Raw genomic sequence first — 57,671 nt, 5'->3', positions numbered from 1 at the left:
CAGCACCACGGAGGCGATCGTCACGCCGCGTCTGTTCCGGGTGCCCCGACGGGTGGCGGACGCGGTCGGGGCGGCGTGCTGTGGACCGGAGGAGGTGGTGCCGGGAACCTCACGCGGGCCCCCGGACGATCCGGCCGGGCCACCGTACGGCGGTTGGGTCATCTGCTCTCCCGGGGGTGAGAGCGCCCACCGCCGGGAGGGGGCGGCGGCGCGGAGCGCGCGTACGGGGCGAGCCGTACCCGCCCGAGGAAGGGTAACGGTCGATGCCCGGACGAGAGGAGTGAGCCGGGTGTCCGTTTGGCTCGGCCCGGTGAGCAGGACGTAGGGGTGTTACATCCCTTTTGTGATCGCCATCGGCTACCGGACTCGGGATGTGTCGCATATGTGACTTGAGGTGATCGATCGTGCGCGTCCGGTTGAAGCCAGGGTCCTTCGGCCCTAATTTCGGGCCGACGGCGGGGGCCGGGTCGGACGGACGGTCCGGCCCGGAGGCCAAGGCACGACGAAGACGACGCCGGGAGGCACTGCGATGCACGACGCGGACGACACCCCCCGCTCCCCTGTCCCCTTCGGCGACCGGACCCGGCGGGCCGGACCCGGCGGAGAGGTCGAGGGCCTGGTCAACGGCCCCCCACTCAACGAGCGGTCGTACCGCCGGTTGTCCGACCCTGGGGAGCTGGTCCGTACGTTGCACCGGCTCGACGACCGGGCCCGGGACGAGGAGGAGCCGGGGTACGTCATCCACCTCCCGATCCGGGTCGCCGACCTGTCAGCCGCGACCGCCCTCGCCGGGAAGGTCGCCGTATCGCTCGGATTCCTGCCCGAACTGGACGCCGGTGAGACCACCGTCTCGACCACCGACGACCAGAACAACAGGCAGCGGGTCTTCTGCGACCTCCCGCTGGCCGACCGGTCCCGCTGCCCCCAGCGCTACGACCACGGCGGCCCCTGTGGCGAGCTGCCCGGCGCCCCCGAGCAACGCCCCGCCCCCGGCCCGCCGTCGGGACCGTAGGCTGTCGCGGACCGTCAACACCAGTACAGGGAGCCCTCACCGATGCAGAAGTGGGAATACGCCACGGTCCCGCTGCTGGTCCACGCGACCAAGCAGATCCTCGACAACTGGGGCGAGGACGGCTGGGAACTCGTCGCCGTGATCCCCGGCCCGAACCCGGAGCAGCTGGTCGCCTACCTCAAGCGGGTCAAGGCGTGAACGGCGGCCCTCTCGCCAAACTGGCCGAACTGGGGCTGTCGCTCCCGGAGACGGCCGCCCCCGTCGCCAGCTACCTGCCCGCCGTGCAGTCCGGGCAGCACGTGTACGTCTCCGGGCAGCTGCCCATGCTCGACGGCAAGCTGCTCGCCACCGGGAAGGTGGGCGGCGGGATCTCCGCCGAGCAGGCCAAGGAGCTCGCCCAGCGGTGCGCGCTCAACGCGCTCGCCGCCGTCGACGCGCTGGTCGGGCTGGAGAACGTGGTGAAGGTGGTGAAGGTGACCGGGTTCGTCGCCTCGGCACCGGGCTTCACCGGGCAGCCAGGTGTGATCAACGGCGCCTCCGACCTGTTCGGCACCGTGTTCGGCGAAGCCGGGCGGCACGCCCGTAGCGCCGTCGGGGTGGCCGAGTTGCCGCTCGACGCCCCGGTCGAGGTGGAGGTCATCTTCGAGGTCGGGTGAGTCCACCCGTACCGCGACGATCGCCAGTCGTTCCCCGCGATCCACAGGTCCGTTCGCCAAGATCGCGGGGAGCGCCCGCCGGGGTCGTACGATCGCACTCATGACGGGTCATGTGACCGCGCCGGTGGCGGCACCGGCCGACGAGCTTCCGACCTGGGTACGGCTGCTTCTGGCGCCGAACCCGGGCCCGATGGCGCTCGACGGGACCAACACGTGGCTGCTGCGCGCCCCCGGCAGCGCCGAGACCGTGGTCGTCGACCCCGGCCCGCTCGACGAGGCGCACCTCGCCCGGATCGTCGAGGCCGGACCGGTGGCGGCAGTGCTGATCACCCACGGACACCCGGACCACACGGACGGCTCCCGACGACTCGCCGACCTGCTCGGCGGGGTGCCGGTACGTGCTGTCGACCCGGCCCACACCGTCGACGCCGAGCCGCTGGGTGCCGGTGACCCCGCCGGAGCGTGGCCCGTGTTGAAGGCGGCCGGGCTCGTCATCGAGCCGATCCCCACCCCGGGACACACCGCCGACTCGGTCTGCCTCCTCGTCGAGCACGAGGGTGACCGGGCGATCCTCACCGGGGACACCATCCTCGGCCGGGGCACCACGGTCATCGCCCACCCCGACGGGAACCTCGCCGACTACCTCGCCAGCCTGGCCCGGCTGGCGACGTACCGGGGGGTGACCGCGTTGCCGGGGCACGGTCCGGCGCTGGCCGACTGCGGGGCCGCCGCCGACTACTACCTGGCCCACCGGCAGGGCCGGTTGGCGCAGGTCCAGGCCGCTGTCGACGCCGGGGACCGGACCCCGGCCGAGGTGGTCGCCCGGGTGTACGCCGACGTGGATCCCGTCCTGTGGTGGGCGGCCGAGTGGTCGGTCCGTGCCCAGCTGGAGTACCTGGGGGTGCCCGTCGGGGGGTCCGACGGCTCGGAAGCGCGGTTGGACCAGCCGTGACCTGCCCGGTGTGTGGAACCGTCGCCGTACCGGGTGCTCGGTTCTGCCACAACTGCGGGGCCGCCCTGCCGGCCGCCGCGATGCTGCCCGCCGCCGAGCGCCGGGTGGTCACAGTGCTCTTCGGGGACCTGTCCGACTTCACCTCCTGGTCGGAGGACCTGGACCCGGAGCGGGTCGGCGCGGTCACCGACCGGGTGCTCGCCTCCCTGGCCGGGGCGGTCAAGACCTTCGGCGGGCACGTCGACAAGCTCACCGGCGACGGGATCATGGCGGTCTTCGGCGCCCCGGTGGCGCACGAGGACGACGCCGAGCGGGCGGTCCGGGCCGCGCTGTCGATGCAGCGGGCCGTCCGGCGGGTCCTGGACGACGAGCGCGGGGGCGGAGCCCCCCTCGGCCTGCGGGTCGGCCTGAACACCGGGGACGTGATCGCCGGTATCCAGGCCGCCATCGAGTACACGGTCATCGGGGACACCGTGAACACCGCCGCCCGGCTGGCCGACGCCGCCGCCGTCGGCGCGGTGTACGCCGGTGGGCGTACCGCCGCCGCGACCCGGCACGTGGCCTCCTGGCGGGCCCTGCGACCGCTGCGGCTCAAGGGCAAGCGGGAACCGGTCGAGGCGTACGAGCTGCTGGGTCTGCTCGACGCCCCGGGCACCCGGTCCGGGCTGGGCGACGAGGCGCCGTTCGTGGGGCGGGAGACCGAGGTGGGTCGGGTCGCCGGTCGGCTCGCCGAGGTGATCGACCGGGGGGAACCCCGGGTGCTGCTGATGACCGCCGAGGCGGGGATCGGCAAGTCCCGCTTCTCCGCCGAGGTGGAACGGCTGGCCGCCGGGTACGACGTGGGCGCCGGCCGGTTCGCCGCGCACACCGGTGCCCGGGTGCTCTCGGTGCGCTGCGCCGCCTTCGGTGAACGGCGTCGGCTCGCCCCGCTGGCGGACCTGGTCAGGGCGGCCGTCGGGTTGCCCAGCGACACCGCCACCGCGTTGACCAGACCGGCGGTGGAGGAACGGCTGCGCCGCCTCGGTCAGCGCCTCGCCCGGTTGAGCCCGGAACCCGCCCCGGTCGCCACCGAACAGATCCTGGCCCTGCTCGGGTACGCCGAGCTGACCGCCGGGAGCCCCACCGAGCAGGGCGAGTGGAGCACCAGCGGCACCCCCGTCGACGCGGAGGCGGTGCCGAACGCCGTCGCCGAACTGCTCAGCGGGCTCGCCGTCGAGGCTCCCCTGGTGGTGGTGGTCGACGATCTGCACGACGCCACCGCCGAGACCATCAGGGCGCTCGGGGTCACCCTGTCCCGGCTCACCGGACCGGTGCTGGTCCTGCTGCTGGGCCGCCCCGAGCTGGTGCGTACCGCCGGGGCGTTGACCCGGGTCTCGGAGGCCGAGGTGCACGCGTTGCCGCCGCTGCGCGGAGCCGACGCCGCCCGGCTGCTGACCAGCTACCTCGGTGGCGGGAAGCTGCCGCAGGCCGACACCGACAGGCTCCTCGCCACCGCCCAGGGGAACCCGTTCTACCTGGCCGAACTGGTCACCCTGCTGATGGAGCGGGGGGCGCTGACCGCCGTCGGCGGCGGCGGGTGGCGGCTCGCCCCGGGCTCGCTGGGCAGCCGGCTGCTCTCCCGGGACCTGGCCGCCGTCCTGGCCGCCCGGATCGACGCGCTGCCGGTCGTCGCCCGGTCGGTGCTGCGCGACGCCGCGGTGGTCGGTGACACTGTCGCCCCGGGGACCCTGGAGGCGCTGCGCGAGCAGCGCGCCGGTCGGGACGTCCGCCCGGCTGCGGTGGTGGCGGTGGAGCTCGACCGGGCGATCGACGAGCTGCTGCAACGCCGGATGCTGCACCGGACCCGCGCCGGGTACGCCTTCGCGACCCCGCTGATGCGGGAGGCCGCGTACGCAGGGGTCAGCAAGGCCGAGTTGGCCGAGCGGCACGCCGCACTGGCGCGCTGGGCGGCGTCCGGCCCCTCCGCCCTCGGTCTCACCGAGCAGGCCCGGGACGACTTCGTGGCCGGTCACGCCGAGCGGGCGGTGGCCCTGGCGGACGCGGTGGGGCTGCGTCCCGACTCGCCGGCCCGCTCGGTGGCGGGGCTGGGAGGGGCGGCGTTGGGCAGGTCGGCCCGCCGGTCCCTGGCCGCCGGGGAGCCCACGACGGCTGTGGAGTACGCCGACCGCGCCGCCGAACTGGCCCGCGACGGGGTGCCCGCCGCCGACCGGGTGGTGCACGCCCGGGCGTTGTTGCAGGTGGGCCGGGTGCACGACGCGCTCGCCTCGGCGGAGAAGATCGCCGCCAACACCGGTGACGAGGCGACCCGGGCCAGCGCCCTCCTGCTGGCCGGGCAGGCCCACCAGACCCTCGGCGAGCAGGACCGGGCGGTGGCCGCCTGGGAGGAGGCCCAGCAGGTGGCGACGGCCGGTGCGGTGCCCACCCTGCGGGCCTCGGCGATGCGACGGCTGGGCATGACCGACTTCGTCACCGGACGGCTGGGGCAGGCGAGCAGCAGGTTGGCCGCCGCGTACCAGGTCAGCCTCGCTGCGCAGGATCCCCGGGGGCAGGCCTGGTCGTTGCAGAACCTGGCCTGGGTGACCACCACCCGGGGCGACTTCGCCGGCACCGACGCGGTGCTCGGGCGGGCCGCCCGGCTCTTCGCCGAGCTGCGTGACCCGTACGGGCGGGCGTGGCTGCGCGGTACCACCGCGTACGCCCGACTGCTGGCCGGGCGACTGCGGGAGGCGGGCCGGTTGGCCCGGGTGTTCCTGCCCTTCGGGGAGCGGGTCGGCGAGGCGTGGGCGGTGGGGACGCTGCGGGCGGTGGAGGCGTTCGCCGCCGCCGAACTGGGGGACCTGGCCGAGGCCGACCGGGGTGCCCGTCGGGCGTACCGGGAGTTCGCCGAGGTCTCCGACGACTGGGGGCAGGGCTTCGCCCTGGTGGTGCGGGGGGTGGTGGCGCGGGGGCTGGGTGAACCGGAGCACGCCGCGGACCTGCTCGCCGACGCCCAGGGGTACGCCGACCGGACGTCGCATCCGCTGCTGACCGGGATGGCGGGGACGCTGCGCGGGTTCGTGGCGTTGGAGTCGGGGGACTGGGAGGCCGCCGAGCGGGCGGCCCGGACCGTCCTCACCGCCGTCGAACCGCACAATCCGCAGGCCCCGGCCCAGGTGGGGCCCCGGGTGCTGTTGGCCACCGCCCGGCTGGCGGCCGGGGATCCGGCGACGGCGGTGGGGCTGCTGGCCCCGGTGGCGACGGTGGCAGCGGCCGGGGCGCCGTCGCTGCTGTTCTCCCGTCGGCACACCCTGGCCCGGTACGCCTCCGCGCTGCTCGCACACGGGCAGCGGGAGCAGGCGTTGGACTGGGCCCGGCGGGCGGTGGACACCCCGGCCGAGGACGTCCGCAGTCAGGTGGTCGCCGCCGGGGTGCTGGCCGAGGCGTTGCTCGCGAACGGATTGCCGGCCGAGGCGTTGACGAGTGCCGAGGACGCGGTACGGCTGGCCTTCGCCACCGAGCAGGTGGGTGAACGGCTGGCCGCCACCACCCTGCACAACCGGCTGCGTACCGTCACCTGACGCTGCGTGACGTCTCCGCCGCGCCGACCTGCGGTGGCGGGGTGTCACCGGTTCTGCCGATGCGCGATGTCGGGGTGAGCGACTAGCGTGTCGCGTACAGGTCTCCACAGTGGTGTCGGTGGTTGGCGCCGGAAGAGGGGTGTCATGAGGTTGCCGCGTTCCATCGCGGGCTGGACGATCGCGGTCTTCGGCGTCCTGGCACTGGTGATGGGGGCGGTCGGTCTGCTCTGGCCGCAGGCCCAGTTGCAGATGCTCGGCTTCGAGATCCCCGCCGAGCGCGCCCCGGGGGACTACACCGGCACCTTCCTGCTGGCCTCCTCGATGGCCGCGTTCAACATGGGGGTCTACTACCTCCTGGCCGCCGCCACCGAGTGGCGGTCGTTCTACCGGTTCACCGTCTTCTTCCGGCTGGTGACGTTCGCCGTCTTCAGCATCGCGGTGGTGGCCGGCATCGCCCCGGACCGGTTCTTCGGGGTGGCCCTCTGGGAGGGCGTCGGTGCGGCGGCCACCGCCGTCGGCCTCTGGTTCGACGCCCGGCGTTCGACGGCGAACGGTCCGGTCGGGGCCGCCCCCTCCGGGTCGGGCGCTGCCGGGAGTGCCGGTGTTTCGGCTGGTAAAGGCGGTTCTGCGACGGCCGCCACCGCCACTCGCGCGGACACGGCTGACTGAGTCGCCAATCGAGTTGGGTATTTTCGAGCCGTGACCGACACACCGCCAGGGGCCATCCCGCCACCCATTGTGCCTGGTCTGACCGACTTGGAAGTCTTTGCCCGAGGCGGTTACGCGACCATCTACCGGGCCGTGCAGATCTCGGTGGGGCGCGAGGTGGCGGTCAAGGTCGAGAACCGGACCCTCGACAGCGAGCGGGACCAGGCCCGGTTCCTGCGCGAGGCGCGAGCCGCCGGTCGGATGTCGTCGCACCCCCACGTGGTGGACCTCTTCGACGTCGGCGTCACGGTCGACCAGCACCCCTACCTGATCATGGAGCTCTGCGACGGTTCGTACGCCGAGCGGATGCGGACCTCCCCCCTGGGGCCGGTCGAGGCCTGCGACCTCGGGATCAAGATCGCCGACGCGGTCGCCCACTCGCACGCGGCAGGTGTCCTGCACCGGGACGTGAAGCCGGCGAACATCCTCTACTCGCACTTCAACTCGGCGGTCCTCGCCGACTTCGGGCTCGCCGTGGTGGCCGAGATGCGTGACGCCTCGGTGGCGCTGGAGGTGCTGACCCCGGCGTACGCGCCACCGGAGATGTTCAACCACAGCCCGCCCTCGCCCGCTGTGGACGTCTACGCGCTCTGCGCCACCCTCTACGCGGTGATGTCCGGTCGCCCGCCACGCTGGGGCACCGACCGCAATCCCAGCCTGGTCACCGTGCTGGAGATGTTCCACCAGCCCATCCCCGACCTGCCCGACGTGCCGCCGGAACTGCTCGACGTGCTGCGTACCGGGATGGACAACGACCCGGCGAACCGCCCCTCGGCGGTGGAACTGCACGCCATGCTCACCGGGCTCGGGATCGCCCCCGGCACCTCCGGCGGCGTACCGCTGAACGGGCAGCTCCACCCCGGCGTTCCGCTCGGCACGGTCCGGCCGCCCGGCGACGTCACGGCCGGCGACGCCGAGGAGGGCGCCCCGCGTCGCGAGGTCGAGGAGGACGGCCACCCCACGGTGCCCGCGCCGACCCGGTGGCGACGTCGGCTCTTCTTCGGCGGGGCCGGGGTCCTCGCCCTGGCCGGGTCGGCCGCCGCGGGAGCCTGGGTGGCCGGCGGAACCCCCTACTGGGCGGCACCGACCTCGGTGGTCAGCCGCACCTCGGACCCGATGGGTCAGGCGGGTCCCCTGCCGGGATGCCTGCCCGCCCCGAGCGGTGGCCCCGTCACGTTGCCCGCCGGTGCCCGGTGCGCCCCCGAACTGGAGTGCTTCGGCCCGGTCCGGGTCCGGGGTGGACAGGTCGAGGCGGCCCGCGTCTCCTGCGAGGGTCGGCACACCTGGGAGAGCTACGCCGAGGGGGAACTGCCCGCCGAACTCGTCGGAGCCGGGCACGAGCAGGTGCGTGACGACCCGGCGGTGCAGCGGGTGTGCGGCCCACAGACCTTCCGCCTGACGAGTGGCCTGGCACCCAACGAGTGGAGCCTCGAAGTCCTGCCACCCGCCGGCGACGACCGGACGTTCCGCTGCCTGGCCGGGCGCGGGGTCGACGGGCTCGCGGTGCCCACCCTCACCGACCGCTGACCCCACCCCTCGGCCGCCGGTCGACGTCGCCGGTCCGCCCAGCCGGTGGGCTCTGCCGGTCCACCCTGCCGGTCGGCGGTGCCGGTCAGCCCGGCCGGTCGGCTCGGCGTTGCCGGACGTCCACGGCGTGCAGCGCGTCCCGGCTGTCGAAGGTGTCGAGGGTGTCCGCGTCGATGTTCGCCGACGCGGGGACGAACTGCTCCGGCGAGCCGCCCCGGGGCAGGGGGTCCGGTTCGTGCCGGCTCGCGCTCGCCGTCACCCCGGCGACTACGGTGCAGAGGACACAGAGCAGGGCCATGCCGACGGCGACGATCCCCTCGTGTCGCCACAACACCACGGCCAGCAGGAGGGCGACCGCAGTCAGCGACGCGACCACCGCCACCACCCGGGCCTGCCTCGGGCGCAATGTCCTCACCCGACAAGCATGTACGTGCCGGCCTCGATGTCAACCGCCTCCACGACCCCACCGACGCCGAGGACCCGATCCGTCACCCGCCGTCGCGGGGCCGGCACGCCTTCACCCGCCGTCGTGGCGTCGGCGTGACGACTGCACCCGCCCACGCGGGGTCAGTACGACTTGGTCTGGCCGAGGACGTGCTGGGCGACGAAGTTGAGGATCATCTCCCGGCTGACCGGGGCGATCCGACCGGCACGTACCGCGCCGAGCAGGGTGGCCACGCCGTACTCGGTGGTCAGACCGGCGCCGCCGAGGGTCTGGACTGCGGTGTCCACAGCCAGTGCGGCGGCCTCACCGGCGGCGTACTTGGCCATGTTGGCGGCGACCCCCGCCTCGACGTCCCGACCGGCGTCGTACCGGGTGGCCGCCTGGTAGACCATCAGCCGGGCCAGCTCCACCTGCACCGTGGCGTGGGCCAGGGGATGGGAGACCCCCTGGTGGGTGCCGATGGGGCGGCCCTGCCAGACCGTACGGGTGGCGGCGTAGGCGGAGGCCCGCTCGATGGCGTACCGCCCCGTACCGACGCTCATCGCGGCCACCGTGATCCGCTCCGGGTTCAGCCCGGCGAATAGCGCCGGGAGGCCGGTGTCGACCGACCCGCCGACCAACGCGTCGGCCGGGACGCGTACCTCGTCGAGGTGGAGCAGGAACTGGTTCTCCGGCGAGACGATCTCCATCTCCAGCCGGGACCGGGTGAGCCCGGGGGCGTCGGTCGGCACGACGAACAACGCCGGTCGCAACCGGGGCTCGCCGGGCCGACCGCCCCGGCCGTCGCCCACCGGGCGGTCGTGTTCGGCCGGGCGGTCGTCCGCGGCCGGTGACTCCTGCGGGACCCGGGCGACGACCAGGACGTGTCCGGCCTCGTCGACCCCGGAGATGTAGCACTTGTCGCCGGTGATCAGCCAGTCGTCCCCGTCGGGTCGGGCCACGGTGCCGAGGCGGTGGAAGTTCGACCCCGCCTCCGGTTCGGTGATCGCGAAGGCCACCTTCGACGAACCGTCGGCCAGCCCCGGCAGGAGACGGCGGCGCTGCTCCTCGGTGCCGTGCCGGGCGATCACCGTACCGGCGATGGCCGGGGAGACCACCAGCAGCAGCAACGGGCATCCGGCGGCCGCCAACTCCTCGCAGACCAGTGCCAGTTCGGTGATGCCGCCGCCACCACCGCCGTACTCGGTGGGCAGGTTGACCCCGAGGTACCCGAGCCGACCGGCGTCGGCCCACAGCTCGGTGGTGTGCTCCCCGGCCTTGGCCTTGGCCACGAAGTAGCCGTGCCCGTAGCGCCGCCCCAACGCCCGGACGGCGTCACGCAGCTGCGCCTGCTCGTCGGTGAGGTCGAGGTTCACCGGCCCTCCCCGCCGGACGCCGACCCGCCGGTGCCCGCTTCGTCGGTGGCTGACCCGTCGGTGGTTGCCTCGTCGGTGGCTGCTCTGGCGGTGGTTGCCTCGTCGGGGGTGACGACGGCCAGGACCGCGCCCGTCTCGACCCGGCCCCCGGTCTCGACGGGTAGTCCGGTGACCACCCCGGCGGTCGGGGCCAGCACCTGGTGTTCCAACTTCATCGCCTCCACTGTCAGCAGGGGGTCACCGACGTCGACCCGCTGCCCGACCCGGGCGTGTACCCGGGTGACGGTGCCGGGCAGCGGCGCGAACAGGGACCCGGTCACCGGCGGGCGGGTGGGTTCGGGCAGGCGCGGCAGCTCGACCAGGTCCACCGCCCCGTCCGGGCCGTCCACGAAGACCGACGACCCCACCCGGTGTACGCGTACCGTCCGCCGGACCCCGTCGACGTCGAGGACCACCCGGTCGGCGGTGGCGTCGACGAGCGTCACCTGTCGATCGTCAGGTGGGTCTGTGCTCCACTCGGCGAGCGCGCCGACGCGGTCCAGCCGGTACCGGACCTCGACCTGCCGGTCGGCCTGGGAGAAGCCTGTCATCTGCGGGAACGCCGGGACGTTGCGCCACCCGGAGGGCAGCCCGGCGAGCACCGGGGCGTCCGCCCGACGGGCTGCGGCACCGGCCAGCGCTGCGGCCAGGGCGGCCACCGGCACCTCGTCGGGCGGGATCAGCGGGGTGGTGACCTCCGGGTGCCGGTCGAGGAAACCGGTGTCGACGTCCGAGGCACCGAAGGCGGGACTCCGCAGGACCCGGACCAGCAGGTCCCGGTTGGTGGTCACGCCGTGCACCTCGGCGCGGGCCAGCGCCCCGGCCAGGGTGCGTACCGCCTCGGCCCGGGTGGGGGCCCAGGCGACCAGCTTGGCCAGCATCGAGTCGTAGTGCACCCCGACCGTGTCGCCCGCCACCACACCGGAGTCCGACCGGAGCCCCCGGGTCGGCGCGAACTCGCCCACCACCCCGGGTACGGCGAACCGGTGCAGGGTGCCGACGGCGGGCCGGAACCCCTGCCCCGGGTCCTCGGCGCAGAGCCGCACCTCGACGGCGTGCCCCTGCGGCGGCGGGGTCGTCGTCACCGGCAGCCGCCCGCCCTCGGCGACGAGCAGTTGCAACCGGACCAGGTCCAGCCCGGTGACCGCCTCGGTGACCGGGTGCTCCACCTGGAGACGGGTGTTCATCTCCAGGAAGAAGAACTCCCCGTCCGGGGCGAGGAGGAACTCCACCGTCCCCGCACCGACGTACCCGACCGCCAGTGCGGCGGCCGTCGCCGCCCGGTGCAGCCCTGCCCGGGTCCCGTCGGGCAGGGCTGCCGGTGCCTCCTCGACGATCTTCTGGTGGCGGCGCTGGATGGAGCAGTCCCGGTCGCCGAGGACGACCACGGTGCCGTGCCGGTCACCGAAGACCTGCACCTCGACGTGGCGGCCGGACTCGACGTACCGCTCCAGGAAGACCGTGTCGTCGCCGAACGCGCCGGCCGCCTCCCGCCGGGCCGAGTCGATCGCGTCGGCCAGCCCGGCGCGGTCCCGGACGATCCGCATCCCCCGCCCGCCCCCGCCGGCCGACGCCTTGACCAGGACCGGGAAGTCGGTGACCTGGTCCGGGCGGGTCCAGGTGGGCAGGATCGGCACCCCGGCCCCGGCCATCAGGGTCTTGGCCGTCACCTTGTCGCCCATCGCGGCGATCACCTCGGCCGGTGGGCCGACCCAGGTCAGCCCGGCGTCGACGACCGCCGCCGCGAACCCGGCGTGCTCGGCGAGGAACCCGTACCCCGGGTGCACGGCGTCCGCGCCGCTGCGGCGGGCCGCGTCGAGGAGCAGGTCGATCCGCAGGTACGTCTCGGCGGGGGTGTTCCCCGGCAGCCGTACCGCCCGGTCGGCCTCGGCGACGAAGGGCGCCTCGGCGTCGGCGTCGGAGTGCACGGCGACCCCGGTGATCCCGAGGACCCGACAGGTGGCCAGGACCCGGCGGGCGATCTCCCCCCGGTTCGCCACCAACAGTGTGCCGATCACGACTGACCCCGCCCTCCGGTCGCTGTGGTCCCCGCCCTCACAGCCGGAACACCCCGAACCTGTCGGTGCCCGACACCGGGGCGTTGTGCACGGCGGAGAGACAGAGCCCGAGGACGGTACGGGTGTCCCGGGGGTCGATCACCCCGTCGTCGTAGAGCCGGCCGGAGAGGAAGAGCGCCCCGGACTCCGACTCGATCTGCCGCTCGACTGTCGCCCGGACGGCGGCGTCGGCCTCCTCGTCGTAGGCCCGGCCCTTCGCGGCGGCGGCCTGCCGGGCCACGATGGACAGGACCCCGGCCAGCTGCGCCCCGCCCATCACCGCCGACCTGGCGTTCGGCCAGGTGAACAGGAACCGGGGCTCGAACGCCCGACCGCACATGCCGTAGTTCCCGGCCCCGTACGAGGCCCCGAGGTTGACTGTCAGGTGCGGCACCGTCGAGTTCGACACCGCATTGATCATCAGGGCACCGTGTTTGATGATGCCGCGCTGCTCGTACTCGGTGCCGACCATGTAGCCGGTGGTGTTCTGGAGGAAGACCAGTGGGGTGTCGGTGGCGTTGGCGAGCTGGATGAAGTGGGCGGCCTTCTGGGCCTCCGCGCTGAACAGCACCCCCCGGGCGTTGGCCAGTACGCCGACCGGGTAGCCGTGCACCTCACCCCAGCCGGTGACCAGGGCGTCGCCGTACGCCGGTTTGAACTCGTCGAACTCGCTGCCGTCGAGAATCCGGGCCAGCACCTCACGTGGGTCGAAGGGCACCTTCAGGTCGGCGCTGACGATGCCGAGCAGCTCCTCCGGGTCGTGGCGGGGTGGTCGAGGTGCCGAGGTGATCGGAGCGGGACCCGGCTTGCGCCTGTTGAACCGGCGTACGCACCGTCGGGTTAGTCGGATCGCGTCCGGCTCGTCCTCGGCGAGGAAGTCGGCGAGACCGGAGGTGGTGGCGTGCATCTGGGCACCACCCAGCGACTCGTCGTCGGTGACCTCCCCGGTGGCCATCCTGACCAGGGGCGGACCGGCCAGGTACACCTGGGACCGGTCCCTGATCATGATCGTCTGGTCCGACATGCCCGGCAGGTACGCCCCACCGGCGGTGGCGTTGCCGAAGACCACGCTCACCGTCGGGATCCGGGCCGCACTGAGCCGGGTGAGATCGCGGAACACCCGCCCGCCGGGGATGAAGATCTCAGCCTGACTGGGAAGGTCTGCCCCGGCGGACTCGACCAGGTTGACCAGGGGCAGCCGGTTGGCCAGGGCGATCTCCCCGGCCCGCCGGGTCTTCGCCAGCGACCACGGGTTGACGGCGCCGCCGCGTACCGTCGGGTCGTTCGCCACCACCAGACACTCGACGCCCTCGACCACCCCGATCCCGGTGACCACGCCGGCCCCCACCGGGAAGTCGGTGCCGTACCCGGCCACCGGGGAGAGTTCCAGGAACGGGCTGTCCTGGTCGAGGAGCAGCTCGACGCGTTCCCGGGCGAGCAGCCGGCCCCGCCCGTGGTGGCGGGCCACGTACCGCTCCCCACCACCGGCCCGGGCCTGGTCCAGGGCGTCGGTCAACTCGGCGAGCCGGGCCAGTAGCGCCGCCCGGTTCGCCAGGTGCTCGGGGGCGTCCGGGTCGATTCTGCTCCGCAGCGTCGTCACCGGCCGCCCTCCGACCCGCCCGGAAGGTCCACGACCCGGGAGCGGAGCAGCTCGCCGAGCGCCTTGGCCTGCGGATCGAACCGGGTGGAGGCGGCCACCCCCGGGGCGAGGAGCCCTCGGAGGACGAAGCCGACAGCCCGCAGGTTCGGCAGCTCGTGACGGTGCACGGTCGACGGGTCGACCTCCGGGAGCAGCTCCACGAGCCGGGGGACGGTGAGCCACCCGCGCAGCCACTCCCAGGTCGCGTCGGTGCGCGCCCAGACCCCGAGGGTGGCGTCGGAGCCCTTGTCCCCCGACCGGGCACCCACCACCTCACCCAGCGACCCCCGCCGCCCCGACGCGGTGCGGGAGGCGTCGACGGACGGGCCCGGTGGGGGAGTGGCCGGCCGGGGTGGGGTTGGTGAGCCGGTCGGTGCGGTCTCCGGCTGCCGGCCCCGGGACTCCGGCGGCGCGACGGTCACCCGTTCACCCGAGGGGAGCACCGCGACGTGCGACACCTCGTCCTGCGACACCGCTTCGGCGGTGAACACCCCGAACGGGGTGGCGTCCCCCGGCAGGGTGGTGAGCGTGCAGCCCGGATAGGAGGCCAGGGCCAGTTCCACCGCCGCCGCCGAGAACGCCCGCCCGGCCCGGGTCCGGTCGCCGGCACGCAGGTGTACGTGCAGGAGGGCGCTCGCCGTCTCGGTCTCCGTCGCGTCCGGGCGGTCGGTACGGGCCAGGACGAACTCCAGCCCCTCCGGGCCGACCGCCGCCTCGATCTGCTCGCGGACCAGGGCCGCCTTCTCCGGTACGGCCGACCCGCAGAGCACGAAGGTCATCGAGTTGCGGAACCCGCCGAGCCGGTTCACGGCCACCTTGAGGGTGTCCGGCGGGGGGCCGCCCCGGGCTCCGGTGACCCGTACCCGGTCCGGCCCGTCCGGGGCGACCAGGACCGTGTCCAGCCGGGTCACCACGTCCGGCCCCAGGTACGCGGGCCCGTCGATCTCGTACAACAGTTGGGCGGTGACCGTCTCCACCGTGACGGCGCCCCCGGTCCCGGGATGCTTGGTGATCACCGAGGTCCCGTCGCTGTGGAGCTCGGCGATCGGGAAACCCGGTCGACGGCCCCCGTCGGGCAGCTCGGTGAAGAAGCTGAAGTTGCCCCCGGTGACCTGTGCGCCGCACTCGATCAGGTGACCGGCCACCGTCGCCCCGGCCAGAGGGCCCCAGTCGTGGCGTCCCCAGCCGAAGTGGGCGATCGCCGGACCCACTGCCAGGGAGGCGTCGGTGACCCGCCCGGTGACCACCACGTCGGCACCGGCGTCGAGGCAGGCGGCGATCCCGAACGCCCCGAGGTACGCGTTCGCGGTGAGGGCGTCCGGCCGGTCCAGGGCGTCGCCCTCGACGTACCCGATCCGCAGGCGCAGGCCGAGCCGGTCGGCGAGCGAGCCGATCGCCGAGGCCAACCCGGCGGGGTTGACCCCACCGGCGTTGGTGACGATCCGCACCCCCCGGTCCAGGGCGGTCCCGAGGCACCCCTCCAGCTGGCGCAGGAACGTCCTGGCGTAGCCGAGCGCGGGGTCGCGTTCCCGGTCCCGGCCGAGGATCAGCATCGTCAGTTCGGCCAGGTAGTCGCCGGTCAGCACATCCAGTTCGCCGCCGTCGAGCATCTCCTGCCAGGCGGCGTACCTGTCGCCGTAGAACCCGGAGGCGTTGCCGATCCGCAGCGGCGCGGTGGCGGGCGGGGCGGTGCGGTCGACCATGGCGCGCCTTTCGGTCCGGCGGAGCTAGGCGGTGAGCACTGTGGCGAGCTGGCGTTTCCAGGCGGTGAGCAGGGCCGAACGACGGGTCGAGTCGTCGGTGAGCAGGTTTGCCACCCCGAGGCCCCGGAGCAGGTCGAGGGTGCTCTGGACGGCCTCCCGTACGCCGGGGCGACGCTCGTCCACGTCGAGCAGTTCCACTGTGAGCCGGTGCATCTCCCGGCCGACCCGGGCCTCCACCGGCACCAGGGCGGCGCGCAGCTCGGCGTCGGTGCGGGCGGCGACCCAGAGTTCCAGGGCGGCGACGAAGAGCGGACCGGTGAAGGCGGCGGCGAGCAGGTCGACCACCCGGTCGAGGCGCTGTTCGCCGACCGGCAACGCCTGCGCCTCGGCCCGCAGCTCAGCGGCCCGACGCTCGGTCAGGTGCCCGACGGCGGCGGTGACCAGGGCCGCCTTGGTGGGGTAGTGGTGCAGCTGGGCGCCTCGGGAGACCCCGGCCCGGGTCGCCACCACCGTCGTGGTGGTGCCGGACCAGCCGTGCTCGACCAGGCACTCGACGGTCGCCTCCAACAGCCGGGCCCGGGTCGCGCGGCTGCGCTCCTGCTGGGGGACACGGGTGGGGGCGGGCACGGGGACAGCCTGCCGCCCCGGAAACAAACAGTCAAGACTGACTTTTTCGGTGGTACGGACATCAGGGCTCGGCGATGTACGCCACCCGTCCGCGCGGCCACGGGAACCACCGCGCCTCCGTCCGCGCGGCCACGGGAACCACCGCGCCTCCGTCCGCGCGGCCACGGGAACCACCGGGCCGCGCGGACGGGAGGAGACGTCGACGACCGCAACGGCGGTGAGCCGTCGGCTGACGACGGGTACGGGACCGGGAGGTCAGACCCGCGCGCGGCGGGCCAGGCGCTCCGGGTCCAGGATGATGATGCTCTTGCCGTCCAGCCGCAGCCAACCGCGCGAGGCGAAGTCGGCCAGCGCCTTGTTGACGGTCTCCCGCGAGGCGCCCACCAGCTGGGCGATCTCCTCCTGGGTCAGGTCGTGGGTGACCCGCAGGACCCCACCGTCACGGGTGCCGAACCGGCCCGCCATCTGGAGGAGGTTCTTCGCGACCCGGCCGGGCACGTCGGTGAAGATCAGATCGGCCAGCGAGTCGTTGGTCCGGCGCAGACGTCGGGCCAGCACCCGCAGCAGCTGCTCGGCGATCTCCGGCCGGTTGTTCAGCCACGGCCGCAGCGCCTGCTTGCGCAACCGGACCAGCCGGGTGTCGGTCACGGCGGTCGCGGTGGCCGTACGCGGACCGGGGTCGAACAACGACAACTCCCCGACCATGTCCGACGGGCCCATCACGGCGATCAGGTTCTGTCGGCCGTCAGCCGCCCGACGTCCCACCTTGATCTTTCCGGACAGGAGGATGTACAGACTGTCGCCGGGCTCGCCCTCGTTGAACACGACCTCGCCCTTGCGGACCTCGATCGTCTCCATCTCCTTGGCGAGCGCCTCGGCAGCTTCCGGGTCGACGCCCTGGAAGATTCCGCTGCGGGCCAGTACCTCGTCCATCGCGCACCTCCGCCTACGCGTGCCGTCCGTCGGCCCGGGTTCGCCGTCCGCTGATCCCTCGCGCGCCGCCAAGTCTAGGCGCATGTGAGCAGTAATCAGAGGTGCACCCCTGGAAACTTGATCGTTGGACGTAACCTGCCCGACCGGATGAACGACTACGATCGCCGGTCGCGCCACCTGCGAGCGCTCCCACGTCCACCCTCTCCCACGCGGTCAGTAGGGTCACCGACGTGTTGAACGAGCCCGTACCGCACACCCGCGTCGAGGACGGCCGGGAACTGCCGTTGCTCGTGTGGCGGGCGGGACGGCCGTTACGCACCGTCAGCTCGGGGCCGCTCGGCGGCGGGCTCGGCGTACGCGGATGGGTGCTCAACGCGACGGTGCCGATGTCGTACCACCGGGACGACCCCGCCGCGCACCTGGCCGCGCTCGCCGACTCGCTCGGCCTGGACGGACCCGGTGTGGGGCTGCTGACCGGGGTGGACGTCGCCGACGTGGTGACCCGGACGGACTGCGGAGTGCAGGTCTGGGCCACCGTCGGGCTCGGCCTGCCCCTCTGGGCCGCCGCCCCGACGACCGCCACCCTCGACACCGGTGACCCCCCGACGCCCGCCGACCCGGTCCCGGCACCGGTCGGCACCGTCGGCGCGGTTCCGCCCCGCGTCGGCACCGTCAACATCGTGGCGTACGTCCCCGTCCGGCTCACCGACGCCGCACTGGTCAACGCGGTGGCCACCGCGACCGAGGCGAAGGCACAGGCGATCATCGAACTGGGACGGCCGGGCACCGGCACCCCCACCGACGCCGTCACCGTGCTCTGTCCGGTCGACGGCCCGAGCGCCGAGTACGGCGGACCCCGCTCACGCTGGGGCGCCCCGTTGGCCCGGGCGGTCCACGCCGCCGTTCGGGCGGGTGGAGTCGCCGATCGTCCGCCCTGGTCGAGCGGAACGGGGGCGCGGCAGGCCCCCCGAACGGGCGTCGTCGGCGGGAGAACCGAGCGGTAGGGTTCGCGGCGATGCGCGCTCCGAACCCCTTTCACCGCCTGCGTCGACGCCTCCCGGTTCTGCTCGGCGCGACGCTCGTCGGGGTGCTCGCCGCCGGGTGCGGCGAGTCCGCTCCGGCGCCGGTGTGGCAGTCCGCACCCGGCGGCGGCTCCCCCGCGAGCGCGGAGCCGGACCCGGCCGAACAGGTGATCACGCTCTCGGCGACCGGCGACATCATCATGGGCAACGCCCCCAACCGGCTGCCCCCCGACGACGGCCGGGGGTTCTTCGACTCGGTCAAGAAGGCCCTCCGGGCCGACCTGGTGATGGGCAACCTGGAGGCACCGCTCACCGTCGACACGGGCACCGGCAAGTGCGGGCCGGAGTCGACCCGCTGCTTCCAGTTCCGGACCCCGCCGGAGTACGCCGCGCACCTCGCCGACGCCGGTTTCCACCTGCTCAACCAGGCCAACAACCACGGCCACGACTTCGGCCCGAAGGGCTACACCAACACCCAGAAGGCGCTGGAGGAGCACGACCTCGCCCACACCGGGGCCCCCGACCAGATCACTGTGGTCGAGGTGAAGGGGGTGAAGGTCGCCGTCGCCGGCTTCTCGTCGTACTCCTGGTCCAACAGCCTCGTCGACATCGACGCGGCGGAGCGGGTCGTCAAGAAGGCCGCCAAGCAGGCCGACCTGGTGGTGGTGCAGGTGCACATGGGGGCCGAGGGCGCCGAGACGACCCGGGTGAGACCCGGCACCGAGATGTTCCTCGGCGAGAACCGGGGCGACCCGATGAAGTTCGCCCGGGCCGTGATCGAGGCCGGGGCGGACCTGGTCGTCGGGCACGGGCCACACGTCCTGCGGGCGATCGAGTTCCACCAGGGCCGACTGATCGCGTACAGCCTCGGCAACTTCGCCGGTGGGGGCAACACCCTGAGCAACGCCGGGCGACTCGGGTGGGGCGGGGTGCTCAAGGTGTCCCTCAAGCCGGACGGGACCTTCGTCGACGGCGAGCTGGTCTCGACGTACATGAACGGGACCGGCAAGCCGACGATGGACCGCGACGACCGGGGCCTGGGCCTGGTCCGGGAGCTGACCCGCACCGACTTCCCGAAGACCGGGGCGAGGTTCGACGACTCCGGGAAGATCTCCGCCCCGGGCGACTGACAGCCGCCCCTGCGACGCCGACGTGGGGCGCGCCGGTCCGCTCCCGTTCCGACGTAGGCTGGCCGGCGTGACCAGACGCGCCAACGAGACCGACCTCGGCCGCAAGCGTCGGGCCCGGCGGATCGGGCGGGTGCTGACCGAGACCCACCCCGACGCACACTGCGAACTCGACCACACCGGTCCGCTGGAGCTGGCGGTGGCGACGATCCTCTCCGCCCAGTGCACCGACAAGAAGGTCAACGAGGTCACCCCGAAGCTCTTCGCCCGCTACCCGACCGCCGCCGACTACGCGGGCGCCGACCGGACCGAGATGGAGGAGCTGATCCGGCCGACCGGCTTCTACCGAAACAAGACCAGCTCGCTGATCAACCTCGGCCGCAGGCTCGTCGAGGCGTACGACGGTGAGGTCCCCGGTCGCCTCGCCGACCTGGTCACCCTCCCCGGAATCGGGCGCAAGACGGCGAACGTCATCCTCGGCAACGCCTTCGACGTCCCCGGCATCACCGTCGACACCCACTTCCAGCGGTTGGTCGGGCGGTGGGGGCTGACCACCGAGACCGACCCGGTGAAGATCGAGCACGCCGTCGGGGCGCTGTACGACAGACGTGACTGGACGATGCTGTCGCACCGGATCATCTTCCACGGCCGTCGGGTCTGCCACGCCCGTAAACCGGCCTGCGGAGCGTGCACCCTGGTCAAGCTCTGCCCGTCGTACGGCACCGGGCCGACCGACCCGGAGGGGTCGGCCAAGCTGCTCAAGGGTCCCCGCGCCCGGGACCTCGCGGTGGCCGCCGGGGTCGACCCCGACCTCGTCCCCGCCGTCGCAGTCCGAGCGGAGGTACCGTGACCAGCACGTTCTCCCGTTCACCGGGCCGGTGGCTCGGTGCGCTGATCCTGCCGGTGCTGCTGCTCGTGACGGCCTGCACCGCCGACACCGAACCGGCCGCCACCAGCGCAGCCGACCCGCCGCAGAACACCCGGCCCTCGCCGTTCGCCGACTGCACCGATCTCACCACCGCCCCGCCGTCGGCGACACCCACCCGGCCCGCCGGGTCCGCCACGGGCGGGCAGCAGCTGCCGAAGGTCGCCCTGCCCTGCTTCACCGGCGCGGAGAACGTCTCCCTCGACCAGGTACGCGGCCCCGTCGTGATCAACGTGTGGGCCTCCTGGTGCCCGCCCTGCCGGGAGGAGCTGCCCGCCTTCCAACGCCTCAGCGAGCGGGCCGACGGCCGGTTCCAGGTGATCGGGGTGAACAGCCGGGACCGCCGCGACGGCGCGCAGTCGATCGGCGAGGACTTCGGCGTACGGTTCCCGATGCTCTACGACCAGGGAGACAGCGTGCAGCAGGCGGTCGGGCGCAACGTGATCCCGATGACCCTCTTCGTCGACGCCGACGGGCGCATCCGGCACACCGACGTGTCCGGGGCGCTCGACGACGCCCGCCTCGCCGAACTGGTCCGTACCCACCTGGGCGTGACGGTGACGGCGTGACCCGACGGCCGCCGCAGTGGATGGACCCGTTGCTGGTACGGCTCGGCACGGCCCGGGTGGAGGACTTCACCCCGCTGCCCACCCCGGCCACCGGGGGTCGGGCCAGCGCCGTGCTGGTGCTGCTCGGCGAGGACCCGGAGACCGGCCCGGACGTGCTGGTCCTGCAACGCGCCGCGAACCTGCGCAACCATGCCGGCCAGCCGGCCTTCCCCGGTGGCGCGGCCGACCCGGAGGACGCCGACGCCGCCGCGACCGCCCTGCGGGAGGCGAACGAGGAGGTCGACCTCGACCCGGCGAGCGTGACGGTCCTGGCCGAGCTGCCCCGGCTCTGGATCCCGGTGAGTGACTTCGTGGTCACCCCCATCCTCGGGTGGTGGCACACGCCGCACCGGGTGCACCCCCGGGAACCGGTCGAGGTGGCCCACGTGGCCCGGTTGCCGGTGGCCGAGCTGGTCGACCCGGCCAACCGCCTGCGGGTACGCCACCCCAGCGGCTGGACCGGGCCCGCCTTCAGCGTCCGGGGCATGCTGGTCTGGGGCTTCACCGCCGGGGTCCTCGCCACCCTCCTGGAGATGGGGGGCTGGGACCGGCCGTGGCCCCGGCACCGGGTGGTCGACCTGCCGCCCACCGGAGCCGACCCGGCCCCCTCGGCCGGTACCGACCCGGTCGACGAGGTCCCGAATCCGCTGCGCTGACCACCCGCGTACGCGCCGGTGATCGGGGGGTGCGGGGTGCCCGTACCCTTGACGGGTGTCCGTCGTGGATCTCGTACTGCTGCTGCTCATGCTCGTGTTCGCGATCAGCGGATACCGCCAGGGCTTCGTCATCGGGGTGATGTCGTTCTCCGGGTTCTTCGTCGGGGCCCTGGTCGGGCTCCAGCTCGGCCCGATGCTGGCTCGACAGTTCACCGACGGCGGCATGCGGGTGTTGATCTCGCTGGTGGCGGTCTTCGGGTTGGCGGTGATCGGGCAGGCGTTGGCCGGTTGGCTCGGCTCCCACCTGCGCCGGACGATCACCAGCAGGCTGGCGCGGCGGGCCGACGACGTGGGCGGGGCACTGGTGTCCCTGCTCGCCGTGGTCATGGTGGCCTGGCTGGTAGCCGTACCGCTGGGCTCGTCGTCCCTGCCCTGGCTGGCCTCCTCGGTGCGCAACAGCGCCCTGCTCAACGCGGTCGACCGGGTCCTGCCGGACGAGGCCCAGCAGCTCTCCACCGCACTGCGGGAGACCGTCGACACCAACGGCTTCCCGGACGTCTTCGGTGGGCTGGCACCCACCCGGGCCCGGCAGGTGTCCCCGCCCGACCCGGCGCTGGCCGGGTCCGAGGTGGTGGCGAACGGCCAGCGGTCCGTGGTGAAGGTGCTCGGCTCCGCACCGAGCTGCTCGCGACGGATCGAGGGCTCCGGTTTCATCTACGCCGACGACCGGGTGATGACGAACGCGCACGTGGTGGCCGGCACCGAGCGGGTCTCCGTGGAGCTGGGGGGCTCACGCTACGACGGTGACGTGGTCGTCTACGACCCGGACCGCGACCTCGCCGTGCTGCGGGTGCCCGGACTGCCCGGCCCGTCGATGCGGTTCGCCGCCGGCAACGTCAGCAGCGGGGCGGACGCGATCGTGTTGGGCTTCCCGCTCAACGGCCCGTACGACGCCCAGTCGGCCCGGATCCGGGACGTGGGAAAGATCACCGGTCCGGACATCTACGCCTCCGCCAACGTGACCCGGGAGATCTACACGATCCGGGCGCTGGTCCGCAGCGGCAACTCCGGAGGGCCACTGCTCTCCTCGAACGGCCTGGTCCTCGGAGTGATCTTCGCGGCGGTGGCCGACGACCCGAACACCGGCTTCGCGGTGACCGCCGCCGAGGCCCGGCCGGTGGCCCTGGCCGGCGCCCAGAGCACCGAACCGGTCGCCACCGGCAACTGCACCTGACCTGCCGGGGCCGTCAACCGGTCGCCGTCGACTCGGCACCCGGCTGTTGCCTGTCGCCCTGCTGCGGTCTGTCGCCTGGCTGTTGCCCGTCGCCTGGCTGTTGCCCGTCGCCTGGCTGCGGGCGGTCTCCGGGGTGCCGGCCGTCGCCGTCGCGCCAGAGGGCGAAGGCCGCCAGGGTGGCGGTGACCACTGCCGCCCCCAGCAACAATCCCGCCACCACGTCGCTGGTCCAGTGCACGCCGAGGGCGATCCGACTGAACCCGGTCACCCCGGCGAGCGCCACCGCCGCCACCCACAGCGCCGCCCGTCGCCAGGGTCGGCCCCGGGTCCCCGGCAGGAAGACCACCAGCAGGACCCCCGCCGCGAGGGCGGCGTTGAGCGCGTGACCGGACGGGAAGGCGTACCCGGGGGCCGACGAGACCGGATCGAGCAGGTCGGGGCGGTCCCGGGTGACGAGCAGCTTCAACAACGGCCCGAGCGTCCCGCCGACCACCATCGTCACCGCCACCCACCCGGCGGTACGGCGGGCGTTGCGGTGCAGCAGCCACACGACCAGCAGCAACGCGGCCAGCCGCAGCGGGTTCGGTGCGAACACGTCGGTCCAGAGGCTCATCGCCCGGACCCAACCGGGATTGTCGAGCGCGTACGCGTGCGCCGCGTCGGTGATCCGCTCGTCGACGGCGTGCAACGAGGAACCGGTGGCGACCACCAGCGTGGTCAACCCGGCGAAGGGAAGCGCCGTCAGGGCGGCGACCGCCGCCAGGCTGGACCGGAGCCCGCGCGGACGATCCGGGTCGAGGCGACGACGACGCCAGGAGAGGGCGGAGGTGCTGCCGTTCATGCTGCTGAGATCTACCCCCGAGGACACCGACTCAGACCGGTTCCCGGCCACCGGTGTCCCGGAGTGCCCCGGCACCGGTCACCGGCGGCGGTGCCGGACCCGACGAACGGTGAGGGCGGTACCGGCGACCAGTGCGACCAGGACCGCCGCCCCGGCCCAGATCCGATCGGAGGGCGGATCGGTCGGCGCACCGGCGGGCAACGCCGTCCAGCGGGTGTGCTGACGCGGCGCGGTGAAGTCGAGCGGGTCGGTGCCGGTGCCGGTGGCCTGCTCGCTGCCCGGGCTCCCCGGCGCCGGGCCGAACCCGGCCACCCCCGGCGAGGAGTTGTTGTCCAGCGGGTTGCGGCCCACCGACGGGACGTCGGCGGTGAGCGCCGCGACCGGATCCACCAGGCCGTACCCGTAACGGTCGTCCCGGCCGACGGGGCCGATGTCGTGGGCGGTGGAGATCAGCCGGTTGACCACGTCGCCCGCCGACATCTGGGGGTACTTCGCGCGGACCAGCGCCGCCGTGGCGGCCACCAGGGGTGCGGCGAAGCTGGTGCCCTGCACCCGCCAGTAACCGCCCGGCCGTGCGCCGACCAGACCACTGGCCGGCGCGGAGAGCACCGTCGCCGCACCGGTGATCGACCCCGACCACAACTGATCGGTGTCCCGCTCCAGGCCCGCGACCGCGATCACCCCCGGCTCCCGGGCCGGATACCAGACCTTGCTGCTCGACGAGGTGGCCAGGTTGCCGGTGCAGGCCACCACCACCACGTCCCGGGCGAACGCGTAGTCCACGGCGGCGGCCAGGGCGGCGCTGTCACCGCTGCCACCGAGGGACAGGTTGATCACCCGAGCCCCGTTGTCGACGGCCCAGCGCACCCCCTTGGCCACGATCAGCGCGTCGTCGTAACGGTTGTCCTCGTCGAGGACCCGGACCGGCAGGATCCGGGCCTCCGGGGCGAGACCCACCGCGCCCCGGTCGTCGTTGCTCCCGGCGATCAGACCGGCCACCGTGGTGCCGTGCCCGACCGGATCCGCCGGGCCGGAACCGCCGGGACTGACCAGATCGAGACCCGGCGCCACCCGACCGGCCAGATCGGGATGGGTGGCGTCCACACCGGAGTCCACCACCGCGACGGTGACACCCCGGCCGGTCGAACTACGCCAGGCCGTCTTCGCCTTCAACGCGTCCAGTTGCCACTGCTCGTCGCGGATGCGGTCGAGCCGGGTCGGGTTGTCCACCGGCGCGAAGCGGGCCACCGGAGACGTACCGGCCGGCGGGGCGGCCATCGGTGCCGTGGCGAGGGTCGGAGAAGGGGCGGCCAGCGCCTGCGGTGTCGGACCGGCGATCGGGACGGCGGCCACCGCGAGGCCGAGCAGGGCGCGCCCGGCGAGTCGTCGGGGCGATGACGGACGGCCGGCGAGTCGTCGGGCCGTGGACGAACGCGGGTGCCGGGTCCCAGTCACCTTCTCAGCCATTCATCGCGAGGGACACATGTTGCTCCGGAGATTACCCAATTCCTCGTACCACACGGGGTGAACCGCGAAGATGCGATCGGCGGGTCGCAGTCGATCAGGACGGTGGCAGGTGGGCCAACTGCACCAGACGCACCCCCTCCCGGCGGGTGACCAGCCGACCACGGCCCGGCGGAAGTGGGCCGGGACGGACCGGCCCGACCAGGGGACCCTCCTCCGGACTGCCCGCCATCACCAGCCCGGCGGTGGAGAGCTCCCGGAGCCGTTGCACGATCGGCTCGAACTGGGCCCGCGCGGCACCGCCGGAGCGGCGGGCCAGCACCAGGTGCAGGCCGACGTCCCGGGCCTGCGGGAGGAACTCCTCCAGGGCACGCAACGGGTTCACCGGGCCACTGGCCACCAGGTCGTAGTCGTCCACCACGACGAACAACTCCGGTCCGGACCACCACGACCGGTCGCGGAGCTGCCCGGGGGTGACCTCCGGGCCGGCGACCCGCTGGTGCAGGTACCCGGCGGCCGACTCGACGAGGTCGGTGGTGTGCGCCGCCGCCGACCCGTACCCGATCAGATGGGGCAGGTCGTCGATCGCCCCGAGCAGGCTCCGCCGGTAGTCCACCAGGATGATCCGGGCCTCCTCCGGGGTGAACCGCCTGGTGATCGAGGTCGCCAACGCCCGTAGGAACGACGACTTGCCGCACTCGGCGTCACCGAAGACCACGAAGTGCGGCTCGGCGGCGAAATCCAACACCACAGGTCGCAGGTCCGCCTCGGCGATGCCGACCGGCAGTCCCAGACCGGACGCGGCGGCCAGGTCGAGGTCGGCGTAGGGCAACACCGGAGGCAGCAGCCGAACCGGCGGAGCGGGCGGACCGGCCCACCCGTCGGCCACCGCCCCGACCAGGTCGGTGGTCTCCCAGCCGAGTCCCGCCAGCCGCGGCAACGCGGTCAGGAAGTGCAGACTCTCGGCGGTGATCCCCCGACCGGGGGTGGCCACCGGTACGTCGGCCGCAGCCGCCCGACGGGTCACCATGGAGTCCGACGGGTCACCCAGTCGCAACTCGACCCGGGAGCCGAACAGGTCCCGGATCGCCGGGCGGAAGTCGGTCCAGCGCACCGCCGTGGCCACCACGTGCAGCCCGTACGACAGACCACGGGTGGCCAGGTCGGTGATGAGCGGTTCCAGGTCGTCGTACTCGCCGCGCAGGGTGGCCCAGCCGTCCACCACCAGGAACACGTCACCGTACGGGTCGGTCGTCGGCCGCCCGGCCGCCACCAGCGCGGCCCGCCGACGACGGTAGGCGGGCATCGACTCCACGCCCCACTCGGCGAAGGCCGCCTCCCGCTCGGCGAGGAGGGTGACGAACTCGCCGACGGTACGCCGTACCGCCGTCGGGTCGGACCGGCCCGTGACACCGCCGACGTGGGGCAGGTTCCGCAGGGCAGCCAACGCGCCGCCGCCGAAGTCGAGACAGTAGAGCTGCGTCTCGGCGGGGGTGTGGGTCAGGGCCAGCGCGCAGATCAGCGCCCGCAGCAGGTTCGACTTGCCGCTCTGCGGCGCACCCACCACCGCCACGTGCCCGGCCGCGCCGTCCAACGCCAGCCAGAGCAGGTCCCGACGCTGCTCGAAGGGCTTGTCGACCACCGCCACCGGCACCTGGAGGGCGCCGTGCAGCTCCGGGTTGCCGACGGTGACCCCGCGCGCCGGGTCGGTGCCGACCGGACCGAGCAACTCGTCGAGGGCCGGGGCCGGCCCGAGCGGAGGCAGCCACACCTGGTGCGCCGGTGGACCCTGTCCGGCCAACCGGTCGACGAGCAGGTCGAGCAGGCTCTGTGCACCGACCTCCTCGACGGGGGCGAGGGGGGTGGCCACCGGCTCGGGCACCGGCACGAAGTGGGAGGAGAACGGAAGCAGCCGAGGCGTACCCGCCGCCGCGTTCCCCGTCGTGACGCCCGGCCGGGGGACCGGTCCGGAGACGTACGCCGCCTTGAAGCGCACCAGGGGCTCGGTGCCGAAGCGCAGGTACCCGTGCCCCGGGGACCGGGGCAGCTCGTGTGCGTCCGGTACCCCGAGGACCGTCCTGGACTCCAAAGCCGAGAAGGTCCGCAACCCGATCCGGTACGACAGGTGGGTGTCCAGCCCGCGCAGCCGCCCCTCCTCCAGGCGTTGGCTCGCCAGCAGCAGATGCACCCCCAGGGACCGCCCCAACCGGCCGATCTGCACGAACAGGTCGATGAAGTCCGGCTTGGCCGACAGCAGCTCGGAGAACTCGTCGCAGATCAGCAGCAGCGAGGGCAGCGGAGCCAACGGGGTGCCGGTGGCCCTCGCCCGTTCGTAGTCGCGGAGGCCGGCGAAGTTCCCGGCCCGGCGCAGCAGCTCCTGCCGCCGGATCAGCTCCCCGTTGATGGCGTCGACCATGCGGTCCACCAGCGGCAGCGCGTCAGCCAGGTTGGTGATCACCGCAGCGGTGTGCGGCAGCCTGTCGAACGAGGCGAAGGTGGCCCCGCCCTTGAAGTCGACCAGGACGAAGTTGAGCTGCTCGGAGCTGTGCGTGGCGGCCAGCCCGAGCACCAGCGTGCGCAGCAGCTCCGACTTGCCGGACCCGGTCGCCCCGATCAGCAGGCCGTGCGGACCCATCCCGTCCTGGACGGACTCCTTCAGGTCGAGTTCGACGGCACCACCGTCGACGCCGACCCCGATCGGCACCCGCAGCCGTTCCCGCGCCGACCGGGCCGCCCACCCCTGCTCGGCGGTGAAGCCCTCCGGGTCCCCGGTGCCGAGCAGCTCGGGCAGGCCCGGCTCGGCCCCGGAGTGGGCGTCCGGCCCCCGGGCCGGCGTCGCCAACCGAAGTGGCGCCAGGCGTCTGGCCACCGCCTCGGCCTCGGCGGTGTCGAGTCGGTCGGCGGTGCCGACCTCGGCGTGCCCGTCGGCCGAGTACGAGTGCAGCCGGCCGTCGCGGACCTCCAGCAGGAGCGAGAACCGTTCCAGCAGGCGGGGCGGTGGGGTGTCCAGGTCGACGACCGTGACAGCGTCGATGCCACCGTCGGAGACCAGGTCGGTGACCGCCGTCAGGTCGGCACCGTCGAGCACCACCACCAGGTGCGGGCCGTCGGTGGTCGGACCGGTCGGGCTGAACCGGGACCGACTGGCCAGCACGTCGTCGAGGAGTCGTTCCAGGTCGGCGGCGGCGCTGGTGACCAGGCGAACCGGGCCGAGCGCGTCGGTGCGATCCGGGTGGTGGGCGTGCGGCAGCCACTTGACCCACTCCCAGGCGGCCCGCCGCTCCGGCCCGGCGCAGACCGCCACGATCAGCTCGTCCGGGGCGTGGAAGACGGCGAGCTGGGTGAGCAGGGCGCGGGTCAGCGCCTGGGCGTCGGTGGCCCCCTCGGCCCGACGGTCCACCCGGCCGTGCGTGGTCGCCACCCGGTGGCTCGTGGCCGCCGTACCGCTTGTGGTCGCCGCCCGGCCGCCCGTGGTCGCCGTCGGGCCGGTCGGGGCGTCCCTGACGTACACCCGGGCGAAGCTGCGCAGCGAGAGCGCCACCGGCAGGTCGGGCACCACCGAGTAGGCGTCGAGGAAACGCCGCAGCGCGCCGGCGGTCATCGGCTCCAACTCGTCCAACGGCCGGGTGACCGGCGGGACCAGGGGAGTGGCCAGGGTCTGCGGGCCGACCGCCACCCGGACCACCGCGAAGTCGGGATCGTTCGGACGACGCTCCCACACCCGGTGACTGTCGACGGTGGACCATAGCCGTCCCGGGTCGGGGTGCCGATAGTAGAGCCCGGCCCGTTGCCGCTCGGCGGTCTCCCGGACCCGGCGGCGCAGCGCCGCGAGGTGCCGCAGGTACTCCCGGCGGGCGGCCATCATCTCGGACTTCTTCGGCGAGCCTGAGGCGGCACCCCAGGAGGTGGCGAGCATGGCCACCGACGAGAGACCGAACATCCCGCCGACCACGTACGAGTAGGCACCTCCGCCCCGGCCGAACATCATCGCCATCGCGACCGTTCCGCCGAGCATCGGCAACACCATCAGCAGCTGCTGCCAACGTCCACCGGTGACCGCGGGGATCTCCGGGGGCGCGTCGACGGGCAGCTCCCCCACCGGAATCTCGGGTGCCGGTCGGCGGGGTGGCCGCCGGATCACGACAGTGGACACACACCCTCCCCCACAGCGCTCGGTGACCCGAGCCTGGCTCATGGTAGGTAAAGTCCTGTCGTCCGCGCAGCCGCCGATCCCGGTCGATTTGGAGATGTGTCGATGTCAGTCGGGCTGGCCCGGGTCACCATCAGCGCGCCCCACCGGCGGATGGACGTCGCCCTACCGGAACAGGTACCCCTGGTCGAGCTGCTGCCCGACGTGCTCCGGCACGCCGGTGAGGGCCTCGCCGACGACGGTGAACAGCACGGCGGCTGGCTGCTGCGACGGACCGACGGGACGGTCCTGCACACCGCCCAGGCGTTGCTGCCCCAGGGCGTACGCGACGGCGAGGTGCTGCACCTGGTGCCCGCCCGGGCGCAGTGGCCCGAACTGGAGTACGACGACGTGGTGGAGGCGATCGCCGACGGGGCCCGTCGACGGGGAACCCCCTGGTCGCCGACGGCCACCCGGGTCACCACCCTCGTCGGTGCCGGGGTGCCGCTCGCCGTCGGGCTGTTCGCAGTCCTCGCAGCGGGGCCGGAGCACCCGGGCCGCTGGCCGGTCGCCGTGGCGCTGGCCCTGTCGCTCACCCTCGCCGCGACAGTGGCCTCCCGGGCGTACGGGGACGGCCGGGTCGGCGCGACGCTGGGCGGGTACGCGCTGCCGTACGCCTTCGCCGCCGGTGCCCTCGGGGTCGGCTCCGGTGACCCGGTCGGACCGGTACCCGGGCTGCGCTGGCTGGGCGCCCCCGAACTCCTGGCCGGCACTGGGGTGCTGCTGCTGGTCGCAGTCCTCGGGCTGCTCGGGGTGGCCGCCCGGCTCCGGGTCTTCGTGGCCGGTGCGACAGTCGGCCTGGTCGGTGCCGTCGCCGCGGTCGGCGGGATGACCCTGGCCCCGGCGGCGACGGCGGCGATCCTGTTCGGCGTCCTGGTGTTGACCGTGGGGGCGCTGCCGCTGCTGGCCATCCGGTTCGGCAAACTGCCGCTGCCCCCGGTCACCCTGCCCGGTGGGCTCGCCGACGGGTCGGACCGGGTCCTGCCGGACCGGTCCAGGGTGCACGCGGCGGTCGCCCGGACCGAGGAGATGCTCACCGGTCTGCTGCTCGGGCACGCAGTCCTGGCCGTGGCCGCCACCGTCGTCCTCGGCGTCGCCGGGGGCACGGCGGGTCTGGTGCTGGTGGCTGTCGGGTCGGCCGTGCTGCTGCTGCGGTCCCGGCTGTTCGTGGCGGTACGCCACCGGGTGCCCCCGCTGGCCGCCGGGCTGCTCGGGGTCGCCGTGGCCGGTGTGGTCCTCGCCGACCGGGCCGATGCCGCCGGTCCGGTCCTGTCGGCCGGGGCCGCCCTGGTCCTGGCCCTGGTCACCGCCGCCGCCGGGACCATCTACGCCCGGCGGCCGGTGTCGCCGTACCTGGGTCGGATCGCTGACCTGACCGACACGGCGCTGGTGGTCTCCGTGGTGCCGGTGGCCTGCGCGGTCCTGGGCCTGTACGACCGCGCCCGCGGGCTGCTCGGCTGAGCGTCCCGCGGGCGGTGTCGTCTGCTGTCAGGGGTGTGGCCCCCTCGACTCGGTCAGTGCGGGGCCTCGCCGCGCGCCTCGGCCTCCCGGTGGCGGCGGTACGAGTTGACGACCTCCGCCTCGGCCTCCTGTCGACCCACCCAGGTCGCACCCTCGACCGACTTGCCCGGTTCGAGGTCCTTGTAGACCTCGAAGAAGTGCTGTATCTCCAGCCGGTCGAACTCCCCGAGGTGGTGGATGTCGCGCAGGTGCTCCTGACGCGGGTCCTCGTAAGGCACGCAGAGGACCTTGTCGTCGCCGCCCTTCTCGTCGGTCATCCGGAACATGCCGATGGTGCGGCACCGGATCAGACACCCCGGGAAGGTCGGCTCGGGAACCAGTACCAACGCGTCCAGCGGATCCCCGTCCTCGCCCAGCGTGCCCTCGATGAACCCGTAGTCGGCCGGGTACTGCGTGGACGTGAAGAGCGTACGGTCGAGCCTGATCCGGCCGGTCGCGTGGTCCACCTCGTACTTGTTTCGGTGACCCTTGGGGATCTCAACCGTGACGTCGAAATCCATCTCACGCTCCCTCGTTGCCCACGCTGGCTGACGGGCACCCTCGGCGCTCCGGTCGGACGAATGCCCACCCGTCGGCTCCGGCCGCCGCATAGTGTTCGGACCGAAGTAGTGTCACCCAAGCCGTTTTCGTATGGGGGAGGAGGGGGTCGTGGGGAGGGAAGATTCACACTACCGCCCGGACCGGGCCACCGGTCCGGTAACCGGCCGACCGGGGACCGGCGGGGTCAGCGGGCGCATCGCGGTGCCCCAGGCCAAGCTCCCCCGGACGCCGGCGAACACGCCCGAGAGCGGCCCGCCGGGGCGGCCCGACGAGACCGCCTCCACCCCGGTCGGGGACACCTCGGGGGAGACCACCCGCGAGATTCCGGGGCCGGAACCCGGCCGTCACCTGCCTCCACCACCTGCGTACCGCCCGCCGGGGGCGCCGGGTCCGGTCGAGCCCGGCCCCGCCGACGGCGCCGCCCCGGCTCCCCCTGAGCCCCCGGGCACCACGGCATCGGCACCGACCTCCCCGGCGCCCCCGCCCGCGGGCCGCCCCCCGTCGGCTGGTCCCCGGCCGGAGACCCTGCGCCGCCGTCGTCGTACCGTCCTGGTCCTGGCGACGGTGCTGCTGCTCGGACTGGCCGGCCTCGGGGTGGTCGTGGTCCGGTCCGGCCCGTTCGGCGACGCGGGCGACGCCCGGCAGGCCGACGGCGCGCCGTCCGATCCCGCCCCCGTGGCGGTGCTCGCCGAATCGGACCCGAACGCCGCCCAACCCACCCCGGACGGGGTACGCGAACTGCTGGACCCGCTCGTCGCCGACGCGACCCTCGGCTCCCGGGTCCACGTCTCCGTGGCCGACGTGCTCTCCGGCCAGGAGCTGTACGGCAAGGGTGCCGACGAGGAGACCGTCCCGGCGTCGGTGACCAAACTGGTGACCGCGGTGACTGTGCTCGCCGCCCGAGGTCCGGCGTACCGGATCCCCACCCGGGTGGTGGCCGGTGAGAACCCGGGCGAGGTGGTGATCGTCGGCGGTGGCGACCCGACCCTGGCGGTCGACGAGGCCGCCTTCTACCCCGGTGCGGCCCGGCTGACCGACCTCGCCGAGCAGGTGACGCAGGCCCTCGGGGACACCGTCCCGACGAAGGTGATCGTCGACGCCACGCTCTACTCCGGGCCGAAGTACGAGCCGGGCTGGGACGACGACATCCCCACCGGTGGCTACGGCGGTGCGGTCACCGCGCTGATGACCGACGGGGCCCGCCGGGATCCGGTGGCCGCCCGCAAGGCGCTCGCCGCCACCGGCAACGGGGGCGCGGATCGGGTGGCGGACCCGGACCTGACGGCTGGTCGCTCCTTCGCCCGGCTGCTCGGCGCACCCGTCGAGTCGGTGCAGCGGGGGGCGGCACCGGGCCCGGCCGGTAGCGGGGTCGGTGCCCCCGTCCCGGGTATCGAACTCGGGGTGGTCGAGTCCCTGCCGGTGATCCGGATGGTCGACTTCATGATCAAGGACAGCGACAACCTGGTCGCCGAGGCGCTGGCCCGCCAGGTCGCACTGGCCCGGGACCAGCCCGCCTCGTTCGTGGGTGCGGCCACGGCGATGGACGCTGTGCTGGCCGAGCTGGGGCTGTCGGCCGAGGAGGCCGCCCTGACCGACGCGAGCGGTCTGTCCCGGACCAACCGGCTCAGCGCCTCGCTGCTCACCGACCTGATCGCGCTCGCCGGCAACGGCAGCCGCCCCGAACTCGCGGCGATCTTCGCCGGACTGCCGGTCGCCGGATGGTCCGGCACCCTCCTGACCCGGTACGCCTCCCCGGTGACCAACGGGGGCGCCGGGGTGGTCCGGGCCAAGACCGGCACCTTGACCGGGGTGCACGCGATCGCCGGGCTGGTCACCACCGCCGACGGGCGACTGCTCAGCTTCGCCGTGCTCACCGACCGGGCACCGGCGGACACCCCCGAGCAGACCCGGCAGGCCCTGGACCGGATCGCCGCCGCCCTGGCCGGGTGCGGCTGCCGCTGAGTCGCCCCGGTCCGTCGGTGCCTGACCGGTCGTCGCGACCCGGTCGACCTGGCCGGACACCGGGCGTCTGCCGGTCGGCGCCGGGCCGGGGTGTCGCGGCGCAGGTACGGTGGGGTGCATGGCGCAGTTCGTGGACTGGGATCTGGCCGCTGCGACGGCGGGGGCGTTGAGCAAATCGGGCCCTCGGGTGTCGTTGTCCGAGGCCACCGACGTGGTCGCCGACCTGCGGCGGCTGACCGACGAGGCAGCGGAGCACGTGGCCGACTACACGGGGCTGCGCTCGCAGCTCGCCCACCCCCCGGTCCGGGTGGTGGACCGCAAGGACTGGGCGGCGACCAACATCGCCGGTCTGCGGGAGGTGATCACGCCGCTGGTCAGCCGACTCTCTCAGGACAAGCAGCCCGGGGCGTTCACCGAGGCGATCGGTTCCCGGCTGACCGGGGTGCAGGCCGGCACCGTCCTGGCCTACCTCTCCGGCCGGGTCCTCGGCCAGTACGAGGTCTTCTCGGCCGACCCGGGGCAGCTCCTCCTGGTCGCGCCCAACATCGTCGAGGTGGAGCGGAAGCTGGAGGCCGACCCGAGGGACTTCCGGCTCTGGGTCTGCCTGCACGAGGTGACCCACCGAACCCAGTTCACCGCGGTCCCGTGGATGCGGGCGTACTTCCTCGGCGAGGTCCAGGCGTTCGTGGACGCCTCGCAGAACAGTGAACACCTCGCCGAGCGGCTGCGCCGGGGGGTCTCCACCCTCGCCGACGTGATCCGCGACCCGCAGAGTCGCACCAGTGTCCTGGACATCGTCCAGACGCCCGCCCAGCGGGCGGTGCTCGACCGGCTGACCGCGCTGATGACCCTCCTCGAGGGGCACGCCGAGTTCGTGATGGACGGGGTCGGTCCGGAGGTCGTACCGAGCGTCGACCGGATCCGGGCGGCGTTCAACCGCCGTCGCGAGTCCGGCAACCCGCTGGAGAAGGCGGTCCGGCGGCTGCTGGGGGTCGAGGTCAAGATGCGCCAGTACGCCGAGGGCCGCAAGTTCGTGCACGGCGTGGTCGAGCAGGTGGGCATGCCCGGTTTCAACAAGATCTTCAGCTCGCCGTTGACCCTGCCCCGGCTCGACGAACTCGGTGACCCGGAGGCCTGGGTGCGGCGGGTGCACGGTTCGGTCGGCCCGCTGCCGACCGCCGGCTGACCGCCTCCGGCGTGCCCGCGCTGCCTCCACCGGTGGCCGCGACCCGGGTGGCGGTCCGGTCGGCGCTGACCGGCGTACCCGTCGGCGGGCCGGTCCTGGTGGCCTGCTCCGGGGGTGCCGACTCGCTCGCCCTCGCCGCCGCCACCGCCTTCGTGGCACCCCGCCTCGGGCACCGCGCCGGAGTGGTCACCGTCGACCACGACCTGCAACAGGGCTCCGCCGACCGGGCGGCGTCAGTGGCCGCCTGGGCCGTCGAGGCCGGTCTCCACCCCGTCGAGGCGGTACGGGTGACGGTGGCCGGGCGTCCCGGCGGCCCCGAGGCTGCTGCCCGGGCCGCCCGCTACGAGGCGCTGGGCGCGGTGGCCCGCCGACTGGACGCGGTCGCGGTGCTGACCGGGCACACCCGTGACGACCAAGCCGAGACGGTGCTGTTGGCGTTGGCCCGGGGGGCCGGCCCCCGGGGACTCGCCGGGATGCCCGCCCGCCGTGACCTCGACGGGGTGCCCCTGCTGCGCCCGTTCCTCGGCGTAGGTCGGGACGAGACCCGGGCCGCCTGCACGGCCCTCGGGCTGGTCCCGTGGGACGATCCGCACAACACCGACCCGGCGTACGCCCGGTCTCGGGTGCGGTCGGCGGCGCTCCCCGCGCTCGTCGACGCGCTCGGTCCGGCAGTGGTGGACAATCTCGCCCGAACCGCTCACCAGGTGGCGGCGGACAACGCCGTCCTCGACCACCTCGCCGAGGAGGCGTCAGCCGCCGCCCGGTCCCCCTCCGGGGGGCTCACCGTCGACGCCCTGGCCGCCCTGGCTCCGGCGGTACGGACCCGGGTGCTGCACGCCTGGGCCCGGGAACTCGGTGCGCCGGCCTCGGCGCTCTCCCACCGGCACGTGGCGGCGCTCGACGCCCTGGTCACCGCCTGGCGCGGTCAGGGGGTCACCCACCTGCCGGGTGGGCTGGGCGTGATCCGCCGTGATGGGCGGATCGTCCTGGACGAGGGGTCGAACCCGGGTTGAGCCGAGCGTCCCGCCGAGACTGACCCCGATGTCGGGTACATCCCGGTCTGTGGGTGTGGTCGGGGGCACCCAGGGGGTGGAATGGCGGCGGGGGTGGAGTCGTTACATCTTCCGTACGACCGAGTGGCACCGGCCGGTGGTGAGCAGCCTGCGGTCGGGCCGGTGGACCCGGGAATGACTGTGGGTCGGCGGTCGTTGGACATGGACCCGGCGAGGTGAGCGTGGCTCCCCGCCCGGGTTTCCTCTTTTGATCTTTTCCCCTTTTTTCGTTGGGCGCCTGACGGTGTCCGCATCTGCCCTGTGGGTGGGTGTCGTTCCCCCGGATGGAGCTGTCGATGATGAACTCGGTGCTGCGCAAGAGTGTTCTGGGTGTTGCTGGTCTGGCGTTCGCGGGTGGTCTGGCGGCGGGTCCGTTGAATCATCAGGAGCCGGTTGCGGTCGGTGGTGTGGATGCGGTGGCGGTGGCGCAGGCCCGGTCGGTGGATGAGGGTCGGTTGTTGCCGCATGGTGAGCCGTCGGGTCAGTCGCGGATCGATCTGGGCGGTGAGCAGGTGGAGAACACGCGGGCGATCATCGCGGCGACGAAGAAGGCCGGGATGGACGAGCGTGCGGCGGTGGTGGCGATCGCCACGGCGTTGCAGGAGTCGAAGTTGGAGAACCTGGGTCATCTGGGTGACCGTAACGACCATGATTCGCAGGGTCTGTTCCAGCAGCGTCCGTCGAGTGGTTGGGGGACGGTGGAGCAGATCACGGATCCGGAGTATTCGACGACGGCGTTCCTGAGGGGTCTGGCGCAGGTCGACGGCTGGGAGGACATGTCGTTGACGCGGGCTGCGCAGACGGTGCAGGTGTCGGCGTTCCCGGATCATTACGCGCAGTGGGAGAAGCTGGCTGCTGACCTGGTGGCCGAGCACTGGAACAACAGCTGACCCGAATCGTGTTCTGTCGCCGGCCGGTGTCCTTCGGGACACCGGCCGGCGACGTCTGCGCAGGTAGGACCTGGGTGTCAGGCCGGTGCCCGCTCCCGGAAGGTGCTCCGGTAGCCGTTGGGGGTCGCGCCCACCCGGCGGGTGAAGTGGTGTCGCAGCGTCGCCGCCTCGCCGAAGCCGGCCTGGTCGGCGACCTCCTCGACACTCAACCGGGTCTCCTCCAGCAGTCGTCGGGCCAACAGCACCCGCTGGCCGGTCAACCAGTCGTGCGGGGTGGTGCCCGTCTCGGCGCGGAACCGCCGGGCGAAGGTACGGGGAGACATACCGGCCCGCGCAGCGAGCTGGTCGACGGTGACCGGGCGGGCCAGGTGACCCATCAGCCACTCCAGGACCGGCTCCAGGGTCGGGGCCTCGGGGGTGGACGGGATCGGAGTCTCGACGTACTGCGCCTGCCCGCCATCGCGGTGCGGCGGGACGACCATCCGCCGCGCCAGTCGGGTGGCGACGGCTGAGCCGTACACCTGACGAACCAGGTGCAGGCAGGCGTCGATGCCGGCTGCGGTCCCGGCGCTGGTGAGCAGGTTGCCGTCGGAGACGTAGAGCGAGTTCGGGCGGATCCGCGCCCGGGGGTGCAGCCGTTGCAGCTGCTCGGCGTGCCGCCAGTGGGTGGTGCACTCCCGATCGTCGAGGAGTCCGGCCGCCCCGAGCACGAAGGCGCCGCTGCAGACGCTCATCACGTAGGCGCCCCGTTCGGCGGCGGCGCGGAGCGCGTCGAGGACCGGCGTCGGAACCGGGGCGCGCGAGTGGTGAGCCGGTACGGCGACCAGGTCGGCCTCGGCGACCGGACCGAGGTCGGCCTGGGGTGTGAGTCCGAAGCCGGACTTGGTGCGGACCGGTCCGCCGTCGGCGGTGCAGACGGTGAAGCGGTGCGCGGGGAAGCCGTCAGCCGTCCGGTCGGTCCCGAAGACCTCGGCGAGCACTCCGAGCTCGAAGACCGCGACGTCGTTCAGGGCGATGGCCGCGACCGAGGCGAGGGTCGACGGGGGGCGGGGGGTCATGTGACGAGGGTAACCGGAGGGTTGGCAGAAAATCGAGGCCAGGTGTCCTTCCTGCCACTGTCCGGACGGCCGGGTGCCGCGCAGACTCGATGTCAGCCCGGTGCGCACCGGCGGCGAACCGCACACCACGTCGATTCGAAAGCGAGCGCCGCCATGGAGTTCCTCTTCGTTCTCTTCCTGATCCTCACCCTCGCCGTCGCCTCGGCGGTCGGACTGACCGTCGACAGCCGGGACTCCGCCGACTGGCGTTGCAGCGACGAGGGGCGCCGACTGAACTCCGGATCCTGCTGAACAGATGTCTGTTATGGCCGGGTTGTCGCGCCGGATTCGCGGCGGGGTCGCCGAAAAGAAGCGGCCCCGCCGACGGCGGCCCGGCGGCGTACGGCAGGCTAGGAGTCATGGCTGATGGCTCCTGGTACGACGCCGACATCGACCACGTGATCATCTCTGAGGCGCAGATCCGTGAGAAGACCGCGGAGCTGGCCAAGCAGGTGTCGGCGGACTACGTCGGAGTGACGGACCGGCTACTGCTCGTCTGCGTACTCAAGGGTGCCGTCATGTTCATGGCCGACTTCGCCCGCGCCCTCGGGCGGCACGGTCCGCCGACCGAACTGGAGTTCATGGCGGTCTCCTCGTACGGCCAGGGCACCACCTCCTCCGGAGTGGTACGCATCCTCAAGGACCTCGACCGGGACATCGCCGGTCGGCACGTCGTCGTGGTCGAGGACATCGTCGACTCCGGGCTGACCCTCAACTGGCTGCTGCGTTACCTGGAGTCCCGCTCGGCGGCGAGCGTCGAGGTGGTGGCCCTGTTCCGCAAGCCCGACGCGGTCAAGGTGCCGGTGCCGGTGAAGTACGTCGGCTTCGACATCCCCACCGAGTTCGTCGTCGGGTACGGCCTCGACTTCGACGAGCGTTACCGGGAACTGCCCTACGTCGGCGTCCTGAAGCCGGACGTGTACGCCCGCACCTGAGCCGTCTCGCGTTGAGCGGACGTACAGCGCGCTCTCAGCCGACCCGGCTACCGTAGGGGGCGGTGGCGTGGAGGTGTTTCCCGCGTCCGGTCCTCCGACCCGCGTGACCGGGCGGTCGGAAGACCTGTGACGGCGGACCTTCCGCCACGCCGGCCTCCGCCGGTTCACCATCGCGTGTCGAGTGGGTGCCGCCGTGCCGACGGCGGGATCCGTCGAGGGGCGGGATCGGGTCAGCGGGTCGGGTGCGCGTTCCGGTGCTGTCGCTGACCGGTGCGAGCAGCCCCGAACCGCTCGTACCTCGCGCGTACGGTGTACCGTCGAATGACCGCGGCGCGGCAGTTTCGTGCCTCGGTGTCGAGGCCGGCCCGCACGGCGGCTCCGACCGCCGCCCGTGGCGGCGACACCATCAGACGGTCAGGACGTCGATCAGGAGGATGCGGGCGCCCCGGCGCTCGACGACAGTATGGAACGTACGCGTTTCTTCCGCCGACCGGTGGTCTGGATCATCCTGGTCATCCTCGGCGCCGTTGTGCTCAGTCAACTCTTCACGTCTGGACCCAGCTACCACCGGGTGGACACCACGGTCGCGCTGGACCAGCTCAACACTGCGAAAATCGACAAGGTCGTCTACCAGGACAAGGAACAGACGATCCGCCTCGACCTGGCCGAGGAGGCCGAGTTCGGGGACACGACCACCAAGCTGATCGAGGCCCAGTTCCCGTACGAGGCCGGTCAGCAGGTCTGGAACCAGGTCCTCGAGGCCAAGTCGGCCGACCGGGTCACCGGCCCGGCGGACGTCGAGGTCTCCTCGGACAGCATCTGGGTGAGCCTCCTGGTCAACCTGCTGCCGATCGCCCTGCTCGTGCTCCTGCTGCTGTTCTTCATGTCGCAGATGCAGGGCGGCGGCTCCCGGGTGCTCAACTTCGGCAAGTCCAAGGCGAAGATGATCACCAAGGACACGCCGAAGACCACCTTCGCCGACGTGGCCGGCTCGGAAGAGGCCGTCGAGGAACTGCACGAGATCAAGGACTTCCTGCAGAACCCGACGAAGTACCAGGCCCTGGGGGCGAAGATCCCGAAGGGTGTGCTGCTGTTCGGCCCGCCCGGTACCGGTAAGACGCTGCTCGCCAGGGCTGTCGCCGGTGAGGCCGGAGTGCCCTTCTACTCGATCTCCGGCTCCGACTTCGTCGAGATGTTCGTCGGTGTCGGTGCCAGCCGGGTCCGTGACCTCTTCGAGCAGGCGAAGACGAACGCCCCGGCGATCGTCTTCGTCGACGAGATCGACGCCGTCGGTCGCCACCGTGGAGCCGGCATGGGCGGCGGCCACGACGAGCGGGAGCAGACCCTCAACCAGCTCCTCGTCGAGATGGACGGCTTCGACGTCAAGGGCGGGGTCATCCTGATCGCCGCCACCAACCGGCCGGACATCCTCGACCCGGCGCTGCTGCGCCCGGGCCGGTTCGACAGGCAGATCCCGGTGGACGCCCCCGACATGGAGGGCCGCAAGGCCATCCTGCGGGTGCACGCCAAGGGCAAGCCGTTCGCCCCCGACGTCGACCTCGACGCGGTGGCCCGGCGTACCCCCGGGTTCAGCGGTGCCGACCTGGCGAACGTGATCAACGAGGCCGCGCTGCTCACCGCCCGCAAGGACGAGCGGGCGATCACCAACGACTCCCTGGAGGAGTCGATCGACCGGGTGATCGCCGGGCCGCAGCGTCGGACCCGGGTGATGGGCGACCAGGAGAAGAAGATCACCGCGTACCACGAGGGTGGGCACGCGCTCGTCGCCTGGGCGTTGCCGCACGCGGCACCGGTGCACAAGGTGACCATCCTGTCCCGGGGCCGGTCGCTGGGGCACACCCTGGTCCTGCCGACCGAGGACAAGTACACCCAGACCCGGGCCGAGATGATCGACACCCTGGCGTACGCGCTGGGCGGCCGGGCCGCCGAGGAACTCGTCTTCCACGAGCCCACCACCGGCGCCGGCAACGACATCGAGAAGGCCACCCAGCTGGCCCGAGCGATGATCACGCAGTACGGGATGAGCTCCAAGCTCGGCGCGATCAAGTACGGCACCAGCGGGGACGAGCCGTTCCTCGGCCGCAACATGGGCCACGAACGGGACTACTCCGACTCGGTCGCCGCCGAGATCGACGGCGAGATGCGGGCGCTCATCGAGCTGGCCCACGACGAGGCCTGGGAGATCCTGGTCGAGTACCGGGACGTGCTGGACAACATGGTCCTGGAGCTGATGGAGAAGGAGACCCTCTCCACCGCCGACATGGCCCGGATCTGCGAGCGGGTGGTGAAGCGTCCGCCGATGGCCCCGTACAACGGGTTCGGCAAGCGGCAGCCCTCCACCGAGCCCCCGGTGCTCACGCCCGCCGAGAAGGACAAGCTCAAGGCGCAGGCCCAGTCGGACGGGGCCCAGGTCGTCATCGGCGGTGGCCCCGCCTTCCCGAACAGCTCGGACGGCCAGCACTGAACACCGACGACACGGCGGCCAGCCCCGACCCGGGGCTGGCCGCCGCCACCTCCGCCACCGAACCCGACGACCTGGACTACCTGGCCGCCCGGCTGATCAACGGCAGACTCACCGGCCGCCCGGTCGAGGAGGCCGTCGACCTGGCCCGGATCGAGAAGGCGGTACGGGAGATCCTCATCGCGGTCGGGGAGGACCCCGACCGCGACGGGCTCGTCCAGACCCCCGCCCGCGTCGCCCGTGCGTACGCCGAACTGTTCGCCGGTCTCCGGGTCGACCCGGCGCAGGTGCTCACCACCAGCTTCGAGGCCAACCACAAGGAACTCGTCCTGGTCCGGGACATCGACGTGATGAGCCTCTGCGAACACCACCTGCTCCCGTTCCGGGGCAGCGCCCACATCGGCTACATCCCCGGGCCTGACGGTCGGATCACCGGGCTGTCCAAGCTGGCCCGGCTGGTCGAGGTCTTCGCCCGCCGCCCACAGGTGCAGGAACGACTCACCTCCCAGATCGCCGACCTGCTGATGGAGCGCCTCGCCCCCCTCGGGGTGATCGTCGTCCTGCAGTGCGAACACATGTGCATGGCGATGCGTGGCATCCAGAAGAGCGGGGCGCAGACCATCACCTCGGCGGTCCGCGGCGGCCTCCAGCACGACGCCAAGTCGAGGGCCGAGGCGATGGCGCTGATCCTGCCCCGGTGACCCGTCCACTCCTCCTGGTCGACCGAGGCCCGCTCGCTGGTCGGCTGAACAGCCCGTTCAGCCGGCCAGGAGAGCCAGGAGCAGCCCGGCGGCTGTCGACACGGCCGGAACCAGACAGACCAGCGCCCCGAACCGGGGCGTCCGGTCCAACCGCCCGTCCGGGCCCGGACGGAACAACCGCCCGACACCGATCCAGCCCGCGACGAACGCCACCGCCGGCATCGGCAGACCGACGAGCAACGCCGCCACGGTCACCGGACCACCCTCCGCCACCAGGTGCAGGACCACCTGGATCAGGGGGACGAGCAGAGCCGACGGCCCGTACACGGCCAGGTTGCGCAGCCGAGCCGGCCACCGCCCCGGCCGGAACCAACCCGTGGAGGTCAACGCCACGTCGGCGTCGGTGACCCAGCCACTCGCCGTACGCAACGCCGCCAGTACCGCCGACGGACCACCGGACATCGAGCGGGCGGCCACCGACTCCTCCGGCGGGGACGGCGACAACGACATCGCGGGTACGCCCGAGTCGACCAGCCGCCCCTGCTGCGCCGTCAGCCGGGCCCGTACCCCGGTCAACTCCTCCCGGGCGGCCTGGACCGAACGATGCTGCTCACCGGCGGCGGTGGCGGCGTCCCGGCGTACCGCGTCAAGTTGACGGGCGGCGGCGAGGTAGGCCGTCCAGGCGTCACCCTTCGGCTCCACCACCTCCCCCGACTCGGCTGGACCCGGCCCCCCCGAACCGACTGCGCCCTCGTCCTCGGTGGGCGGCGTACCGTCCACCGGCTGCCGCTGCTGCACCCCCGGTACGGTCCGGATCACGTCGGCGTCCCCTCCTCCTCGTCCTCGGCGAACGGCACCAGGACCCGGCCCTGCTCGTCCGAGCCGTCCCAGAGCACCACCCGGTTCGGGCGGGGACGCCACTGGACCGGCCGTCCGAAGACCCCGGCCAGTTGCGCGCCCGGCACGTCCACCGCGACCACGGCCGCCAACTTGCCCACGTCGGTGTCCGGCTCCAACAACGCCACGAACGACGGGGTCGTACGCCACCAGCCGAGCAGGTGGGTGCCGCCCGGCGGCCCCCGATGCAGCAGCGCCCGCAACCGTTCGCGCGGCAGCTGCTCCGCAGTCGGTACGTCGAGCCCGAACACCACGAGCACCGTCGGCCCCGGGTCGTCGTCGGTCGACGGACGGGCCGCCGCCTTCTCCGGACACCACAGCTCCGTCAGGTCCGCCCGGTCGACAGTCGTCACCGGAAACTGCCGGTCCAGGTCCGCAGCCAGCCCCTCGGCCAGAGCGGTGGCCTCGTCCACCAGGCAGGCGACGACGAACCGGGCACCACCCGGCGGGTGGTGGGCCGCCGCGGTCCGGGCCGCGACGCCGAGCAGCCGAGCCGCCGCCATCCCTGGACCCAGGACCGCGAGATTACGTCCAGCCGCCCGACCCAGCCCCACCGCGACAGTGGACCGGGCGACGTCCACCCCCCGCCCCAGCAGCGCGGCCGGCCCCTCCCTACGACCCAGCAGGGCCGCCCGGTACCGGGGATCGTTACGCAGCAGCGGTCGGGCGTAACCGGCGAACACCACCGGCGCCGACGACCCCTCCGGACGCGCCTGCCACAACCGGTGCCGCAACTCGGCCACAGTGGCCGGGGCGTCCTCCGGATCCGGGAACCGGACCATCCGTTCGTGCCCGCGGGTCGCACCCACCGGACCACCCAGACCGCCAGCGGTGTTCACCACAGCGCTTCCCACCGGGAGCCCCGCAGCGGAATCGTTGCTGGGCTCCAACACCGCGCCACCCCCGGGTAGAGCCACCCGCACCGGGAACTGGCCGAGCATCGAGTCCCGAGACCCGGAACCGGAACCCAGCCCGAGGTCACCCTCGCCGGCCAGCAGCAGATGCACCCCGTACGCGCGGCCCGCCCGAGCCAACGCCTCCAGCGCCGTCAACGCAGTCGTTCCGATGCGGTCCCGGGACCGCCCCGCACTCCGTACCGCCCCGGACGGGGCGACGGCACCTGTCGGCTCGCCGAGCAGCAGGTGCGTGTTCTCCACGACGCAGACGATCCGGGGAAGCGACAGCTGCTCCCGCAGGGCGGTGAAGCGCTGCCCGCCGGTACGCCGACCGGCCTCCTCACGACGACGAACCTCGACCGACAACTGCTCCAGCAGATCCAGCACGTACTCCCGGTCGGCAGCCAACGCGGCGGTCCGGACCTGCGGGATCCACGTCCGGTCCCGTTCGGTCTGCAGGAACTCGGCGAACGACTCGTCCGGACCGAGGTCCGCCAGGTGCAGGACCAGCTCCTCCGGGCCGTAACGGGCGGTCAGACCGAGCAGGACGTTGCCCACGAAAGCGGCCCGTCCCGCCGCGGACCGGCCACCGACCAGCCAGTGCGGGGTCAGATCGGTGAACCCGACCGACACCGGCCGCTCGCCGGCCAGCCCCACGACGGTGCCCGCCCCGGTCACCGACGACGACTCCCACAACGGGGCGTCGGACTCCGGCAACAGGTTCGCCAGCGACAGCCGGGTACCCGCCTCGACCTGCTCGACGAGACGGCCACAGACAGCCTCCACCAACTCCGTCGACGGGGCCTCGGCGAGGAACACCGGTGCGTTCAGGCCACCGGACGATCCACTGCCCACCGCTCCGAAGGAGGCGCTCGGCGGATCACCCACCATCGCGTACGCGTTGCGTACCGTCACCGCCGTGGCCGACGGAAGCGGCCCGGCGGTCACCGGCCAACCGGCGACCACCAGGTGCAGCCCGGCCGTAGGCCCGGTGGACGCCAACGCGGCCAGCCGCTCCAGGTCCGCCGCCTCGGTCCGCGCCGGCAGGGCCGACACCACCAGGAGCAGGGTCCGGTCCCGCCGGGAGTGCCGACCGTTGTCGGGAGCCACCCACTGCTCCGCCTCGGCCAGGACCGCCCGCAGACCGGAGACGTCCCCGGCCGGAGGGGAGAGCACCCCGGCGTCCGCCAGCGGGAGGAACGGCGCGAAGACCGCCCCGGCCCCGGTGCCGTCCACCCCCCGAACCAGCAGGCAGCCCGGGGGAGACGCCGCCAACAACCGCAGGAGTACGGCACGCAACGCCCCGGCGACCCGGGGATCACCGGCGTCGGTGTCGATCGTCAGGTGCCCGCCGCCGAGCAACGGCACGAGTGCCGGAAACCGGGCGTCGTCCAACGGTGCGGCGGTACCGACCACGACGAACGACGGAGGTGTCTCCCCCGGCGGCGTGTCGACGCTCAGCGTCTCCAACGGCGCCCCGGCCCAACCGGGCGCCAGCAGCGCCGCCGCCTCCCGCAACTGGTCCGCCAACTCGTACTGACGACGCTGGTCGGCCGGGGCCGGCCGGATCTCGTCCAAGACGTTCGCTGCGGCGTTGGCAGTGGCGGTCGCCCGGCGGTGGAGGGCGGCGGCTCGGCTCGTACGTCCCCTCCGAACGGCCATCGGGTCCACCCCTCTTCCCGAAGCCGGCTGACACCTGCCCCGACCCCAGACCGTATCCCAGCCTGACCCTGACGTCCGGGATGCACTGCGGCGCTTCGACGTTCTTGTCGTGGATCACCAGGAACCCTCACCCGTCGGGTACGGCCCCTCACGATCCGCTGAAAATCAGGCATTGGGTACCGGGCCGGGAACCGTTAGCCTCAGAGGGTGGAATCAGTGCAGCCCCCCGCCGGTTCCCAGGTGTCCCGCGTACCGGCGCAACGGACCCCACCCGACGAGTTCGCGCCCCCACCGGTCACCCCCACCCCGCCGACCCCGCGCAACCGGGCGGGCGTCGTCGTCACCCTGGTGATCGGTCTCCTCGCGGTACTCGCGGTGGCCGGCACCGCCGCCGGATACCTCCTGTACGACCGAGCGACGGCCCCGGACCGCAGCGCCCCCGACGTCGTCGTCGACAACTATCTGCGGGCCTTTCTGGTTGACCGTGACGACACCAGAGCGAGCTTCTTCACCTGCGAATCCTCTGCCGACCTCGATGCTGTTCGTGCCTTACGGAACGAGATCGAAAGCCGGGAAGCGCAGTTTGACGTTTCAGTCGCAGTGACATGGGGTGCGTTGAAAGCTAGCGGTGGGGACGTAGGGCGTTCTGTTGTGACTAACCTGACTATTTCGAGTTCGGCTGAGGGTGTTTCACGCAGCAGCCGCCGAGAAGAATGGCAGTTCGATGTTTTTCTTGATTCTGAAGAGTGGCGAGTCTGCGCAGGACGCAAGGTGAGTTAGGCCTTCTACTCGATCCACAGAAGATGGACGGGGACTTCGAGGGTGTTCGGTGGTTGACCGCGCCAGGCCCAGCGGTACCACTCCAGTTCCGGCGTGACCCGCACGCAGATGTCCCCGTCCGTTCCGGAGTAGCTCTCGGTGACCGCCCGGAGGTCGCGGTTCTCGGTGGACCCGTCGACGTGTACGACGCGGCGGCCGACGACGGAGTCGGCCTCGAAGACCGGGGTCGGTGCGTGGTGCGTAGGGGCGTCCAGAGACACGAGTCGGATGCCGGAATCACCGAAGATGTCGGCCACCGTCGGTGCGGCGGACACCGTCTCGACCCAGACCCGCTCCACCGGTACCAGGGGTGCGAAGACCTCGATCTGCTCGGACTCGGCGCGGTACCACTCGTGTTCGGGGATCACCGGTACGTAGGTGCGACTGGACTGGACGACCCGCTCGTCGGCGCGTAGGTCGCTCCGCCAGCCGAGCCCGGGAAGTCCGATCGAGACCCGCTTGCCGCGAAGGTCGACCCGGTCGGTGGCCGGCACGACCTCGATCGACTTCGGCGTGCGCGGGGCCCAGTCCGGCTGCTCCGAAAAGGGATCGGGTACCGGACCCGTCATCGTTGCTGGCGACTCATGCCGCCCCCTTCAGTGGGGCACCTCGTTGCCGCATGAAGGGTACCGGGTCGACAGCCCCGGCACTCGACTGGTCCCGGTTGACGTGTACCTCGAAGTGCAGGTGAGGGCCGGACGAGTTGCCGCTGCTACCGACCTTGCCGATCACCTGACCGGCCCGGACGCGGTCTCGGACCCGCACGTCGGGGCGCTCGACCAGATGGCAGTAGCGGGTGATGTTGCCTCCGGAGTGGAGGATGTCCACGTACCAACCGCACCCACCCTTGTCGGGCCAGCCGTCGACGTCGCAGTCGAGTCGTCCGGCCCGGTCCGGGTCGCACCGGGAGACAAGGACGCGACCGGCGGAGGCGGACCGGATCAGGGTGCCCTTCGGGGCCGCGATGTCCACACCGTTGTGGCTCGGCCGTTGGCTGGTACGGAAACCGGAGCCGACCCCTCCGGGGACGGGAGCAGTCCAGCCAGACGCCGCCGTCACCCCCTGGGCCGCGACGTCACACACGTCCTGCTCCGCGATCCGGGCCGTGCGGGCAGCGCCACCGGCCAGTGCGTCCACGATCAGGCTCGCCGTCTCCTCGTGCTTGGCGTAGGCGTCCGGGAAAGCACTGATCTGCACTGCCTGGGCGGCGCTGGTCAGCGAACGGTTCTCCCAGTCACGTACCTCGACCAGCTTCTCGTAGAACTTGCGGGCCGAGTAGGCGGGCGTCATCCGCTGCTTGACCGAACCCCACCCCGGTCGCTGCTGGAACAGCCCCACCGAGTCGTGGTCCTGGCCGACCGCCTCGTGGGGGATCGCGAGGGACTCCGGTACCCGCGAGTTGGCGTAGTTCTTGAGGGCGGACTCCTGGATGGCGGTGGCGATGGCGATCACCCAGCCTCGGGCAGGAACCTTCATGTCCTGGCCGACCTTGATGATGACTGCCGCGTTGCGTAGCTGTGACTCGCCGTACCCGGCGGTCCTGGGCATCTTGCCGGTCACGTCCACCTGCTGGTCCGTGGTGCACGAGGAGACGCTCTCCAGCACCGGATCGGTCGAACCACCGCCGAGCTCGGTCAGGAAGAAGGCCCCGGCTCCACCGGTGCAACAGAACAGGGCGAGGGTCGCCGTCAGCGCCGCCGCCAGGGCGCCGAGCCGTAGTAGTGGGCGACGGGGCCCGGCATCCGTACGCGAGACGTCGTCGCTCATCATCGCTCCCAGTCCACGGCATCCACCAACCATCTTCCGTCCGGCGCCACGAGTTCCAACCGGAGCTGTCCCGCATCGAGCGGAACCAGCACCTCGACGAAGGTCTCGTCGCGGGGACGGAGCGTGGGCTCGCCGGTGATCTGCCCGGCTGGCACCGTCACCGGATCGGCGTCGGTCAGCTTCTCGGTCAGCGCCGAGGTCGACAGGGGACGCATGTCGGCATGCCAATCATCGGCACTGATGCCCTCCCGCCCGAGCCAAGCGGCGGTGAACCGCTTCGCCGCCTCCGTCGGGGGCAGTTCACCGGGGCTGGTGACGGGTTCTGGCGGTGCCATCGGTGAGAGGACTCCGTCGTCCCCGACTGTGGGGTCGACCGTGGTGATCGGTTGGACCGGGCGGCCGGTCAGTCCGGTCCCGGCTTCGGTCGTTCCCGTCACCACCCGTGCGGTCGCGATCACACCGAAGACCAGAACGGCGATGACCACCGCGACACCGGTCCGGGACCGTAGGACCCGGGTGGTCAGGAACTCCAGTGCTCCGCGCATCGACTCACCGTGCCTCGGAGCGTACCCGGGGGGCCGGCCGGACCGGAGTGGTCGGGGTGCGGTCGGCGGAGCCCGGCCGGTAGATCGCGAACGACGGTGCCTCCTCCGGTACGTCCGGCTCGGTCCAGGTGGAGGAGGTGCGACGGCGTGGACGGGGCGGGGCGGCGACCTTGGAGGTCGCCTGCTCCCGGTCGGGCGCCACCGACTGTTCTGGCCGTTCCCGGCCGTCGGGGCGCTCCTTGCCGGTGTCGGGTCGGGGCCGGTCCGACCGGGCGGTACCCGCGTGGACCGGGTCCTCCAGCCGAGCCTCGGGACGGAGCCTGGTCTGTTCGGCCACCACGGTCCGTCTGCTGCCCTTGACCGATTCGGTGCCGGATTCAGCCGCGTCCAGTCGGGCGGCGGTTCGCATGTCCCGGAAGAACCGTCGGTGCCAGGAGCCCGCAGGGCCGACCGCACCGTTGCCGTCCTTGCCACCCAGTTGGGTGATCCGACGGTACGGACGCAGTAGCAGCCAGCCGACCACACCACAGAGCCATACCAACACCACCTGGAGCCAGCCCGGAAGCGTGGGAGTACTCATGATCAGGTCTACCGCGAAGAGGTAGATCGCGGCTCCGGTGCCGAAGATGGCGATGTTGAAGACCGCCGCGACGACGGCGTTGCCCAGGCGGCGTAGTCCGGCACTGGCCGGCCGGAGCAGACCGAGGGTGCCGAGGATGGGAGCGGCGATCACCGCCCACCGGAAGATCAGGAAGCCGAGCAGCACGAGCAGCGACGCAGTGAGGTCGAACATCGCGAAGAGCAGGGCGGCGAGGACCGCGATGAAACCGGCACCGACGCGGTCCATGTCCCGGGTGCCCTGGAGGTACTCGTAGGCCTCCGGGTCCTCGGTCTTGATCTGTTGTGCCACCGTCATCCACTGACGCTGCTTGGCCTTGATGGTCGCTTCACGCGTCAGTGGGTTCTCGCGGAGCTTCTCGGCCTCCTCCCAGGTCAGCGACTTCGCGTCGTACAGGGCGCGGCCGTACTTCTTCGCGGTCTCGCTGTCTGCCGAGCCGAGCACGCCCCGAAGCCAGTTGCGGTACAGCATTGATTCGGCGGCGGTGTCACTGGCGCGTACTGCTGGAGGACGGTTGTCTTTGCATGCCTCTGGATTTGGATCATCACACTGATCCGGTGGCGTATCACGGGCGGCCGGACCGACGGCGTCGTGGACCACCCCGAGGGTGGTCACCAGGGTGCCGTCGGCGATGTTGGCGGACTTCACCGGCCAGGCGGCCAGCGCGGTCACCGCCACCATGACCAACACCGCCCAGCCGGCGGTCGTCATGGCGTTGCTCATGTCGGACTGGCGGGACCGCCAGAGCAGGTACAGACCGACGACGCAGAGCGTGACGATGCCGAAGACACTGAAGACCTTCTGGTACACGGCCTTTGTCGCCTGGTCGACGAGGGGATCGGCCCACCCCCACATCGACCCGGGATCCCAGGCGCGTTCCCGGAGCGCGTTCGAGGCACCGACGATCGCCGTCGCCACCATGAACTCGCCGTTGGCGACCGTGTTGGTGAACTTGTAGTCCGGGTGCAGGACGGCGGTGGCGCAGCCGGTGTCGATGTCGTACGTGGTGTAGCTGTAACCCGCGTAGCCGTACTCGCTGTAGAAGCCTCTTGGCCCGGGCTCCTTCGCCGAGTCGGGGCGGGCGGCGAACCAGCCCGCGAGTCCGGAGTCCGGCGCGGCGGGGGTGGGCGGACGTCGGCAGGTCACCTCCGACTCGGCCACCTGCTGGAGCTTCGCCACACAGGCCCGGAAGTCGGCCTGCCATTCCTGGGTGGAACAGAGGTCGGCGGGGGCCTGTTGGCTGGGAAGCGGTGCCCCGTACGCCGGGGCGGCTCCGGCCAACGGCCACGAGATCGTCGCCCCGGCGAGTACGCCGAGCGTGAGGAGGAGCGCCGCGATCCGTGCCCGGGCCCTCACCATGTCACGCCTCCAGGTCTGACAGGCTGGTCGGTAGGGTTCCGACGGTCGGGGTGACCGCCGTGGGCGTGGTGTCGAGGTGCTCCAGGAGGCCCTCGACGTACGAGACGTCCACCCGGACCTTCTGCACCCGACCGTCGACGTCGCGCATCACGAACTCGCGGAACCCGAGGCGGGTGGCCGAGGTGGCGTCGGCGGTCGACAGGGAGGCCAATGTCGCCTCGTAGCCGTCGTTGACGGGCACCCGGAGCAGGCGTAACGCCTCGGTGGCGATCTCGGCGTCCTCGGCGATCCGGCCGACGAACACGGTGGAGACCAGGTTCTGTACGTCGAGGCTGAGGATGTCTCGGGGATTCTGGGAGGCGACCAGGGCCGACAGGTTCCACTTGCGGGAGTCGCGGGCCAACCGGACCAGGAAGGACCGTCCGGAGCGCCAGCCCTCCATGAAGTGGGCCTCGTCGAGGCCGACGAGTTTGCGTGAGGACATCGAGCCGCCGTAGCAACGGCGGACGGCCAGCCGGTGTGCGGTGTGCAGCATGGGCAGGGCCAGCGCCTCCTCGGCCGACCAGTACTCGCGTTCGATCTTGAGGTCGGGGAGTCGGAGGCCGGCCATGGTGATGACGGTGAGGGCGGCGTCCGGGCCGAGCAGCCCCTCCGGCGGTCGCCCGAAGAAGAGCATCGCGAGGGGCATCTCGGCGGTGTCGAGCAGGAGGTTGGCCAGTTCCCGTCCGGCGTCGTCGTCGATCTGACCGAGGCAGCTCACCACGTCGTCGAGGGTGGAGGTCTCCTCCGCCGGCACCTGGCGGGCGGCGTGCCGGAACAGCGTGGCGGTGGACGCCTCGCGGGCCACCTGGGGCGGTACCAGCATCATGCAGATGTCCTGGACCAGCATCCGGCGCTCGGCCCGGGCGTTGGAGACGGCGATCTCGTACTCGCGGTCTCCGCCGGGCCCGGCCGCGAACTCGGTGCGCAGTGGGGTCGGGATGAGCGAGTACGGGGCGAGGGTGCCGTGTTCGGAGCCGGTGAGGTTCAGCACCCGGGAGTACGGTCGCAGCTCGGGCATCGAGCAGAGCCTGGCCAGGGGGCCGGACGGGTCGAGCAGGGTGACCTGGACTCCTCGGCGGGCGGCCAGGTAGCCGAGCGCACCGAGCAGGGTCGACTTACCGCCACCCGGCTCGGCGACGAAGACGGCCAGCCCGGATCGTTCCCGTACCTCCATCGGAAAGTGCAGGTCGAGGAAGACGGGGCGGCGGCAGGTGCCGGCGGTACGGCCGATGAGGTCGCCCCGGCGGTCGCCGACGGTGCTGGCGGCCTGTGGCAGGGCGGCGGCGAGCAGGTTGACCGGCATCCGGCGGACGTACCCGGTGTTCGCGATGGGTTCGCCAGGGATGAACTCCCGGGCCAGCCAGTCCTGGTTCTTGGGGTGCTGCAGGGAGATCCGCAGTTCGCGGGAGTAGAGCTGGATGAGTCGGCGGGCCCGTTCCAGGCACTCCTCCCGGGTCCGCCCACCGACGGCGATCCGGTGCCAGCCGTGGGCCCGGGCCGAGTCGACGGGTAGCCCGGTGGTCATCTCGTCGCCGATCACCAGTGCCCGTTTCGCCAGTCGTTCCAGCTCCGGCGGGGCGTCGATGCCGTGCTCGGCGTAGTCGAGCTGCTGCGAACGGATCATCCGCAGCCGGTGTTCGAGGTTGCGGAAGGAGTCGCTGGAGCCGAGGATGTCGACCCGGGTGGAGATCTCCATGGGCCAGGGCAGGCGCTCGTGGAAGTGCAGCCACGGCTCGTGCCGCTCGGGGATCTCCAGGGGTTCCATCCGTCCGACGGCGAGCACCGCCACGTGCCGTTCCTCGCCGGTCATCCGGTTGACCAGCTTGACGGTGGTGCCGTACGGGGTGCGGTAGCGCTCGACCTGCTCGGTGAGGGCGAGGAGGTCGCCGCGTTCCCATCGGCCGTCGGTGACCGGGGAGAGGACGCCCGGCGGGGCCATGCACAGCGCCACCGACCGGTAGAGCAGCCACTCCAGTTCCTGGGCGGTGACCCGTCGGCCGCGCATGCCGAACGCGCCGAGGACCTCGTCGAACTGTTCGACGGTCCGGCCGAGTCGACGGCGTTCCCCTTCGGCCACTCCCCGGCCGAACATGCTGAGCATCCGTTCGGCGAGGGAGTCGCCGAGGGACCGGCGGGCGAAGGTGACACCGAGGTACGTCTGCCCCTCGGCGTGGTTGACGGAGAGCAGGTGACGTTGGGCGGCCACCAGGTGGTCGGCCCAGCCGGGGGTGCCCGCCACGTCGGGCAGGGGCGCCGTGGTGTGGGTGTCGATGGTGCGCGCCCACTCGTCGGCCGGGAAGGGCCGGGTGGTGCGGCGCAGGTGCAGCCGGAAACCGGCCAGTCCGGCGTACTGCTCGGAGATCGCGGAGAGCAGCGCCTCCCGCTCGGCGTCGGGGCGGAAGGCCCATCGCACCTCGGGTAGCCAGTACCAGGCGGTGACGGTGTTCGGGGTGAAGGTGAGGTGTCCGGCGATCTCGGTGATGGCGAGTTCGGCGGCGGGATCCCGGTCGCCGAACTTGATCTTCGGCGGGTTGATCCGACGGGGCTTGATCGGACGGTCGGACCGGTCCTTCGGGTCCGACCTGCGGCCGGTCGAGCGCTGCCGTGGCGGCGTCACCTCCCGGGTCGCGGGAGGTGATGACGGTGCGGGCGTCTCCGGTGCCGTCGGCACCTGTGGTGCGGGGGGCGGCGGCAGTGCGGAGGCAGCCGTCCGGGGGCCGGTGGGGGCCGTCCGGGGGCCGGCGGGGGGAGTCGGGGCAGTCCGGTCGATGGCGGGCTCGGCGTCGGCGGTCCGCCCGGCGTCGACCGGTGCCCGGCCGTCGAGGGTCTCCGGCCCGGCCGACGGACGGGGGGCGGGGAGACGGCCGGCGGCCTGCTGCGGCACCCGGGGCGCGGGGGGCTCGGAGGTGCGGGTGGTCTCGACCGGTGGCGGGGGTTCGACAGCGGGTCGGCTGGTCGCCGTCGGCGCCGGGGGTTCGACCGGGGCGGGGGCGGTCGGCTGGTGCGGGATGGTGCGGGGGTGCTCCCGGTCGACGACGCGTCCGGGGCCGGCGATGGCCGGACGGACCATCCGGGGGCGGGTGCCGCCGAAGAGGTCGAGGAAGGGGGAGTCGATGTCGGCGTCGATCGGGGTGGCCGGTTCCGCCGGCGGCCTGGGGCGGGCCGGTACCGGGCGGGGGGCCTGGAAGACGCCGACACCGCCCTGACCGGGGCTGGTCGCCAGCGCCGGGTCCAGGGTGGACTCGTCCCCGTCGTCGGCTTGTGGGTAGTCGAACGAACGCGCACGGTTACCGGGTGGTGCGGCGCGGTGTCCGGCCGGGTAGCCCGGCGTGGAGGGGCGGTTCATTCGGCTGCCTCACCCGCTTCGCTCAGCCCCCGCGACGGCGTACGCCCGGTCATGCCAGCTCCTCCCGGATCCTGATCCTGCTGCCGACCAGGCGCGGATCACGCTGTTCGGTCGCCGGCTCCCGCGTACGTCGCCAGTCGGTCAGCGCGGTGCGGATCACCATTCGCGCCGGCCGGTCCGGATCGACGTACCGGAAGATGAACGAGGTGGTCACGATCGCGAGCGCGATCTCCCAGGCGGGGAAGAGCTCGACGTTGAACGTGAACAGCCAGTGGATGAACATGTAGAGGGGCACGAGCAGGATGAACAGGCCGTACTGGGCGTACGGCAGGTGAACGGGCAGCGTGTAGCCGGGCGGCCCGAGGTAGACCAGGCGGGCCCGGTAGATGTCGTCGTCGGTGCGCAGCCGCATGTCGTGCCCGCGCCTATTCGAAGATCAGGTTGATGATGTAGTCGCCGACGAAGAAGAGCGTGGCGGCCCCGGCGATGAACGCCAGCCCGACGATCGCGATGGCGGAGCTGGTCAGCACCTTGGAGATCTCACCCCGGCTGGCTCGGCCGATGAAGATGACACCGAGCACGGCGAGCAGGATGGGTGCGATCTTGCTGGCGAAGAAACTGACGACACCCTCGGTGTTGATGCCCTTGGGCGCCGGCTCTGCGGCGAGTGGGGTCGACGCGAGGGTGTGGAGCGTCTGGGCGACGCCGGATGACGCCGTCTCCAGGAGCTGGATGGCGATCACTGGAACCTCCCCATATCGCGGCCGGCGTGCCGCGGCGGTGCGGTGGTCGTGCCGGGCGGGAAACTCTGGTCGCTGCAGGACAGCGTCGTCAACCCTGGGTTGACGGTCCACCACGGAAAGTGGCGGACTTTGGGCGGTTTGCTCCCGCTTCGGCCCTCCCTCCGGGTCTCGCCGTCTCGCTGCTGGGCAATTCCAAAGCGTACGGCCCGCCCTCCTTTGCGACAAGCCGCGAAGAGTCGACCCGATCGGGCCCGGATGGCCGATCGCACTGTTGTGCCAATCGGCATGTCAGCGGTGGTCCTCGGGCGGGCACCCGGGCTCGCCGAAGCCCGCCGTGTCGACCGGTACGGTCGAGTCGTGACCGATCTGGTACAGGTTCAACCCCCGGTGGTGATGGGTGTCCTCAACGTCACTCCCGACTCCTTCTCCGACGGTGGCCGATACGCCGATCTCGACGCGGCCGTCGCACACGGGGTGCGACTGCGTGACGAGGGGGCGGCGCTGGTCGACGTGGGTGGCGAGTCCACCCGGCCCGGTGCGGAGCGGGTGGACGCGCGGACCGAACTGGCCCGGGTGCTGCCCGTGGTCCGGGCGCTGACCTCCGCCGGAGTGTCGGTGAGCATCGACACCACCCGGGCCCGGGTGGCCGAGGCTGCGCTCGCCGCCGGCGCGGACGTGGTCAACGACGTCTCCGGTGGACTGGCCGACCCGGACATGGCCCGGGTGGTCCGCGACGCCGGCTGCCCGTGGGTGTTGATGCACTGGCGGGGGCACTCCCGGGGGATGCGGGACCTGGCCGGGTACGCCGACGTGGTCGCCGACGTCCGGGCGGAGTTGTCGCAGCGTGTCGAGGAGGCCCTGCGGGCCGGGGTGGCAGCGGACCGGATCGTGCTCGACCCCGGACTCGGCTTCGCCAAGACCGCCGCCCACAACTGGGCGCTCAGCGCCCGCCTGCCGGAACTGGTGGACCTGGGGTTTCCGCTGCTGTTCGCGGCGAGCCGCAAGTCCTACCTGGGTGGACTGCTCGCCGCCCCCGACGGCACCCCCCGCCCGACGGACGGCCGGGCTGCGGCGACCATCGCGACGAGTGTCCTCGCGGTGGCCGCCGGTGCCTGGGGCGTACGCGTGCACGACGTCCGCGGCATCGTCGACGCCCTGGCCGTCTGGGCCGCCACCGGCCGCCCCCGCCTGGTCGTCGACCCGTCCCGCGGGTCCGACCCCCTAGGGTGATCTGGTGACGGAGACCGACATGATCACCCTGACCGGGCTGCGCGCCCACGGTCGACACGGGGTGTACGACTTCGAGCGGCTCCAGGGGCAGGACTTCGTCGTGGACGCGACCCTGCGACTGGACCTCTCCGGGGCGGCCCGCAGTGACGAGGTGACCGACACCGTCCACTACGGGGAGTTGGCCGACCGGCTGGTCGCCGTGGTCACCGGCGAACCTGTCAACCTGATCGAGACGCTCGCCGATCGGCTGCTCGACGTCTGCCTGGCCGACCCGAGGGTGATCACCGCCACGATCACTGTGCACAAACCACAGGCCCCGGTGCCGCACACCTTCACCGACGTGGCCGTCACCCTGACCCGGGGTCGTCCGGCGGCGGGTCGGAGCCGACCGGGCGACGGGGAGGGACGGTGACCCGGGCACTGCTGTCGCTGGGCAGCAACCTCGGTGACCGGCTCGGCCACCTACGGAGCGCGGTGGCCTCCCTCGGTGACTCCGTACTCCTGGTGTCGGGGGTCTACGAGACCCCGCCGTGGGGTGACGAGGACCAGCCGGCGTACCTCAACGCGGTGGTCCTGGCGGCCGACCCGGCCGCCGCCCCCGCCGACTGGCTGGAGCGGGCGCGACGGGCCGAGGCGCAGGCCGGACGAACCCGCGACCCGGCCCGCCGGTTCGGCCCACGGACCCTCGACGTCGACGTGATCACCGTCTGGGATGCCGACGACGAACCGGTGGTCAGCGACGATCCGGAGCTGACCCTGCCGCACCCCAGGGCGCATCTGCGCGCCTTCGTGCTGCGGCCGTGGATCGACGTGCAGCCGTACGGTCGGTTGCCGGGGCACGGGTGGCTGACCGATCTGCTCACCACCGGCCCGGCGGCACAGGACGCGCTTGCCGTACGTCCCCGCCCCGATCTGGCGATAGAGTCGACCGCATGATCCGAGGGAGCCGGCCGGTATGAGTACCCAGTCCCCACCGCCCCGTGGGACGGACCCGGACCGCCCGAGGATGGAACCCACCAGGATCTCCGCCCTGGTGATGGCGGCACTCGGTACCGCCGCCGTCGTCTGGCTGCTGATCAGCAGCCTCTACTACCGGGCGTTGCCGCCGCTGCCCTGGCTGCCCGTGGTCATCCTGGCCGGTCTCGCAGTGCTCGAGGGGTACGCGGCGGCGAACACCCGGAGCCGGATCGCGGGCCGGCCGGGCCGGGAGCCGGTCGACCCGCTGCTGGTCGCCCGGTTCGTGGTGCTGGCGAAGGCCTCGGCGCTGGCTGGGGCGATCTTCGCCGGTGGGTACGCCGGGGTGACGGGGTGGCTGTTCATCGAGCAGACGAACGCCGCCGTCAACGACCGGCCGGCGGCCGGGGCGGGCCTGCTCGCCTCGGTGGCGTTGGTGGTGGCGGCGCTGTGGCTGGAGCGCTCCTGCCGGGTGCCCGAGGAGTCGGGTGACGAGCGGGAACCCGGCTCGCGGGAGGGCCGCCCCGGGCGGCATTGATCGACGGGGGTTACATCCGGCCCGGGCCCCGGGTACCGTCGCCGTGCGACCGCAGGGAGCAACGGCCGCCGTCGGCCCGCCACGGAGTGCGGACCTCGGGCACCGTGGGAGGCGCGCGTCATGGCGTACGACGAAGCTGGCCGGACGGGAGCGCCACCGGACGCCCCCGTGGCCGTCGAGGACCCGTCTCCGGCAGAGACCGGCCCCGACCGGCTCGCCGTACACCTGGTCTGGGAGATGGTGCTCCTGGGCGGGGCGCTGGTGGTGGCCTGTCTGCTCTGGCAGGCGCAGCCTGCGGCGCTGCGCGGCGACGCACTGCGTGACCTGCTGATCGACCTGGTAGCCCTGGGGCTGCTCACCCTCGCCGCCGGACTGAGCCTGCGTACCGCTGCGGTCAACCTGGCCGTCGGGCCGGTGGCGGTCGCCGCTGCCCTGCACTTCGCCGAGCGGGGCGACGGCAGCGTCCCCGCCGTCCTCGGCCCGGCGGTGGTGGTCGCCGTCCTCGGTGGGCTGGCCCTGGCCCTGGTCGTGGTGGTGCTCCACGTGCCGAGCTGGGCGGCCAGCCTCGCCGGAGCCGCCGCGGTGATCGGGTACATCGAGCAGCGGACGGCC

At 72.7% G+C, this 57,671-nt stretch carries 50 protein-coding genes (2 of these 50 cut by a window edge); 28 read left to right on the top strand and 22 right to left on the bottom strand.

All coding sequences use genetic code 11. The features are described 5' to 3' along the window. Window positions 1-162: the beginning of an Rv0361 family membrane protein gene (locus WHN02_RS03410; protein WP_434742012.1), read on the bottom strand. It extends 405 nt beyond the left edge of the window; 162 of the gene's 567 nt are visible here — the first part of the coding sequence; it begins with the start codon at window positions 160-162; the stop codon falls past the left edge of the window. Window positions 163-529: 367 nt separating this feature from the next. Between WHN02_RS03410 and WHN02_RS03405 the strand changes: the two genes are divergently transcribed. The 7 genes from WHN02_RS03405 to WHN02_RS03375 all read left to right on the top strand — a co-directional run bounded on the left by WHN02_RS03405 (window position 530) and on the right by WHN02_RS03375 (window position 8,412). Then, window positions 530-1,012, top strand: a complete 483-nt coding sequence (locus WHN02_RS03405; RefSeq protein WP_434742011.1) for a hypothetical protein — start codon at window positions 530-532, stop codon at window positions 1,010-1,012. Between the two features lie 42 nt (window positions 1,013-1,054). Beyond that, on the top strand, window positions 1,055-1,210 hold the full coding sequence (locus WHN02_RS03400) for a hypothetical protein (RefSeq protein ID WP_350900150.1): 156 nt from the start codon (window positions 1,055-1,057) through the stop codon (window positions 1,208-1,210). Beyond that, window positions 1,207-1,668: a RidA family protein gene (locus tag WHN02_RS03395; RefSeq protein ID WP_434742010.1), complete on the top strand. Its 462-nt coding sequence runs from the start codon at window positions 1,207-1,209 to the stop codon at window positions 1,666-1,668. Before WHN02_RS03400 ends, WHN02_RS03395 begins: the two co-directional genes overlap by 4 nt. Before the next feature lie 100 nt (window positions 1,669-1,768). Beyond that, a complete protein-coding gene (locus WHN02_RS03390; RefSeq protein ID WP_434742009.1) occupies window positions 1,769-2,620 on the top strand; it encodes an MBL fold metallo-hydrolase in 852 nt (283 codons plus the stop codon). Next, window positions 2,617-6,177 carry an adenylate/guanylate cyclase domain-containing protein gene (locus WHN02_RS03385; RefSeq protein ID WP_434742008.1) on the top strand — a complete coding sequence of 1,187 codons (3,561 nt, stop codon included), beginning with the start codon at window positions 2,617-2,619 and terminating at the stop codon, window positions 6,175-6,177. Before WHN02_RS03390 ends, WHN02_RS03385 begins: the two co-directional genes overlap by 4 nt. A 144-nt stretch (window positions 6,178-6,321) precedes the next feature. Continuing rightward, window positions 6,322-6,846: a hypothetical protein gene (locus WHN02_RS03380; RefSeq protein ID WP_434742007.1), complete on the top strand. Its 525-nt coding sequence runs from the start codon at window positions 6,322-6,324 to the stop codon at window positions 6,844-6,846. Between the two features lie 30 nt (window positions 6,847-6,876). Further along, on the top strand, window positions 6,877-8,412 hold the full coding sequence (locus tag WHN02_RS03375) for a serine/threonine-protein kinase (RefSeq protein WP_434742006.1): 1,536 nt from the start codon (window positions 6,877-6,879) through the stop codon (window positions 8,410-8,412). 85 nt (window positions 8,413-8,497) lie between these two features. On the opposite strand, the gene WHN02_RS03370 is transcribed toward WHN02_RS03375, so the two are convergent. From WHN02_RS03370 to WHN02_RS03340, 7 genes are all read right to left on the bottom strand, one after another. Further along, window positions 8,498-8,827 (bottom strand): hypothetical protein, encoded by a 330-nt coding sequence (locus WHN02_RS03370; RefSeq protein ID WP_434742005.1) that lies wholly within the window; start codon window positions 8,825-8,827, stop codon window positions 8,498-8,500. A gap of 152 nt (window positions 8,828-8,979) precedes the next feature. Beyond that, window positions 8,980-10,212: an acyl-CoA dehydrogenase family protein gene (locus WHN02_RS03365; RefSeq protein WP_434742004.1), complete on the bottom strand. Its 1,233-nt coding sequence runs from the start codon at window positions 10,210-10,212 to the stop codon at window positions 8,980-8,982. Beyond that, window positions 10,209-12,269, bottom strand: a complete 2,061-nt coding sequence (locus WHN02_RS03360; RefSeq protein WP_434742003.1) for an acetyl/propionyl/methylcrotonyl-CoA carboxylase subunit alpha — start codon at window positions 12,267-12,269, stop codon at window positions 10,209-10,211. Before WHN02_RS03360 ends, WHN02_RS03365 begins: the two co-directional genes overlap by 4 nt. Before the next feature lie 37 nt (window positions 12,270-12,306). After that, window positions 12,307-13,908 carry an acyl-CoA carboxylase subunit beta gene (locus tag WHN02_RS03355; RefSeq protein ID WP_434742002.1) on the bottom strand — a complete coding sequence of 534 codons (1,602 nt, stop codon included), beginning with the start codon at window positions 13,906-13,908 and terminating at the stop codon, window positions 12,307-12,309. Further along, complete coding sequence (locus WHN02_RS03350; protein ID WP_434742001.1) at window positions 13,905-15,650, bottom strand: acyclic terpene utilization AtuA family protein; 1,746 nt, start codon at window positions 15,648-15,650, stop codon at window positions 13,905-13,907. Before WHN02_RS03350 ends, WHN02_RS03355 begins: the two co-directional genes overlap by 4 nt. A 24-nt stretch (window positions 15,651-15,674) precedes the next feature. Continuing rightward, entirely contained in the window at window positions 15,675-16,277 is a 603-nt protein-coding gene (locus WHN02_RS03345; protein ID WP_434742000.1) for a TetR/AcrR family transcriptional regulator, read from the bottom strand. A gap of 255 nt (window positions 16,278-16,532) precedes the next feature. Next, window positions 16,533-17,210 carry a Crp/Fnr family transcriptional regulator gene (locus tag WHN02_RS03340; RefSeq protein ID WP_007073398.1) on the bottom strand — a complete coding sequence of 226 codons (678 nt, stop codon included), beginning with the start codon at window positions 17,208-17,210 and terminating at the stop codon, window positions 16,533-16,535. Between the two features lie 230 nt (window positions 17,211-17,440). On the opposite strand from WHN02_RS03340, the gene WHN02_RS03335 reads away from it, so the two are divergent. The 6 genes from WHN02_RS03335 to WHN02_RS03310 all read left to right on the top strand — a co-directional run bounded on the left by WHN02_RS03335 (window position 17,441) and on the right by WHN02_RS03310 (window position 22,782). Then, entirely contained in the window at window positions 17,441-18,214 is a 774-nt protein-coding gene (locus WHN02_RS03335; RefSeq protein ID WP_434741999.1) for an adenosylcobinamide amidohydrolase, read from the top strand. Between the two features lie 11 nt (window positions 18,215-18,225). Then, window positions 18,226-19,362: a CapA family protein gene (locus WHN02_RS03330; RefSeq protein WP_434741998.1), complete on the top strand. Its 1,137-nt coding sequence runs from the start codon at window positions 18,226-18,228 to the stop codon at window positions 19,360-19,362. 67 nt (window positions 19,363-19,429) lie between these two features. Next, the gene (nth, locus tag WHN02_RS03325; protein WP_434741997.1) at window positions 19,430-20,209 is read left to right on the top strand and encodes an endonuclease III; all 780 of its coding nucleotides are present in this window, start codon (window positions 19,430-19,432) and stop codon (window positions 20,207-20,209) included. Beyond that, window positions 20,206-20,853 carry a TlpA family protein disulfide reductase gene (locus tag WHN02_RS03320; protein ID WP_434741996.1) on the top strand — a complete coding sequence of 216 codons (648 nt, stop codon included), beginning with the start codon at window positions 20,206-20,208 and terminating at the stop codon, window positions 20,851-20,853. The genes nth and WHN02_RS03320 overlap by 4 nt, the downstream gene beginning before the upstream one ends. Beyond that, window positions 20,850-21,548: an NUDIX hydrolase gene (locus WHN02_RS03315; protein WP_434741995.1), complete on the top strand. Its 699-nt coding sequence runs from the start codon at window positions 20,850-20,852 to the stop codon at window positions 21,546-21,548. The genes WHN02_RS03320 and WHN02_RS03315 overlap by 4 nt, the downstream gene beginning before the upstream one ends. Window positions 21,549-21,603: 55 nt before the next feature. Then, window positions 21,604-22,782, top strand: a complete 1,179-nt coding sequence (locus WHN02_RS03310) for a MarP family serine protease (protein ID WP_434741994.1) — start codon at window positions 21,604-21,606, stop codon at window positions 22,780-22,782. A gap of 13 nt (window positions 22,783-22,795) precedes the next feature. Here WHN02_RS03310 and WHN02_RS03305 read toward each other — a convergent pair whose 3' ends face one another. From WHN02_RS03305 to eccCa, 3 genes are all read right to left on the bottom strand, one after another. Then, entirely contained in the window at window positions 22,796-23,623 is an 828-nt protein-coding gene (locus WHN02_RS03305) for a phosphatase PAP2 family protein (RefSeq protein ID WP_434741993.1), read from the bottom strand. A 78-nt stretch (window positions 23,624-23,701) separates the two neighbouring features. Beyond that, window positions 23,702-25,090: a type VII secretion-associated serine protease mycosin gene (gene mycP / locus WHN02_RS03300; protein WP_434741992.1), complete on the bottom strand. Its 1,389-nt coding sequence runs from the start codon at window positions 25,088-25,090 to the stop codon at window positions 23,702-23,704. Between the two features lie 94 nt (window positions 25,091-25,184). Continuing rightward, window positions 25,185-29,240 (bottom strand): type VII secretion protein EccCa, encoded by a 4,056-nt coding sequence (gene eccCa, locus WHN02_RS03295; protein ID WP_434741991.1) that lies wholly within the window; start codon window positions 29,238-29,240, stop codon window positions 25,185-25,187. A gap of 102 nt (window positions 29,241-29,342) precedes the next feature. On the opposite strand from eccCa, the gene eccD reads away from it, so the two are divergent. After that, window positions 29,343-30,737 (top strand): type VII secretion integral membrane protein EccD, encoded by a 1,395-nt coding sequence (gene eccD / locus WHN02_RS03290; protein ID WP_434741990.1) that lies wholly within the window; start codon window positions 29,343-29,345, stop codon window positions 30,735-30,737. Between the two features lie 53 nt (window positions 30,738-30,790). On the opposite strand, the gene WHN02_RS03285 is transcribed toward eccD, so the two are convergent. Further along, window positions 30,791-31,297, bottom strand: a complete 507-nt coding sequence (locus WHN02_RS03285; RefSeq protein ID WP_350897823.1) for an inorganic diphosphatase — start codon at window positions 31,295-31,297, stop codon at window positions 30,791-30,793. Window positions 31,298-31,862: 565 nt separating this feature from the next. Between WHN02_RS03285 and dacB the strand changes: the two genes are divergently transcribed. From dacB to WHN02_RS03265, 4 genes are all read left to right on the top strand, one after another. Next, a complete protein-coding gene (gene dacB, locus WHN02_RS03280; protein ID WP_434743803.1) occupies window positions 31,863-33,299 on the top strand; it encodes a D-alanyl-D-alanine carboxypeptidase/D-alanyl-D-alanine endopeptidase in 1,437 nt (478 codons plus the stop codon). 118 nt (window positions 33,300-33,417) lie between these two features. Next, entirely contained in the window at window positions 33,418-34,485 is a 1,068-nt protein-coding gene (locus WHN02_RS03275) for a zinc-dependent metalloprotease (protein ID WP_434741989.1), read from the top strand. Between the two features lie 11 nt (window positions 34,486-34,496). Further along, the gene (gene tilS, locus WHN02_RS03270; RefSeq protein WP_434741988.1) at window positions 34,497-35,498 is read left to right on the top strand and encodes a tRNA lysidine(34) synthetase TilS; all 1,002 of its coding nucleotides are present in this window, start codon (window positions 34,497-34,499) and stop codon (window positions 35,496-35,498) included. Between the two features lie 338 nt (window positions 35,499-35,836). Next, window positions 35,837-36,427: a hypothetical protein gene (locus WHN02_RS03265; RefSeq protein WP_434743802.1), complete on the top strand. Its 591-nt coding sequence runs from the start codon at window positions 35,837-35,839 to the stop codon at window positions 36,425-36,427. A 77-nt stretch (window positions 36,428-36,504) separates the two neighbouring features. Here the strand turns inward: WHN02_RS03265 and WHN02_RS03260 are convergent, their stop codons facing one another. Continuing rightward, window positions 36,505-37,485 carry a GlxA family transcriptional regulator gene (locus WHN02_RS03260; protein WP_434741987.1) on the bottom strand — a complete coding sequence of 327 codons (981 nt, stop codon included), beginning with the start codon at window positions 37,483-37,485 and terminating at the stop codon, window positions 36,505-36,507. 153 nt (window positions 37,486-37,638) lie between these two features. Here WHN02_RS03260 and WHN02_RS03255 point away from each other — a divergent pair, with 153 nt between their 5' ends. The 4 genes from WHN02_RS03255 to folE all read left to right on the top strand — a co-directional run bounded on the left by WHN02_RS03255 (window position 37,639) and on the right by folE (window position 41,642). After that, the gene (locus tag WHN02_RS03255; protein WP_434741986.1) at window positions 37,639-37,776 is read left to right on the top strand and encodes a hypothetical protein; all 138 of its coding nucleotides are present in this window, start codon (window positions 37,639-37,641) and stop codon (window positions 37,774-37,776) included. A 107-nt stretch (window positions 37,777-37,883) separates the two neighbouring features. After that, complete coding sequence (gene hpt / locus WHN02_RS03250) at window positions 37,884-38,459, top strand: hypoxanthine phosphoribosyltransferase (protein ID WP_350898433.1); 576 nt, start codon at window positions 37,884-37,886, stop codon at window positions 38,457-38,459. Between the two features lie 463 nt (window positions 38,460-38,922). Further along, window positions 38,923-40,944: an ATP-dependent zinc metalloprotease FtsH gene (gene ftsH / locus WHN02_RS03245; RefSeq protein ID WP_434741985.1), complete on the top strand. Its 2,022-nt coding sequence runs from the start codon at window positions 38,923-38,925 to the stop codon at window positions 40,942-40,944. Window positions 40,945-40,979: 35 nt separating this feature from the next. After that, entirely contained in the window at window positions 40,980-41,642 is a 663-nt protein-coding gene (folE, locus tag WHN02_RS03240) for a GTP cyclohydrolase I FolE (protein WP_434743801.1), read from the top strand. Window positions 41,643-41,699: 57 nt separating this feature from the next. Here folE and WHN02_RS03235 read toward each other — a convergent pair whose 3' ends face one another. Both WHN02_RS03235 and WHN02_RS03230 read right to left on the bottom strand, forming a co-directional pair. Then, window positions 41,700-42,461 (bottom strand): hypothetical protein, encoded by a 762-nt coding sequence (locus WHN02_RS03235; RefSeq protein WP_434741984.1) that lies wholly within the window; start codon window positions 42,459-42,461, stop codon window positions 41,700-41,702. Then, window positions 42,458-45,106: an FtsK/SpoIIIE domain-containing protein gene (locus WHN02_RS03230; protein ID WP_434741983.1), complete on the bottom strand. Its 2,649-nt coding sequence runs from the start codon at window positions 45,104-45,106 to the stop codon at window positions 42,458-42,460. The genes WHN02_RS03235 and WHN02_RS03230 overlap by 4 nt, the downstream gene beginning before the upstream one ends. A 207-nt stretch (window positions 45,107-45,313) precedes the next feature. On the opposite strand from WHN02_RS03230, the gene WHN02_RS03225 reads away from it, so the two are divergent. Then, window positions 45,314-45,877: a hypothetical protein gene (locus WHN02_RS03225; protein ID WP_434743800.1), complete on the top strand. Its 564-nt coding sequence runs from the start codon at window positions 45,314-45,316 to the stop codon at window positions 45,875-45,877. 5 nt (window positions 45,878-45,882) lie between these two features. On the opposite strand, the gene WHN02_RS03220 is transcribed toward WHN02_RS03225, so the two are convergent. From WHN02_RS03220 to WHN02_RS03190, 7 genes are read right to left on the bottom strand one after another with little or no spacing between them, the layout of a single operon-like run. Next, complete coding sequence (locus WHN02_RS03220) at window positions 45,883-46,485, bottom strand: hypothetical protein (protein ID WP_434741982.1); 603 nt, start codon at window positions 46,483-46,485, stop codon at window positions 45,883-45,885. 13 nt (window positions 46,486-46,498) lie between these two features. Next, window positions 46,499-47,683: a M23 family metallopeptidase gene (locus WHN02_RS03215; RefSeq protein ID WP_434741981.1), complete on the bottom strand. Its 1,185-nt coding sequence runs from the start codon at window positions 47,681-47,683 to the stop codon at window positions 46,499-46,501. Continuing rightward, window positions 47,683-48,228 carry a hypothetical protein gene (locus WHN02_RS03210; protein WP_434741980.1) on the bottom strand — a complete coding sequence of 182 codons (546 nt, stop codon included), beginning with the start codon at window positions 48,226-48,228 and terminating at the stop codon, window positions 47,683-47,685. The genes WHN02_RS03215 and WHN02_RS03210 overlap by 1 nt, the downstream gene beginning before the upstream one ends. A 4-nt stretch (window positions 48,229-48,232) precedes the next feature. Next, a complete protein-coding gene (locus WHN02_RS03205) occupies window positions 48,233-50,206 on the bottom strand; it encodes an MFS transporter (RefSeq protein ID WP_434741979.1) in 1,974 nt (657 codons plus the stop codon). A 1-nt stretch (window position 50,207) separates the two neighbouring features. After that, complete coding sequence (locus tag WHN02_RS03200; RefSeq protein ID WP_434741978.1) at window positions 50,208-53,594, bottom strand: ATP-binding protein; 3,387 nt, start codon at window positions 53,592-53,594, stop codon at window positions 50,208-50,210. A 49-nt stretch (window positions 53,595-53,643) separates the two neighbouring features. After that, window positions 53,644-54,006, bottom strand: coding sequence for a hypothetical protein (locus tag WHN02_RS03195; RefSeq protein ID WP_350898426.1), 363 nt, complete (start codon window positions 54,004-54,006; stop codon window positions 53,644-53,646). A gap of 13 nt (window positions 54,007-54,019) precedes the next feature. Continuing rightward, entirely contained in the window at window positions 54,020-54,337 is a 318-nt protein-coding gene (locus tag WHN02_RS03190; protein ID WP_350898425.1) for a hypothetical protein, read from the bottom strand. A 357-nt stretch (window positions 54,338-54,694) separates the two neighbouring features. Here WHN02_RS03190 and folP point away from each other — a divergent pair, with 357 nt between their 5' ends. The 5 genes from folP to WHN02_RS03165 form a co-directional block, all read left to right on the top strand. Beyond that, on the top strand, window positions 54,695-55,567 hold the full coding sequence (folP, locus tag WHN02_RS03185) for a dihydropteroate synthase (RefSeq protein ID WP_434741977.1): 873 nt from the start codon (window positions 54,695-54,697) through the stop codon (window positions 55,565-55,567). Window positions 55,568-55,586: 19 nt separating this feature from the next. After that, window positions 55,587-55,979 carry a dihydroneopterin aldolase gene (gene folB / locus WHN02_RS03180; protein ID WP_434743799.1) on the top strand — a complete coding sequence of 131 codons (393 nt, stop codon included), beginning with the start codon at window positions 55,587-55,589 and terminating at the stop codon, window positions 55,977-55,979. Next, window positions 55,976-56,503 (top strand): 2-amino-4-hydroxy-6-hydroxymethyldihydropteridine diphosphokinase, encoded by a 528-nt coding sequence (gene folK / locus WHN02_RS03175; protein WP_434741976.1) that lies wholly within the window; start codon window positions 55,976-55,978, stop codon window positions 56,501-56,503. The genes folB and folK overlap by 4 nt, the downstream gene beginning before the upstream one ends. A 70-nt stretch (window positions 56,504-56,573) precedes the next feature. After that, a complete protein-coding gene (locus tag WHN02_RS03170) occupies window positions 56,574-57,059 on the top strand; it encodes a DUF3180 domain-containing protein (protein ID WP_434741975.1) in 486 nt (161 codons plus the stop codon). A 120-nt stretch (window positions 57,060-57,179) separates the two neighbouring features. Then, a protein-coding gene (locus WHN02_RS03165; RefSeq protein WP_434741974.1) for an ABC transporter permease crosses the window boundary here: on the top strand, window positions 57,180-57,671 show its start. 705 nt of this gene lie beyond the right edge of the window; 492 of the gene's 1,197 nt are visible here — the first part of the coding sequence; the start codon lies at window positions 57,180-57,182; the stop codon falls past the right edge of the window.

This window comes from Micromonospora sp. SH-82, assembly GCF_051132485.1.
Classification (GTDB): domain Bacteria; phylum Actinomycetota; class Actinomycetes; order Mycobacteriales; family Micromonosporaceae; genus Micromonospora.
Note: the sequence above shows the minus strand (reverse complement) of the source record. Positions and strands in the feature narration are given on the sequence as shown.

What these genes read in the sequence shown, in the direction of transcription:
- WHN02_RS03405 (WP_434742011.1), top strand. Translation starts at nt 530, where the DNA reads ATGCACGACGCGGACGACACCCCCCGCTCCCCTGTCCCCTTCGGCGAC.
- WHN02_RS03400 (WP_350900150.1), top strand. Translation starts at nt 1,055, where the DNA reads ATGCAGAAGTGGGAATACGCCACGGTCCCGCTGCTGGTCCACGCGACC.
- WHN02_RS03390 (WP_434742009.1), top strand. Translation starts at nt 1,769, where the DNA reads ATGACGGGTCATGTGACCGCGCCGGTGGCGGCACCGGCCGACGAGCTT.
- WHN02_RS03380 (WP_434742007.1), top strand. Translation starts at nt 6,322, where the DNA reads ATGAGGTTGCCGCGTTCCATCGCGGGCTGGACGATCGCGGTCTTCGGC.
- WHN02_RS03350 (WP_434742001.1), bottom strand. Translation starts at nt 15,650, where the DNA reads ATGGTCGACCGCACCGCCCCGCCCGCCACCGCGCCGCTGCGGATCGGC.
- WHN02_RS03340 (WP_007073398.1), bottom strand. Translation starts at nt 17,210, where the DNA reads ATGGACGAGGTACTGGCCCGCAGCGGAATCTTCCAGGGCGTCGACCCG.
- WHN02_RS03330 (WP_434741998.1), top strand. Translation starts at nt 18,226, where the DNA reads ATGCGCGCTCCGAACCCCTTTCACCGCCTGCGTCGACGCCTCCCGGTT.
- WHN02_RS03305 (WP_434741993.1), bottom strand. Translation starts at nt 23,623, where the DNA reads ATGAACGGCAGCACCTCCGCCCTCTCCTGGCGTCGTCGTCGCCTCGAC.
- mycP (WP_434741992.1), bottom strand. Translation starts at nt 25,090, where the DNA reads ATGGCTGAGAAGGTGACTGGGACCCGGCACCCGCGTTCGTCCACGGCC.
- eccD (WP_434741990.1), top strand. Translation starts at nt 29,343, where the DNA reads ATGTCAGTCGGGCTGGCCCGGGTCACCATCAGCGCGCCCCACCGGCGG.
- WHN02_RS03285 (WP_350897823.1), bottom strand. Translation starts at nt 31,297, where the DNA reads ATGGATTTCGACGTCACGGTTGAGATCCCCAAGGGTCACCGAAACAAG.
- WHN02_RS03275 (WP_434741989.1), top strand. Translation starts at nt 33,418, where the DNA reads ATGGCGCAGTTCGTGGACTGGGATCTGGCCGCTGCGACGGCGGGGGCG.
- WHN02_RS03265 (WP_434743802.1), top strand. Translation starts at nt 35,837, where the DNA reads ATGAACTCGGTGCTGCGCAAGAGTGTTCTGGGTGTTGCTGGTCTGGCG.
- WHN02_RS03260 (WP_434741987.1), bottom strand. Translation starts at nt 37,485, where the DNA reads ATGACCCCCCGCCCCCCGTCGACCCTCGCCTCGGTCGCGGCCATCGCC.
- WHN02_RS03255 (WP_434741986.1), top strand. Translation starts at nt 37,639, where the DNA reads ATGGAGTTCCTCTTCGTTCTCTTCCTGATCCTCACCCTCGCCGTCGCC.
- hpt (WP_350898433.1), top strand. Translation starts at nt 37,884, where the DNA reads ATGGCTGATGGCTCCTGGTACGACGCCGACATCGACCACGTGATCATC.
- ftsH (WP_434741985.1), top strand. Translation starts at nt 38,923, where the DNA reads ATGGAACGTACGCGTTTCTTCCGCCGACCGGTGGTCTGGATCATCCTG.
- WHN02_RS03220 (WP_434741982.1), bottom strand. Translation starts at nt 46,485, where the DNA reads ATGACGGGTCCGGTACCCGATCCCTTTTCGGAGCAGCCGGACTGGGCC.
- WHN02_RS03215 (WP_434741981.1), bottom strand. Translation starts at nt 47,683, where the DNA reads ATGAGCGACGACGTCTCGCGTACGGATGCCGGGCCCCGTCGCCCACTA.
- WHN02_RS03210 (WP_434741980.1), bottom strand. Translation starts at nt 48,228, where the DNA reads ATGCGCGGAGCACTGGAGTTCCTGACCACCCGGGTCCTACGGTCCCGG.
- WHN02_RS03205 (WP_434741979.1), bottom strand. Translation starts at nt 50,206, where the DNA reads ATGGTGAGGGCCCGGGCACGGATCGCGGCGCTCCTCCTCACGCTCGGC.
- WHN02_RS03200 (WP_434741978.1), bottom strand. Translation starts at nt 53,594, where the DNA reads ATGAACCGCCCCTCCACGCCGGGCTACCCGGCCGGACACCGCGCCGCA.
- WHN02_RS03195 (WP_350898426.1), bottom strand. Translation starts at nt 54,006, where the DNA reads ATGCGGCTGCGCACCGACGACGACATCTACCGGGCCCGCCTGGTCTAC.
- folB (WP_434743799.1), top strand. Translation starts at nt 55,587, where the DNA reads ATGATCACCCTGACCGGGCTGCGCGCCCACGGTCGACACGGGGTGTAC.
- WHN02_RS03170 (WP_434741975.1), top strand. Translation starts at nt 56,574, where the DNA reads ATGGAACCCACCAGGATCTCCGCCCTGGTGATGGCGGCACTCGGTACC.